This window comes from Rhodococcus sp. O3 (assembly GCF_048897285.1).
Classification (GTDB): Bacteria; Actinomycetota; Actinomycetes; order Mycobacteriales; family Mycobacteriaceae; genus Rhodococcus.
The window spans coordinates 1-57671 of record NZ_JBMBTE010000022.1 but is presented as its reverse complement, the minus strand read 5'-3'; the positions used below and the strand labels follow the sequence as shown (position 1 = coordinate 57671).

Sequence of the window (57671 nt, the reverse complement as noted above, 5' to 3'; positions counted from 1 at the left end):
CAGTGTCACCGCAGCCACAGTCCCCCGAGAATCGTGACGAGTCAACAGACTTCCGAGAACAGGACTCGAACCAACCGGCAGAACGTGTCGCGATCGAACATATCTGGCGGTGAAGGATGCTTGTTCTGGGCCACCTCCCGCGAGTCGGCTGCCCTCCGACGCATTCTACGTCGCATCAGAGCGGTACGGCCGTCGGGAATAGCGTGCGGTATCGCCCATCACTCTTCATACTGCCTCGCTCTGCGACGCCGATTCCGGGCAGACGGCTGACCCCAGCGATCGTCATGCTTGATCGAGTACCTGAGACACCGCGCAGTGACCGGGCAGTCGCTACAGAACGACAACGGTGCCGGGGTTCGCGCCGCGGACGATGCGGCGTGGACACACGCTGTATGTTCCCGTTCCCTCCGCGAGGGTGCGGTGTGCCCACTGGTCGCAGCTTGTGGGACCCTCATGAGGTGTCATCGTCGAGATGAACAAACTGCACGCCCTGTCCGGTCAGAGCATCCAGTGCCCTGCGCAGTCCGGCCGCTGTTCCCGACGACGGTTGGTTCATGTGGGCGAGGACGATCCCACCATCAGGTGCCGCCAGGATCTGCCGCGCCACCGCATCGGATGTGGCCGTAGCGCCGAAATCCGCGTTCGTTGCGAAGCCCGCGAGGCGAACTCCCAGATCCCGGGCAATGGAGACGGCGACATCGTCGTAGTGGGCAGTGCCGGCACGGAACCATCGACTGTCGACGCCGACGCTGCGCAGCGTCTGGCGGTTCGACTCGATCTCCTCGATCACCGCTTCGGCGTCGACAGTGCCTGCAATGCCGTACGCAGCCCGGCCGGATACCGACAAGGGCACGTGCAGCGTGCCGTGGTTCTCGATGCGCAGCAGCGGGTGGGCCACCAACTGTTCGGTCGCGCCCGGGTTTGCGCGCACCCATCGCTCGTTGAGGAACACCGTGGCGGGGACCTGGTACTCGACGAGCGTGTCGATCAGGTGGGTGTCGATGTTCGAGCCACTCGGCCCACCGCACGCGTCGAATGTCAGCGCCATGGTGCGTCGACCATCGGATGCGGGTGCCACCGACGACTCGATCCCAGCCAGATCGGTGCCCCACTGCTGCGGTTCCAGACCCAGGTACCGCGAGGCATCGAAGGTGTGCGCGGGTGTCTCACCGGTCGTCGCGACGGAAGGCGTAGTGGGTACCGTCGGCTGTGAATACGTGTTCGTGATCGGCATCGCGGTCCCGTCGACCTCAGCGCTGAGCCCGCACGCACCGACTGGGGCCGGGACTGCAAGCGCGCCGAGTGCGAGAAGTTGTCGACGGGTGAGGGTTGGTTGTCGGGGCGTCATCGGTACATGGCCAACCGCGCGTCAGTTGCCGGCGCCGTGGTTGGGGTTGGTGCAGATGGTGCCTTCGCACGGCACCGTACCGGTGCCACCCTGCGGATTCTGCATCACCGCACCACCGTTGCCCTGCGGATCCGACCCCGCACCATGGTTGGGATTCGTACAGATCGTCCCCTCACACGGCACCGTGCCGGTGCCACCCTGCGGATCCTCCATCACCGCACCCTCGGTGTCGTATTCGCTGACCACAGTCGTCGTGGTTGTGGTCGTTGGGGTGTCGTCGTCATCGCCGCAGGCAGTGGCGAACAAGGTCAGCGCCGCCAAGGTCAGTACCGCGGTCGTGGTACGGATCATCGAGTTTCCCTTTCACGTAAGTGAGGTCGGAGTCAGAGGGCGGGCGCATCGGCAGCGACCGGAGCCTGCGCCTGCCACTCGGCGAGCAGCAGGGGATCCTGCAGTTCCATCCACGTAACGACGTCCGAATAGGTGGCGCAGTAGGTGTCGGGCAAGCCGCACACGTCTGACATGAAGTCGGCCGTGGCCGGGTTGAAGGCGTTACCGTTCCAGTCGTTGAAGTGGTTGGCGATCACCAGCGGTGCCCGATTCCCGTGGTAGGCCTCGTCGAACATGAATCTGTAGGTACCCGCGGTGATCTCGGCGGCCTGCTTGGCGGTGTGCGGCTGCTCCTTCGCTCCGTTGAGGGTGAACCAGAAGTTGTAGTCCAGAGCGGTTTGGCGTTTACCGAGCGGCGGAGAGTACACGTACGGGATCGGGAACTCCCAGACGCCGTCGATCTTCTCGGGCCAGAAGATCCCCGGCCGGTCGGCGGGCATTGACGAATCCCACGTCATGCCGAACTGATGCCAGGCCGGAATCAGCTGATCGAGTCGGCCTTCGAGGCACTGAGTGCGACCACCACGGACTTCCTCCGGTCCGAACAGCAGATCGGGCCCGGTGTTGATGTCGTTGTTGGCGCGCCAGTTCGCCATCAGGGAGTGGAACTGGCCGAGTTCGTGCACCCAGTCCGCGGTCGTCCACTGCGAGCCGTGATAGCCACTGCCCTTACAGAAGTGCCCGACGTAATGGGTGCCCATTTCATGCCCGTCCAGCCAGGTGTCGTTGAGATACCGGACCTGCTCGAGCACGTCCGCCTCATCGCCACCGAATGCGATCGCGGCCTGACCCGGCCTATGCCCAGGACCTTGATAGTGTCCGGCGTTGTCGTCGGTCAGGAAATACAGGCCGGTCATCAACGCCGAGAAGCGGGCATCGACCTGCTTGGCCGTGTCGAGGAACATGTCCCAGTTCGGTGTCAAACCAACCCCGTCGAAGGAGAACAGAACGAACTGCGGCGGCCTTTCCCCGGGCGCCAAGCGGCGCATCGGAACATTCGACACTGCACGGACTTTCGCCGGCGCGGGTGGCGCCGTGGTAGTCGGCGCGGGTTCCAGCACCAACCCGGGTGAAGTATCCGGGATTTCGTCACCGATCCCCGCCGCGTCACCACCGGCTCGCAGTACGCATCCGGACAGGGTGAGGGCCGACACGAGCAGCAGTGCAGCCGCGATCGTGCGTCCTCCGACCATCTCTACATCTCCTCAACATGTTCCGTTCGGGTCGATTGACATCGACACCAGAAGCCTCTGGTTCAGCTCCAGCGCTGCGCGACAGGCACCGCGATCCGCACCCCGACGGCAGCCGGGGATCCGCCCCGGGGCAGCCGTCGAGAACCCCGCGGTGTAGCCGAGTTCGGGTATCAGTCAGTTCGACGTAAGATCGGCTCCACGATCAATCTCTCCCGGCCACAGGCTGGTTTAGCAGAACCAACTGACATAGCGCCCAACACGAATCGCATCAGTCGCCGGAGCGACCGATGCCATCGACCAACCGCACAAACGGTAGCTGACCCAGTTGTCAACCAGGCGTGCAAATCGATGTGAAAATCTCCACGTATGCTGACTTCGGACCACTCAGCACCGAAGTAGCCTGCCGTTCGCCCAGGTAAAGCCCTTCGTCGATCACGTCCACAGTTGTCGGTTGTCGAAACCGAACTCTTCGCTGTTTTGCAGCCGGGGAATTACGACATATGGTGTAGCGCTCGACCAGGTCGGCTACGGCAATGTGACCGCCGAGTCGCTACCAGCAGGTATCAACCAATCTGGTCACCAAGGACTTTCGATCCGGACTGCGGCGACCGAGGGCTCTGCCGAGTCATCTGAGTCGACTCGGTCGGAATTCGAAAGGAGCGTCCTGGTGAGCGTGTTTGTCGTGGTCGGACTCTGCGTCGGAATTGTCTGCGCACTCGGTGCCCGGGGAATCGCAAGGCTCGGGCTGGCAGCGCCGCTGGTGATGGTTGGTGCAGGCATCGTGGTGTCAAGTCTCATGCATGAGGATTTGACAGATCTACTGAACGCCTCTGAAACCGAGCACGTCGTCGAACTGATTCTTGCGCTGCTGTTGTTCGTCGATGCCACAGAAGTCAGGAATGGACTGTTCGGCGGCGAGCGGTCGGTGTCGACTCGCCTGCTCGCTGTGGCCCTTCCGCTCTCCATGCTCGGTGCGGTCATCCTCGGCGCTCTTCTGCTGCCGTTCACCGCGGCAGCCACACTCGTGATTATCGCCTGCGTCGTGGTGCCCACCGACCTTGCACCGGCGTCGAGCCTTCTCCACGACAGACGATTGCCACTACGTGTGCGGAACATCCTCAACGTGGAGAGCGGCTACAATGACGGCGTTGTGGCGCCGATCTTTGTCGTCGCCCTGGCCTTGCTGGGCGATGATCACAGCGGCGGAAATACCGTCACTGCAATAGTTCACGGGTTGCAGTCGTCGCTTGTAGCAGGAGTTGTCGGCATCGCCGTCGGATTCGGAGGCGGTGCTGCGACCCGTGTGCTTACAGACCGCGCCCTCACAACGCCGCGAGGAATCCGGATGGGGGTGGCACTCCTCGCACTCCTCTCCTATTCCGCTGCCGGCGCGCTGTCCGCCAACGGATTCATCGCGGCTTTCGTGTGCGGTATCGCATATCACGCCCGCCGAAACGTGAACGGCGCAGACGACAATAAGTCCGAGCTGGAGCTCGCTGAGGATCTCGCCGGCCTGAGCAGCATGGCGATGTGGTTCCTCTTCGGCGCCACGGTTTCGTACCTCTTCGGCATTGGACTACCCGGATGGTATGTGTTCGTGTTCGTCGCTGCCGCATTGACGGTCATCCGGATCACCCCCATCCGACTCGCCCTCATCGGATCCGACTTGTCAACCCGTGAAAGGCGAGCGATTGCGCTCCTCGGTCCACGCGGCACCGCCTCGATCGTGTTCGGACTACTGGCATGGCGGGGAATATCGGACCTCGAGGACGCATCACTGGTCCTGTACGTCATGGCCGCGACAGTGCTCGGCAGCATTGCTTTCCACGGATTCGCCGTCAACCGAATCGGAACCGGCTACGCGCGAGTGCCGGCATCGTCGTCGGACGAGTGACCGAACAGCTCGGCGAAAGGATTTTCAGGTGTCGGTGCGGGTGACCGAGAGCCGACCTGCGGCGGCGGATCAGTCGCAAGAACATACTCCACCACCCTCGCCCAGGAGCAGCAGCACGGCATCCCCGGCTCTCCTCGACCTCCATCGGATCAGACAGTTCGCCGCCGTGGCGGAACACCTGAGCTTCACCACCGCGGCAAGGGAGCTACACCTGTGCCAACAGACAGTCAGCGGGACTGTCAAGTCCCTCGAACGCGATGTCGGCCTACCGCTCTTCGAGCGGGTCGGTGGCCGTATCCAGCTGACCCCGTCCGGTACGGCCCTTCGTGACGGCGCCCTCTCACTCCTCGACGCGGCTGCCGTGCTCGCCCGTACTGTTCGCGCCGTACACGACTCGGACCCGAGTACGGTCACCGTTGCCTACACTCCCGACATCGTGGTCGACGAGTTGCTCGACCTCGTTCCCCTCCCACATTCCGGTCCCCGCACGGCCTCTGTCGTGCTGCGCCAGATTCCGATCTCGGACCTCGGGGCCGAACTACGCTCGGGACGAGCGGACGTCGCGCTCTCGCGCAATCGAACAAGCACTGGCCCCCTCGAGTGCGTGACGATTGGCACCACTCCCCTGCGCATCGCGGTTTCAGCAACACATCGCCTAGCCAAGGCGGATACCGTGGCACTCCGCGATCTCCGCGACGACACGCTGCTCCTGCCCCACCCACCCAGCCGAGAAACGTACTCCCACTATCTGATGTCCGCGTGTCGGCAATCGGGCTTCGAACCCACCGCCGAGATCTCTCAACTGCAGGATCTCGCGCCGACCCTCTCCATCATCAGCACCGACCACCACTATGCCTTCGTCACCGCTGCGGCAGGGCATCACCACAACAGACGCGTCCGTGTACTCGACCTCACCGCCCGCACCTACGCGCCCGTATACGCCTCCTGGCTCCCACACACCACCGTTACGCGGTCGCAGCGGAAGTAATGTTCGTACAGCAGCGATTACCGAAAAAGAGGGGGCGAGGATCCTGGTCAGGAACGGTCACCCAGGCCGGGATTCGGCGTGTCACCACGGCCCGGATTGCCAACTAGCGCTTTGTCCGTTGCCGGAACGCGAGCGCTGTTGAACGGCGAGTCCATTGCCTGCAGCATCTCCAGAGCATCGACCTGAGCGCGCCTCGTCGACCGGGCCGCGCTTCGCCCGTTCGTCGGGCGGATCTTCGAGCGTAATACCCTACGTCCTCGAACCGTCGGAAGGGAGGTGAGCACCGCCTGGTCGCCTGCATTGAGTGGGCCGGACGGTTCCCGTCCTGCGCGCGCGATCCGGCCGTCGACGTACTTGCGCTCAGTGTGTTGAACGCGCCCGTAGAGTATGGCGAACAACGCCATGTCGTCGAGCCATCGTGTCGGCATTCCCACCTGCAGCTGGCCGTTTCGTCGGGAGCCGGTAGATCCCAGACGAAATGCATGAACCACGCTGCGCCGAGCAGAGCGGCCGCGAACGCGCGGCTCCTCCCCCGGCTCAGGTTGTGCTCCCCATCGCATCGGTCTCAGGAGGATCGGCAGACCCACCGCACTGTTACCGGGGAATGCCCAATGACGCGGCACCACCGTCCCAAATCGGATCCCCATCTGCGACAGTATTTCCTGCACCTGCGATCCGGGCTCCGCCTCGTCCGCGGCGAGAGAACGTAGATGAAATCCTCGACGACATCGAATCCGAGCCCGACGAACGAACGATGACGAAGGCATGTGCGGGACGCAGCGACGGAACAGCGCGTACACGCAGACCAGTTCTGCGCCTTACTCGGCGAGTGGGGCGGAAAGGGCCGCACTCCAGCGCTCCGCTGCATCACTCGGCAGAATCGCTGACCAGTTGGTGTCCAGGAGCTGGTCACCAACCACGCCCAGAACGACCGCCACGGTGCCGCCCGACACGACTGCGGGCGCGAGCAGTCGACGACGAGAACGCGTACTGCGGAACAGATCCAGTCGAACCAACATCAGCACTCCGACCACCACGAACACGACCCACACAGGCAATGTGACGGGTACCGCGCCGAACGACGCGATCAACTGCTCACCGTTCATCACACACAGGACCATCGTCGCAATCGCGATCGCCGCGATCCATGTTCGACGCCAGGGGAGCGATGGATCTGCGGGCAGACTCTTCATTCGAATCTCCTTGCCATGCACTGGGACACGCGGAGTCAGTGCCCGTTCGAGCACAGCGTCGGAAGTCCGTCTAGGGCGGCCGCGCCGGTGTGGGCGGTTCGGTCGCATCGACGGGTTGGGGAGCCGAGTCCGGTGCCGATGTACAACTGAGGGTCGCCGCGGGCGCCTTCGCCGATACCGCTTCACCGCGGAGACCGACATGGAGTCCGCTGTTGAAGGTATGCGGAATCATGTTGTCCGGATGCGGTTCACACTTCCAACCCTCGACGCCGACAGGATCACTGTTGCAACGCGCCGACGTAGTCGCCGGCGGCAGCGACGGCCTCAGCGACACAGACCACTCCCGCGGCCATCGGGGTGGCCGCGGGAGTGGTCCGCATGGCAACGTGCGTGGCTCTTCCCTTGTCGATACGTACGACTTGCTTGGCCTGCGTGTCTTCAGGTCTCGAAGATGTCGTCGAGGGTGACCATCGCGAGCTGGCGATCGCGGATGATGTCGAGGAGTTCTCCGTACACGTGTGTCACGGGTGGGTGGTTGGCGTGGCCGATCACGATGGTCTGTGGATTGAAGTACTTGTGTGCGCATTCGAGAAGGTACTGCTCGGTGATCAGACCCGAGTCCGACAACGATCCGTACCAGAGGGTGGGTACGGCGTAACCATGGTCGGCGGCGACAGAGTCGACGGTGGCGTTGTGATAACCGAACGGTGGCCGATAGTAGGGGGTGCCGTCGACTCCGAAGGTGTTGTGCAGAAACGACTTGGTCCGTTCGAGTTGCGACGCGACGGCAGCGGCGGTCAGCGAGGTGAGGTCTGCATGGTCCCAAGTGTGGTTGGCCAGCTGGATCTGGCCGGACTCGACCAACGGCCGCAGCTCATCCTTGTGGTCTGTCCAGGAGTCGAACACACCCGTGACGAAGAAGGTGAAGCGGGCGCCGCTGTCGCGCGCGAACTGCACGTAGGCGCCGACGACTTCTGAGCTGGCGCCGTCGTCGACGGTGAGCGCAATGTTGTTGCCGGCACCCGGGATTCTGGTGAGCGGCCCTGCAGGGGTAGGAAGGCGGGCAGATCTCGGCGGGGGACCGAGCAGGGGCGCAGGCTCTGCTGCGGCCAGACGGGAATCGGCAGGGGCCGCGCCGATTCCCGTCTGTGACACCGGCACCGGTTGGTCCTGAGCGGAAGATGCAGGTGTGCAGCCGGTCAGGACCGCTGTTCCCGCGGCAATCATTGTCAGAAAGGAGCGCCTATCCACAGATAGAGACCATAAGGACCATCGTCCAGGTACTGACTTGCGACGCGCGCACAGGTGCTATTCACCAGCGATTCCGTTGAGACTACAAGAACTACTTGTCATCGCCGGTTGACTCCAGGAACCACCCGCCGCCGAGGCGTCGTGCGTTCGACGGTGTCGCCGAGCGCGGCTCGACCGCACGCGGTATCAGGAATAGTGCGTGCCGGGCCGTTGCTGGTCACGCCGAATCGGATCGCCCGTCCGAGCAGGGGCCCACGGAGGCCGGGGACCTCGCCGAGCAGGTCACCGCGGTTCGACAACGCCGCCTCGATCGTGCGGGCCCGTTCACGTTCGTCTCAGCCGATGTGTTGCCGATGAAGTCCGAGAGAACAAGCAGGTCGTGAACGCGGTCCGATGGTCGCCACCGGGGTCAACGCCGACGGGCACCGTGAGGTTCCGGGCCTGCGTTGGCCACTGTTGCGCCCCGGGTTCGGCAGAGGCTCTCGATGTCCCGTCCGGTTGTTCCGGCCGGGATGTGTGGATGGCAGTGGGAGTGTTCGGCTTCGACGGGCGGGATCATCCCGATCTCGCCGTGCAGACGGCGAAGATCGAACCGGTCGATGTACCCGGCCGCCGCGATCCCGAGATCATCGATCGACTTCCACGGACCCTTGGTGCGGTCCAGTTCGGTCTTGAACAGCGAGTCGAACGTCTCGGCGAGGGCATTGTCGTACGGATCTCCCGGCTGCCGACCGAAGCGACCGCGCCGGCATCGGCGAGACGGTCATGACGGCGACGGTTGCCGGAGCGAGTGCCGACCGTCCGGGAAAGAAGCGAGCCGACACGAATACACGCCCGTGCATCCAGCCTTCTTCGAAGTTGACGTACGCATAGGACCCGGCGGCTGCCATCGCTGTTGCCGGAGCAATCGCAATGCAATGTCGCCTCGTTACAGATTCAATTACTCTGTGCGGAAGGTCACGATTATGCGCGGACAACGCTCACTTTCCAATACACATCCCGTCCGAAAACGTTGCTTTCACCCTCATTTCCACCCTCCGGGAGGCCGTTCTCAGCTGGGTCGCCGAAAATTGTGCGCGATACTTGTCGCATCGGGTCGGACACGGCCCATCGGACGCGTCCGGTGCAACAGGTCGATGAGGGACACCGAACCTCACACCCAGGTGTAGGCGTCCAGCGGTGTGCAATCGACGAGTCGTAGCGCTGTATCTGCAGCCGCCCGGACAGAAGCCGAATGAACGGATTCGAGAAGGAGGAGACCACCGTGTCATGTCGACTCGGATGCGACATCGTGTCTATCGAGGATGTGCGGGAGAGCATCACGCGGTTCGGTGAGCGCTACCTCGCCCGCGTGTTCACTCCGCACGAACGGTCAGTGTGCTCCGGGGACAACAATACTCAGCGGTTGGCTGCGCGCTTCGCCGGCAAGGAAGCAGTATTCAAGGTATTGCGTTCTCACGACGAAGCAGCGTCCTGGACGTGCATCGAGATTCGCCGTGCGGACTGGGGTGGGTGCGAGGTTCACCTGACAGGTGCTGCTGCGACTCTCGACCAGGCTGGTGGACTGAAAGACATCCAGGTCAGCCTTCCCCATGAACACGAGTATGCGATGGCGGTGGCGGTGTCGGCGGATTCGCCCGCCGGAACGAGCGAAGATGCGAGATGATATCAATGGACGACATACTTCGAGATGTCCGCAATGTACTTGCGCAGCAAGGTCGTTTGTCGGTCGATGCCATGACCCTCGACACCGGAGTCGACCTCTACACGGTCGGTCTGACGTCTCACGCGAGCGTCAATGTGATGCTTGCACTCGAAGAAGTCTTCGGCGTGGAGTTTCCGGATGAACTGCTGCGGCGCAGTACTTTCGAGTCGATAGCGTCGATCGGCGCCACCCTCGCCCGGATCGGTGCCGCATGATCGTCGAGAGCACCACGAGCCGTTTTCACCCGACCGCTGACGACAGTGCGTGGACGCCGGTCGATCACGCCAGGCGGATCGGCACGGACGTAGCCGCCGTCTGGGCAGACGACGTCGATCGCCGAGCGCGGTTCCCTCACGAAGCCGTCGATGCCATGCGCTACAGCGGCCTGCTCACCTGCGCGATACCGACCGCACGAGGCGGGCAGGGTCTCGCACTCGCCCAGTTGTGTGCAATAGCACGTGAACTCGGACGTCACTGCGCTTCGACAGCTCTGGTGTTCGCCATGCACCACAGCCAACTGCAGACCTTGGTACGGCATGCCGACACTCCGGCCCTGAGTGATTTCCTCGACGAGGTCGCTTCCAAGGCCTACCTTCTGGCGTCGGCAACCACAGAGGTCGGCACCGGGGGCGATACCGGGCGCAGCGGGTGTGCGCTTCAACCCGACGGTGCCCGGGTGCGCCTGACCAAGCAGGCTCCGGTGATCTCATATGGTGAATACGCCGACGCCGTGCTGGCCACCGCCCGCCGCACGGCGGACAGCACCCCCGACGATCAGGTTCTGGTGATCGCACGAAGAGGAGATTTTTCCCTCACGAAGACCGGTGCATGGGACACGATGGGTCTACGCGGAACGTGCAGTTCCGGGTTCGTTCTCACCCTCGAGACCGACGCGACCCTGGTATGGAAGACACCGTATTCACATATCAGCGCCGCAACCATGACACCCGCTGCGCACGCCCTGTGGGCGGCGGCGTGGCTCGGCATCGCCGATGCCGCGGCGGCCAAAGCCGGTGCCTGGCTGCGCTCGGCGGCCCGTAAACATGTCGGAACGTTACCTCTCGGAGCGTCACGCATGGCAAGCATTGCTGTGCTCCACCAACAATTCGCGGATTCTGTGAGAGCGTCGGCCGAACGGTTCGACACCGGTGACGCGGAGTCGGCGGCTCCGCCCCGAGCCGCATTGGCCACGAACACGCTGAAGATCACCGCATCTACCATGGTCGTCGACATCGTCGGACAAGCGCTGCTCGTGTGCGGCATCGCAGGTTACCGCGAGGACAGCGAGTACGCACTCGGCCGGCATCTGCGAGACGCCTACGGAGCCGCGGTAATGATCAACAACGACCGCATCCTGGCTGCATCCGCCCACCTGGCTCTCACCTATCGAGGAACGCTGTGACCACAACGGTTGTAGATCCCACATCCGTCGAGCCCACGCCACTCGAACTGGCACATAAGCAGTTTCGGCAAGAGCTCCTCGACGCCGGGTTGCTTTTCGACACCGGTGTGGCCGGTGTGTACGGCCGGGCGGCGGGATTCGAAGCGATCGTCGACGGACTCGACGGCCTGTTGACCTCGATGCGTCCCACCAATGCCCGGGTGCTGCGGTTCCCGCCGGTGTTCGCACGGCAGACGTTTGAAGCGACCGAATACATCTCCTCGTTCCCACATCTAGCCGGCACCGTGCAAACGTTCACCGGTGATACAGCCGACCACCGGGAGCTGCTGGCCGCCCGGGCCGAAGGGCGGGACTGGGATGGGTGGTTCGATCCGGCGCAGACCGTCTTGGTTCCGGCAGCGTGCCATCCGGTATATCCGCTTTATGCCGGCACCGTGAACAACCCGGGCGCGGTCGTCGATGTGCACGGGTACTGCTTCCGCCACGAGCCTTCCGTGGACCCGGCGCGCATGCAGTCGTTCCGGATGCGTGAATTCGTGAGGATCGGTGATCCCGACGTCACCGAACAGCATCGGGACGAATGGATCGCCCGCGCCCAGGGGGCGCTGACCGATCTGCGGTTGCCGTTCGAGACCGCGGGGGCGAACGATCCGTTCTTCGGCCGGGTGGGCCGGCTGCTGGCGGTCAACCAACGTGACGACGGCCTGAAGGTCGAGTTGGTGGTGCGCTTGTACGGCGATCTGGACGACGGTACCGCCGTCGTCTCTGGCAATTGCCACCGAGAGCACTTCGGTGAAGCGTTCGCCATCACCACGGCGGACGGCGCAGTCGCGCACAGCGCCTGCGTCGGCTTCGGCCTCGAGCGCCTTGCCCTGGGTTTGCTGCGGACCCACGGGCTCGATTTCGCACGCTGGCCCGAAGCGGTTCGGAAGCGGTTGTCGCTGTGAACGCTGCGCCGCCTGTGATCGCCCTCCGGCCCGACCAACACCGACCGCATCTCATCCACACCGGTGAGCGCATCTGGCCGGGGACGAATTGTTACATCGACGCCTGGGCCGAAATGCTACGGCGACAACCGCACGCCCCCAGCGGCCGCATCCGCTGTCTCAGTAGTGATGTCACCGTGCTCATCACGCCGAACGACCTGCCTCGAGACGAAGGACCATCCGTATGACACCGCAACTGCCCGCCATCGTGGACGCCGTGATTCCTGCGTCGCAAGTCGTACCCACCGACCCGGACGTCCTCCGGTCCGACATCGGTACCACCGAGGGTGCAAGTTCCCGCCCCACCGTTAGCCTGGTGATCCCGGCAATGAACGAGGCGAAGAACCTCCCGCACGTGGCGGAACAGATCCCGGACGGGATCGATGAAATCATTTACGTGGACGGGCATTCGGTGGACAACTCGATCGAGGTCGCCCGCTTGCTGTGGCCCGAGGCCAAGATCCTGACCCAGACCCGTCGTGGAAAAGGCAACGCGTTGGCGTGCGGATTTCGTGAAGCGACCTGCGCCATCATCGTGATGATCGATGCCGACGGGTCGACCGATCCCACCGAAATACCTGCGTTCGTCGACGCATTGGTTGAGGGCGCGGACTACGCGAAGGGCTCACGGTTCGTCGCCGACGGCGGAAGCTCGGACATCACCGTGCTCCGCAAGGCCGGCAACAAGGTTCTCAACACCCTGGTCAACTGGACCTTCAGATCCTCCTTCAGCGATCTGTGCTACGGCTACAACGCATTCTGGCGTCATCATGTGCCGGTGATGGGTCTTCCGGACGTCGACGCACCCGCAGCCCAGTGGGGCGACGGGTTCGAGATCGAAACACTGATCAACGTGCGCGTCGCAAAGGCAGGGCTGACCATCGCGGAAGTGCCGAGCTTCGAACACGATCGCATTCACGGCCGGAGCAACCTGAATGCTGTCCGGGACGGACTACGGGTGCTACGGACGATCGGCAAGGAAGCGCGCGCCGGACGTTCTTCCACACCGACTGCGACATCTCCGGCGGTGTCCCGATGACCTCGGTCGAGAGCACCGGGTACCGGCCCGTCCGGGTACCGATCACGTACTCGGTGGTGATCTGCGCCTATACGATGAAACGCTGGCCTTCATTGTGCCGGGCTGTCGAGTCGATCCGTCACCAAGATGCGCCGGTGCACGAGATTCTCGTCGTCATCGATCACTGCGAGGAACTCGAACGCACCGCCGCCCGACATTTCGAGTCCGATCCGAGGGTGCGGGTCCTGACCAATCGGTACGAGCGGGGTCTCTCCGGCGCCCGCAACACCGGGATCGAGGCCGCCGGTGGTTCCGTAGTCGCCTTTCTCGACGACGACGCCTGCGCCGACCCGAGCTGGTACCGCGTGTCGGCCGCGCACTTCGCCGATCCGAACGTGCTCGGAGTCGGCGGCCATGCTCGGCCGTCGTGGCCGCACACACGGCCTTCGTGGTTTCCTGCCGAGTTCGATTGGGTGGTCGGGTGCAGTTATGTCGGTCAGCCGGATACGGTTGCGCCGGTACGCAACTTCCTCGGCTGCTCAATGGCGTTCCGGCGCGAGGCGCTTGAAGCCTCGGATGGATTCGCACTCGGCATCGGCCGGGTTGGGACACTGCCGACCGGATGCGAGGAAACCGAACTGTGCATCCGGATCGCCCAGCACCGCAGCGACGCCGTGTTGCTGCTCGACCCCGGCATGCGGGTGACACACGCTGTCTCCCCGGAGCGAACCACGTTCCGCTACTTCCTGTCCCGCTGCTACCACGAAGGCACGTCGAAGGCCGTCATCAGCGGCACGGTCGGCCCTCGCGATGCGCTGAGCAGTGAACGTTCCTACACTCTGCACACGCTGCCCCGCGCGGTGCTGCGCGGTCTGTTGTCGCCGCGAGACGGCGGTGTGACGCGAGCCGCAGCCGTGTGCGCGGGCCTCGCTGTCACCGCCGTCGGGTACGTCCGTGGCTGCCTCACCCTGGCCAAGGTCACGAAATGAACCCTGCCGAAACCGAAATCACGCTGTCCCCGGTACTTCCCGGCGCTGTCGCGCCAACATGGCCGGAGGCCCGCTGGGTCGGCGAGCTCGACTACCACCGGCCCCCAGAGACCCGCTACTGCCTCGAAGGCTCGGAGGGCTACTCGTGGGCGCGGCTGCTCGTGCGTGACGGTCGTCGACTCCTCGGCTTCGCCGAGGTCCCCATCACCGACGGCGTGCTCGATCCCATCGTCCTCCACCGTGCGCTGGCCGATCTCTCCGCAGAGCCGTTGTCCTCCGCACCGTCCCCTCGAACGGGCGACGAACCGGGCCTGAGATCCGTCACGGTGGTCGTGTGCACTCGCGATCGTGCAGAGATGCTCGAGGTCGCCCTGCGGTCGATCCTTACGGGCAGCCACCCTCGGTTCGACGTCGTGGTGGTGGACAACGCTCCGAGTACGGACGCCACCCTGCAATGCGTCACCGATCTCGCTGATTCGCGGGTGCGTGTGGTGACCGAACCGGCACCGGGTCTGTCGCGCGCCCGCAACCGCGGCCTGATGTCCACCGACAGCGATATCGTCGCCTTCACCGACGACGACGTGGTCGTCGACCCGAACTGGCTCACCGAACTGGTGGCAGGATTCGACGCCGCCGACGATGTCGCATGCGTATGCGGCATCGTGCCCAGCGGTGAGTTGCGCACCCCCGCACAGATGTATTTCGACCAGCGCGTTGGCTGGGCTCGCTCGTGCCGAGACCGCACCTATTCGATGGACAGCCCGCCAGAGGACGTCCCGCTGTTTCCTTTTCAGGTGGGAATCTTCGGTACGGGCGCCAACTTCGCGGTCGACCGTAGGACGATCACCCGACTCGGCGGCTTCGACGAGGGCCTCGGCGCGGGCTCACCCACCGCAGGCGGCGAGGACCTCGACATGTTCTTCCGTGTCCTGGATGCCGGGCATCGGCTGCGCTACCAACCCAGCGCCGTCGTCTGGCATCGGCATCGCGACGAGAACTCCGCCCTTGCAGCGCAGTCGCGGGGGTATGGCCTCGGGCTCGGCGCGTGGCTGACGAAGATCGCGCTCGACCGGCGCACGGCCAGGCGGGCGGTGCACACGACGATCGTCAACGCTCGAACCTTCCTCGCCCTGTCTCGCCGCATGTCGCGCGATGCTCGACCGAAGGCCGAACTGTCCCCGCTGCTGCCTCCCGGGGTCGGGACCATCGAACTGTTGTCGATTCTCCGTGGGCCCGCAGCGTACGCGCGTGCTCGGCGGCAAGGTCGTTCGGCCACGCCGTTGCAGAGTCTCCGGTGAACGATCTCGGCCACCGACTCACCGCGGCCTTCGACAGTCCGTCCGTCCGCCATGCAACCTGGCTCGGGCCCGAGCGGACCCCCCTGAGCGCGGTGATCGACACCCCGGCCGGTGGGCTCTGCCGCGGCGCGGTGGTGGTGTGCCCACCGATCGGCAAGGAACACGTCGACGCGTATCGCGCGCTGGTGGCGCTCGCGCAGAAGTTCGCCACCAAGGGTTTGCTCGTGGTGCGCTTCGACTACCGCGGCACGGGCGACTCCGCTGGAGAGCAGGACGATCCCGCTGCCGTGACCGGCTGGCTCGACAGCATCGTCGCCGCCGTCGAATACGTACGCGCCGCCGGCATCGAGGAGATCACCCTGCTCGGGCTGCGGGTGGGCGCGCTCCTCGCTGCCCGAGCGGCCGCGGCCTGCGGACCGGTGCACTCGATGGTGCTGTGGGATCCGGTGGTGCACGGACGCGGATATCTGCGCAGATCGGGCTCCTTGTACCGGCTCGCCGTGAGCGAGGAGACAGGAGACGGCCGCGTCAGCATCGTCGGTGCAGTGCTGCACCCGGACGCCGCGCACGCCCTTTCGGACCTCGACATGCGACGGATACGGCGGACGCAGCCATTCCCGGTGCTCATGGGCGTTCGTGACACCGAGATCGGCCGTGCGGATGTCCAGCACGTCATCGGCGAGTGGGACGCCGAGCATGTCGTGGTGCACGAGTACGACCTCTTCCTCGAGCCGACGGATTTCGCGGTCCGCATTCCGTTCGCCGATCTCGACACCATCGCTACCTGGGTGTCTGCACATCACGGTCGGCGATGGTGCGTCCCCGCTCTGCAGCTTCGCGACTCAGCGGTCGTCGGACATGCCGACGACGGCACCGCTGTCGTCGAAACGTTCTGCCGGATCGGACCACACCGGTTGTTCGCAATCCGAACCCAGTCGGCAATCGACACGCATTCCTCGACCTTCACACCGCGCCCAACCCTGGTGCTGCACGCAACGGCCGCCGAGCACCGCATCGGCCCGGTCCGGTTGTGGGTCGACACCGCACGCACACTGGCCCGGTACGGGGTCGACTCGGTCCGATTCGACCGTCGAGGCGCGGGAGACACCGGCATCGTCCCCGACGGGGAACACACCACCCTCTATACCGACGAATCGAAGGAGGACGCGCTCGCGGTCGCGGAGGTGGCTGCGCACACCGGGCCGGCCGTGCACGTGGGCATGTGCTCGGGCGGATGGCACGCGGCCTACGCTGCACTGCACCACGAGACGCGCAGCGTCGTGATGATCAATATGCTCGACTGGGCATTGGTACGCCGCGTGGCGGTCCGGCAGGCAACGCTGGCTGCATCGACGGACCACTCCACGGTGACCGCCATGGTGTGGCGAGTGCTGCACCGCCACGCGGACACCGTGAAAGCCGCTCTGCGTGTTGCGGTGCCGTACCCCGGCTGGATGTGGCTGGCGCGTCGAGGTCTGCTGCAGGTGCCGGAGGTTCTCCTGTCGGCACTGCACCGGCGCGGGGTGGATACCACCGTGCTGCTGTCTCCCGACGACTACGCAGCCTTCGTCGACAACCACGGCACTGAGTCGGTGGATCGATTGCGGCGCCGTGGTTGGACCGGGGAAATCCGCACCTACCCCGCGGGTGACCATTCGCTCTACAGCACCGGCCTGCGTGAACAGGTCGGCCAGGATCTGATCGCCCGAATAGTGCAGACCGTCGGCATCCGAGCCGAGGTGCAGGCCGAGTCACGATGACGTCGACGCACCGCCCGCAGAGCAAGCCCCGGCATCGGGCCGGCACCGGTGGCCGACACCGCGCCGCACCTGCTCTTCCGACACCCGGGCGTAACCTCCGACTGAACTCGCTGGCATTGATGGCGTCGAGCGCGATCACCGGCCTGCTGGGACTGGTCTTCTGGGCGGCGACAGCGCGTCTGTTCCCCGCCGACCAGGTCGGCATCGCATCGGCATTGATCTCGAGCGCCATCATGCTCTCCACCCTGTCGAATCTGAGTCTGGGGGCGATGTACGAACGGTTTCTGCCAGTCTGCGGAAACCGGGCGGGCAGACTGCTGGCCCAGGGGTTCGCCCTCGTGACCGCGTTCGCGCTGCTACTGGCCGTCGGTCTGATCGTTCTCGGTCCACGAGACACGCTGTTCGAGAGCGACACGTTGATGCTCGCCTACCCGGCGCTGGTCGTAACGCTGGCGGTGTTCGCCCTGCAGGACCAGACCGTGTCCGGGCTCGGGGTGGCGCGCTGGGCCGCGTGGAAGAACACCGCCCATGCCGCAGCGAAACTGGCGGCAGTGATCGCGTTGGCTTGGACCGGATCGGCACTGGCCATCCTGGCATCCTGGGGTGCGACCGCTGCGGTCGCGGCGTTGACAGTGCTCCTCGCCATGCGCGCAAAGGTCGTCGCCGATCCGCGATACGCGCGGGACCCGGCACTGCCGCCGCGTCGAGAGTTGAAGGCCTATTTCTTTTCGTCGTACGGGATTTCGGCACTAGGATCGTTGGCACCGCTGGTGGTGCCGCTCGTCGTGGTGTCCCGGATCGGCGCGGAAGCCAACGCGTACTTCGCCGTGGCATGGTCTCTCGTCAGCGGGCTGTTCATCATGGTCCACCTGATGGTCGGCCCGTTCGTCGCGGAAGCAGCCGCTCATCCGGACAAGGTCGTCGCGCTCTCCGGACGGTTCGTCCGGACCGTTACCGCCCTTGCCGTAGTCGGGGGGGTGGGCATGGCCGCCGCCGGCCCCCTGGCCCTTGGACTCGTCGGAGATTCCTACCGCGAGAACGGAAGTCCGATTCTGTATCTGGCCTCCGCGTTCGTTCCCCTGTCGGTGGTCGGAGCCGTCTACTCCGGCCTGGCCCGTGTGTATCGGCGGATGACGTTGGCCGTAACAACCCAGTGCATCTCCACGGTCGTCATCATCGTCGGCAGCATTGTCCTCACCGACGCGATCGGCGTGGCGGGCGTGGGTTGGGCGTATCTGGTGGCCGAACTCGGCACCGCCGTCATCCTGATCGGACCGTTGATCTCCTGGCTCAGCCGTCTGCGCAATCGAGCCCGGTGGGAACAATGGCTGGCCGCCAAGTACCCACAGCAACAGCCCCGATGGAAGGTGAAGCATGTTCAGGCATGAAATCAGCGCACGCGACCGAATGCGCAGCGACGGCAGGATAATCACTGTGCTCGGGCCCGCGCGCCTTCCGTCGGCCGAACACATCACTGCTACCGCAGCCCGTTTGATCCACGCAAGCGCCGGCCGCACGCCACTCGGCTTCGTTCCCGACCCGGCGAACTCGCGCTGGCGCTACGACCCGGTGCGCTTCGCACCCGTCGTCGAGGTTGTCGAGCCGTGCACCTACGAGACAGTGCCGCAGAAACTGGTGGAGTTGGCCCGAACCATCGACTCGGCAATACCGTTGCGCATCGTCCTTGCGGGCGAATACCTCTTCGTCGATCTGTGTCATGGACTCGGAGACGGCCGTCTGGCGCTACTGCTGCACAGTCACCTGGCACGCCCGGCCACAGACACGAGCCCTCCCGCATGGGCGTCGAGCCGATCACTGCGGGCCCCGGCCTCTCGCGCTGCATTCCGTGCGGCAGTGACATGTCCTTCCCGGCTCGGTGCCTTGTGGCGCGTGGTCACCTCTCGGCTGGCGAGCGCCACGCCACCTCACCGCCCCGACCCCGTCGAGAGGCCGTGGCATCGCTCTCCCGCGGTCGTCACCGCCTCGGCAGGACCGGAACTGTTGGATACACTGCGTCGCCGACGCGACCGTGACGCGCCGCATGCGTCCAGTTCGGCGATCCTGTTCGCGGCCGTCGAACGCGCCGCCCGCGCTCACGGACTGTCGCTTGCCTCGAGCATCGACGTACTGGTCGATTGTCGCCGCTACCTTCCTATCAACGCGGTCGTACTGTCGAACTTCGTTTCGGCCATGGGAGTGAGAACCGCAGACAACGGTGACATCAATCACTTGGGTCGGGCCATGGCAGACGCCCTCGCCGTGGGTCAGCCGCTGGTTGCATTGGCACTCAGCACCGCCAAGTACCGCCGGGCAGTTGCCCGAGGCCGGGTACCTGCGGTGGCCCACAGCGTGCCCTCCCGTCCATGTGCACACATGGTCTTCTCCGATCTTGGTCAGGTCGAATCGGTGCTGGATCTGGATTGGACGGCCACGCCGGATCGGCGCTTCGCCAACGCCCTCAGCGAACCGGCCCACCCGGAATCCATCGTCGTCACGATCGTGCGCCGAGGACGACATCTCGACGTGACCGCCTCGTTCCACGACAACGTCTTCGCACCGGGGACGGTGCAGGCGGTCCTCGACGAAGCCCTCGCGGTGCCCTCGACGCTCTGGAACGACAAGCCGGTGGACACCGAGGAAAGGATCTGAGCATGACGACATCCGTCGCGCTCCGACGTCGCGCCCCGCGAATCTGGATGTTCGCCGCACTGCAGTTCTTGGTCGTCGAGTTTCTCGTCGCAGGATCGTGGCGGGGGCACTACAGCTACTCGTATCACTTCATCAGCGATCTCGGAGTGCCGTTCTGCGGGCCGCAGGGCGAAAGACCGTGCAGCAGCATGGCCGCATTGCTCAACGGGTCGCTACTGGTGGTGTCAGCGGCGTACGTCTCGATCGCGATCCTGTGGCGTGCCAGGTTGCGTCCGTATCCGTTGGCCGCGACCTTCGCGGTGGCCGCCGGTATCGGTGTTGCAATCGTGGGATCGGTGCCGTCGAACACGATCTGGGCGGTGCATTCGCTGGGCGCCACGCTGTTCTTCGTGTTCGGATCGCTGTTCACGCTGCTGTGCGGCACCGCAGGCGTCCGCGTCGGGATGCGTGGGCCGGGCGTCGCGGCTCAGGTGATCGCCGTCGTGGGTTTGACCGGATTCTTCTGTTTCACCTACAGCTGGGATCTCGGTCTGGGGACCGGAGGTATCGAACGGGTGGTTGCGTACAGTGCGCTTCTCGGTTTTGTGCTCGGGGTGTATCTGCTGGACCGCCTTCCCTCCGCCCCGGCTGCCGAGAACCTCGGGGGCACGGAGACGGTTGCGGGGAGCAGTTAGCGTGCGTGCAGCCAGCTATCGCCGTCTCGGCGCCGCGCTCACCGGGTGCCTCACACCGACCGCAGTTCTGGGGGTTTCGGTTGTGAGCCGAGGACACTCACCACCCGAGTCGGTGCTGCTGTTCGACGACTTCGACGGGCGGGTAGACAGTGCCCCGAACACTGCCGCCTGGCGGTACGCGCACGGAGATGGCGGGTGGGGTAACGACGAGGCACGGGTATACCCCGCCCAGCCGGCCAACGTCCGACTCGACGGACACGGTCATTCGGTCGTCGAGGAGCACTCGACCCCAACAGTGCACACCTTCCGCAGACCCGACCTTGCCTCGGACGCTATGTGGGTGTTCGACAAACCACCCTTCTTGCTGCTCAACGTCGCCGTGGGCGGGCGATGGCCGGGGCCGGCAGGACCGGACACCGCATTTCCCGTCACCATGGTGACCGATTGGATCGAAGTCACCGATGCATAGACTCGAACCGGATACCCGTCCGATCCACCTCACTCCGGTCGGTGCCGGCTACGACCTTGTAGCTACCGGCGCCGTGTTCTGCGGTGTGCTGGCGTTGGTTCCCCTTCCCGCGGGAGTCCGTGCCGTCGCGCTGGCCGCGTTCGTTCTGCTCGGTCCCGGCGGGGCGCTGATGGCGTGGTTGCGGTTGCCGCGTGCTGCCGCGATCGCGGTCACCCCCGTGGTGGGATTGGGTGCGGTGACCGCGACGACAGCCGTACTCGCCTGGACGCACCGATGGCCCCCGATTCCGCTGCTGGTGCTGCTCATCGCGACCGTGCTGGCCTCCACGTGGCGTCACCAGTATGTTGCCGGAGTCGACCTCATCGCCTTTGTCGGGATGAGCGTTGCGCGGACGCGGCCGGCGATCATCGCGGCGACGAGTTCGGTTCGGACGAACGGACCGCTCTGGTTCACGGTCACAATGCTGGTGCTGTGGGTGTGCGCGCTTCCGATGATCGACAGTGACGGATACTCCGGCTTCGGGCTGTTGTTCCTCGGTTCCGGGCCGGTGCTGGCGATCAGCCTTGCCGGTATTGCCTTCGCTTTCGTGGTCGCGCTGACGGAGCACCGGTTGGGGACCACCGCGGTCACGGTGGTTGCTGTCATCGTCGTGAGCCGCGTAACCCCCACACTTGTCACTGATGTGCCGATTTACGGGTGGACCTACAAACATGTCGGGGTCGTCGACTACATCCAGCAATACCAGCAGCTCCCGCCCGAGAACGTCGACATCTACGGCCAATGGCCTGCGTTCTTCACGGCTTTCGCCTGGTTCGGGGATCTGACCCACATTTCCACCCTGACGGTGGCGCACTGGTTCGCCCCGGTAATGCATCTGATGATCGCCGTGCTTGTGGCCGCCATCTGTCTACTGGTGGGTTTCGACCGAATGGCCGCGGTGACTGCCGCGATGATCGCCGAACTGGTCAACTGGGTAGGTCAGGACTATTTCGCTCCGCAGTCGCTCGCCCTGGTGCTGGCACTGGGAGTGGTGGCGCTGCTGGTGATCGCGCCCGCGTTCCCGAGCGCCGCCATCGTATCGATCGCGGTGTTCGTTGCCCTTGTGCCCATGCATCAGCTCACCCCGTACTGGGTGTTTGGCGTGGTCACGCTGTTGGCACTGCTCAAGAAGGCACCGTGGTGGATTCCGGTTCCGTATCTCATGGTGTTGCTCGTGTATCTGATTCCGCGGTTGTCTGCGGTTGCCCCGTACGGGTTGCTCTCCGGCTTCAATCCCGTCGAGAACGCCACCAGCAACGTCACCGTCGTCGGCACAGTCGGTAAGATATTCACCTCGACGGTCTGCAGATCGCTGTCGGCAGCGGTCATTCTCGCCGCCGCAGTCTGCGCGGTACTTCTGTGGCGTTGTCGCCAACCGATGAGAATTCCCACCGTCATGGCCTTCAGCTCGTTTGCCTTGTTGGCCGGCCAGAGTTACGGCGGGGAAGCCATCTTCCGCGTGTATCTCTACGCCGTACCGGGAGCGGCGATCCTCATCGCCCCGATGCTGGTCCGGCTGATCACCTATCGTGGATCCGCTCGGTTCGGGCAGCACACCGGCCGCATCACTGCGACCATCGCGGTCGTCACTGCCGCAGTCGCCGGTGCACAGGGCTATTTCGGTCTGTGGTCGCTGATCGTCGGGTTTCCCTCGCAGGTCACCCTCGCCGAACGTCTGCTCGCCCAAGCGCCGGCAGACTCGGTGATCATGTCGTTGTATCCGGCCGGGCTGCCCACCCGAGTCAGCGCCGACTACGTCAAGTTCGCCGAAGTCGAAAAGAACTTCGACCAGCCCATGCTCAGCTACGCGAACGAGTTCATGGAGAACTTCCCCCACACCGGCCAACTCGATGCACTCTCGCACGGTGCTGCGGCCCGAGACAGTGAATCGTTCATCATCCTCAGCGAGCAGGGCGCACGCGCCATCCACTACTACGGATACCTGCCGCCCGGCGCAGTCGACCGATTCGACGAACAACTGCAGGCGAGCGATGTGTGGACCGAATGGTTCTCCGACGAGCACACCGTCGTATTCCGGTATATCGGTCCGCGACACGAATAGGTCGCTTCGATGTACAGCAGGCGCAACAGGCAACAATCGGGTCGTGATCCGAATCGAACGTTGGCGTCTTCTGCTCGCTGTCTCTTGTGCTGCGTCGTTGATGGTGATGATCGCTCAGCCGGCGAACACTCAGCCCACTTTCCCGGGATACACGTTCGTCGGCAGCGACGAATTCGACGGCCCCGCCTGGTCTGCACCCAACCCCACATTCTGGGATTACGAGGTCGGGGGTGGTGGTTGGGGCAACAACGAACAGCAGGTTTACACAAGCAACCGCGAAAACTCAAGGCTCGACGGTGACGGGCGACTCCTGATCGAAGCTCGGCGCACATGGTCAGGGTTCACGTCCGCGCGCCTGGTTACCCGCGACAGATTCGAATTCACCTACGGCGTTGTCGAAGCTCGAATAAAGGTTCCCGCAGGCAAGGGGCTACATCCCGCATTCTGGACCCTCGGCAGCAACATCCACGAAGTCGGCTGGCCCGCCTGCGGAGAAATCGACATCCTCGAAGTCATCGGCGACGGGTCACGCTACCACGCCGGAGTGCACGGCCCCACCGGCGACTCCGAACGATGGGAACGGTCGGTCGATGGCACCATCGGCGCAAACCTGTCGGCCAGCTTCCACGACTACGCCCTGATCAAAGCGCCGGGGAGCATTTCCGTGGCAATCGACCGGCAGATCATCGGCACTGTCACCGCCGCCGATCTCACCCCGGCAGAACAGTGGGTGTTCGACGCACCCGCATACCTGTTGCTCAACGTGGCCGTCGGCGGCAACTGGCCGGGCCCAGTGGATTACACCACCCCTTTCCCGGCGACGATGGCTGTCGAGTGGGTCAGGTTCTATGCATGACGTCGCCTACAATCATCACCATGGCCGAAGACGATGCGGTGTGCCGGTGCGGCCATTCGAAGCAGTCCCATGAACACTTCACTCGCGGCTCGCATTGTGCGTGGTGCAAGTGCCCACACTTTCACAGGCAGCGATTCGCGCGTCTGATCGCAGCCCTCCGCCGCAACTGAGCCTGCGCCCCGGAACTTCCACGTGCGGGGTGCAGTGTCATCTTCGAGACGTCGTCTGCCGAGAGAACCAGGATCTCGTATGTGCGCGCCGGTCGAGTCGTCGAGAGCCAGCCGACAGGCGGCAGCGATGGCGTCCTTGCGTGAGTGCACGCCGAGTTTGCGACAGAGCGTACGCATCTGGGACTTGACGGTGTTGATGCTGAGGAATTCGGCCGCAGCGATCGACGCTGTGGTGCCCCGTGGATCAGGGCCTCAGGACAGCAGTTCCCGAGGGGTCAGTTGCACTACCCTCTGGTAGCCGGGAAAGTCCGTGGACTGCACGGCGAGTCGAGAAATGTCCACGGTCACATCCATGCCGGGCGTGGTCAGCCCCTCCAGCAGCGCCGCCGGGGCAGAGTAAACGGTCGCAATATGCCCTACCGGCGCGACAAGGCGACCGCACGCCTCAGATGGCGTTGTGCCCGGGGCCGGTCCCCGACCGCGGAGACTGCCGCAGCGCCGATCACCGCGAGTTCCATCGACTCACGAACGATGCCGTCCGGATCGGTACATCGCTGGTCGACGATTTCCTCGGCACCGGCTGGATCGGCGGTCAGCAATCGGATCCGGGCGCGGACCGGAGCGGTCGGTGATGGGTCCTTCCATCGGCCAGCCGTGCTGCCTGCTCGACATGTCCGCAGGCCAATTGCAGGTCCGCGCGCACGGCGTCGAAGCGTTTAGGGACAGGCCGTCGCGGAGCTCCGGGTAGCGCTGAATCTGGGCGTCGAGGTACCCCCATGCGTCTGCCGACATCCCGCGAGCAGGGCGTACTGTCCATGCTCGTAGAGCACGAAAGCCCAGAACTCCTTGTTGCCGGCGCGAGTGCCGAGTTCGGTGAGAATGTCCGGCGCCGCCTCGGCATCGAGCCTGCCGAGTGCCCCAGCGCCGCGGCGACGCGACCGGCAGTGCGCACCAGCTCGTCACTCTCGCCCGGACGCGGAAGATGCCGGAGTTCCTCATCCATCCACACCTGCGCGCCAGTGCAGGCGCCGCGCAGTGCTCGACCGACGCGAGCTTCCGTACGGCATCGCGCTCGACGAACGAGCCGACTCCGACGCTGTGTGCACCACGGAACATTGTCGTCACCTCATCGGCTCGGTCGACGAGGATGTAGGGATGCCGATATGGAGGTGATAGAAGGCGGGGGCGTGCCGGACGCGGCCGTCGAGGTCCTCGAACACCGGTACAGGATCGGACAGACAGCGGCCGCCTCGGTGAACCGGACGCCGATCCGCAACGTCACCGCGCGCGATGGTTTCGGCAGGCACCGGTGACGCCGGCGGATGGTCACGATCGTCGGATGCGTGTCGGCGATCGCGGTGGGGATGCGTTCGACCAAGCGCGTTGCCGAGGGTGTCGAGAAACCCGCCAATGTACAGCTCCGTCAAATGCTCGTCCATGATCCGCAGGGCCTGCTGCCAGTGCCGGCCTTCGACAGCATGAGCCAGCGCCGAATGAGGATTGCCACCCTCGAATCACTGCGCCCCGGAGTGGCATCGCGTCCCGCGACGGTGGTATGTCGAGAACGACGGGCGTCCCCGCGGATGTGGACACCAGTTCCTCTGCGGCAGTGGCCACCCAGGCACAGCACCGCCAGTCCGGCCGCTGCACCGACCGGGTGGCCACGGTGCCCGCGTGGCTGGGATGCCCCCAACTGCTGAGCGGTCATCGTCGGCGGCCACAGTCCGGGACCGGATGCGAGGGTGTTGTCGTACGATGTGGCGCGACGACCGGATGGGGGTCGATCGCGTGTTCTGCTGCATACCCGCTCGTTTCGAGCAGACGTCCGTATGAGTCGAGGAGTGACCCATTCTTTCATCCACGTCGCGGCCGATCGTCGAGACGACTCTTCCCGTCGTCGGGGCCCACATCGGCGAGATCTCCGAGGTGTTCTACGCCAGGCTGTTCGCCGCGGTCCCCGAGCTCGGCACGAACCTGTTCAACCGGTCGAATCAGGCCGACCACACCCAACAGCAGGCACTGGCCAGTTCCATCGCTGCGTTCGCGAGCCTGCTCGTGACCCACCAAAGCACCGACATCGACGCGATCATGGCCCGCATCGCCGCCAAACACGCATCGCTGGGCGTGACGGCCGGCCTGTACGAGATCGTGCGCGAACATCTGTTCGCCGCCCTCGCCGAGGTGCTCGGCGACGGCCTCACCACCGAGGTGGCCACCGCGTGGCACGAGGTGTACACGCTGATGGCCAACTCACTGGTCGAGCAGGAAGCGCGCCTGTACCAGCACGCCGGGCTCGCCCCCGGGCAGGTGTGGCGGCCCGCCGTCGTAACCGCCCGCGAATACGACGGCGCCCATGCCGCGACACTGTCCCTTCGACCCGCCGACGAGCGGCCCTTCCCGGTGTATCTGCCCGGCCACTACATCTCGGTGCGGGTACCGTTCGTCGACGGCACCGAGCAGATCCGGCAGTACACCTTGACCCGCGGCCTCCACCGCGGTGAGTGGGCCCTGTCGGTCAAACGCGTGCCCGGTGGGCTCGTGTCGCCGATTCTCGTGGACCAGGTCGAGGCCGGTCACCAGCTGACCGTCTCGCATCCCTTCGGCAGTGTCGTGATCGACAGTGGCAACGCGCCGCTGCTGCTCGTCTCGGCAGGGATCGGGATCACCAACACCATGGCGGCGCTGCAACACCTCGTCGCACAGAACTCCGGTCGGCAGGTGACCATCGTGCACGTGGAAAGCTCCGCATACGAACACGTACGGCGCGTCGAGTTCAGCGAGCTGGTGGCAATGCTGCCCCACGCACAGGTGCACCTGCGCTACACAGAGTTCGACAGCATCCACGACGACGGCCGCAACCCGCTCACCGGAATCTCACTGCCGGCACACGCGCACACCTACGTGTGCGGCCCAGTGGACTTCATGCGCTCGATCCGTACCCGGCTGATCAACGCGGGCCTGCCCCCAGAATCGGTGCATTTCGAGGCCTTCGCACCCGGATCCTGGCTCGGGCTCGAGCACGAGCACGAGCACGAACCCGTGTCGTAACAGGGCGCCTGGCCTGGGACAGACAGAGCCACGCGGGCGAGCAGTCGGAGACAGATCCCGGAACAACAGATCCAACCGGCCCGCGCCACTCGAGGATGGCGGTGCGCCCCTGCTGCCGCATCGGAGGAAGCGACAGCACACCACCGTCCTCGGCGCCGACATCGCCCGGCCCATCCCCCGGTAATGATCATCCGCGAACGATAAACCCGCCGGTGACGATCGATCTCCGTTGCTCCTCGAGGCACTGGCCCCACCGCCCACCCCGGGAGATCCGGCCCCCGGCCGGCGAACTCGGACGTGGGTGTTGTCCGCTTGCTGGTGGAAGTCCATTATTCGGATAAGAGCTATTGGTCTGAGCGGTTCTTGATGCCGGGGTACCTGAGACCATTCACTGCCATCCACCACTTGATGGGTACCCTCTCTGGGGCCTCGTCCAGTCGGTCGCCATGGCATCCGGGCTCATTCCTGCGGTCTCGGCCCGATTCATGGTGTTTGACTGTCCGTACGATGTGATGGATGTGCGATCGGTTGAAGCTCGCGGCTCCGATCCGCAACGTGCGGTTGTGGCTCACCTGGGGGGCGACAGTGGTTGCCCTCCTCATCACAGATGCGTCCACCATTCCTCGGGTGTTTCCTAACGACCCTTGCGACTCCGCTCTCCCCTTCGCGTCCGAGCTGGGACTGCATCTGTCCGGCGACGACAATGTCGTCTCCTGCGAATGGCACTCGAGCTTCCCGGACTCTTCCGGAACTGTCATGGTGCGTACCGCGTCATACGCCACGCGAGATGCCTTGCTGGAGCGGTCCGGAGCCAGGAGCTTTACCGATGGAACGTGAGTATCGACGACGGCCCGTTCCGCGAAGAGGTACGCAGACCGAACCTCGAACGCAGCGAGCAGGTGTACACAGCCACCGCACCGAATGGCCACCAGCTGAGAATCAGCTATGACGAGCATGTGGAGTCCGGACTCCTGCTCACAGTGCGGGCTATCCAGGTGTGACTACTCTTCCTACCTCATCGCATCCCGTTAACGAGCAGTAAGTACACAGCATATTTGAGACTTCGCCGGAGCGCCGGACGAGTTCGATGCTTGCGGGACGTTGCCTCTGCGCAAGTGATGCCGACCGAACCCCACCCGAAGGGAGACTGCTGGCTGCTGGCGCGCTCACCTACGCCGGTGTCACCGAAGCGATCACCGGCGGCATTCGGCAACAGGACCCCGACAGCTGCACACCGTTACTGTCCGCACTCGAGACCCTCCCGTTCACGACGCCGTTCGCCGTGATCGCCGGTGCCAACATGTGGGTACTCGCCCTCCCTGGACACGCGGACCCCGACATGGGGCACAAGGCTTGAAGCTACCGCAATCGACCGCCGGTATCATCTTCATCCCGTCACGGACGGGAACTGTTCTTCACACCTCGCGTAGCAGAGCCACCGCATCATTCATCTCGTAGCGGTCCACCAGCAGCGCCAAAACCTCCTCGACACTCATCGGTGGGTTCCCCAGACGCTCGGCCATCGTCTCCACCGCCTGCCGCGCCACCAGCGGCGACACCGCGACGGTATCGGCGGCAAAATGGGCAGGAGACACGACCTGAATATGCTTCGGCACAAGATTTTCCGGGAAATCTCTGAAGTTGCATGTGACGATGACACCCGCCCCACCGACAACCGCGGCCGCCACCACATGCTCGTCGTCGGGATCGGGCGGACCGTAGGAACGTCCAGCGGCTCCCATCCAGTCACCACCGCATCTTCGAAGGCTGCGCGCATCCGCCCCACCGGACGGGCCGCGGCAGCAGCCGCAGTCGCGGCACCGCTTCCGCGACCCTCGAGCTTGGCCGCCTCGTGGTGCTCGAGCTCTTCCACGATCGCGTCCGACCACAACGGCCGATACAGACCCGCGATCGCCAAGAACAACAGGAAGTCGCGTTGTCGGCTGAGCCACAGCACGGACGTGTCGAGAACAGCAGCGAACCTCCGCGCAGTGTAACGAGCCTCGGCGACGAGACGCGCCGCCGCGGCTACGCGGTCGTGCTGCGGGCCCGCCGATGCGCCGCCACGGCCTTACGGGCAGCTTTCAATTGCTCGGTGACCGCCTCGGGATCGTCTTCGTCGACGAGGGCCACGGACGTGGCAGCCAACGCTTCGTACTGCTGCGCGCGGCGCCGCTGCTGGTAGTCGAGGACATCACGCAGCACCAGCCGGTGCCGGGTACCGACCTTCTCTGCCGGCAGCAGCTCCCCCACCGAGATCAGCCGTTTGACGGTCGGTCGGGTCACTCCCAGCAGATCGGCTGCCTGCTGGGTGGTCAGTTTCGTGGTGTGCAGAGCGACGGTGACCGCTCGTCCGGCCTGCAGCGCCGAGACCACCTGTTTGAGGATCGCGTGCACCTCGGTCGGCAAGGGCACCTGGTCCCCTCGTCCGCGCCGACGAGCAGGTACCGCGGTTCCACCCGGTCACCGAAGCGGCGTTCGTGCGCGTCGAGGAAGCTGATCACGTCGGCGAGCCGGTCACCTTCCTCGGGCTCCGGGAGATACGTGCGCTGCTCCAACGCCTGCGTCATGTCTTCACCCCTCCGCTTCGAAAGAAGACGTAACACCCTTTCGACCCTTTCGAAAGGGGAGGACCATACCAGCCGATACACACTTTAGGCCGCCGTACGGCGGCCCTCGGAGAACATCAGCTTGTTCGCCTCGACCTGCGCATCCAGGTCTGTTCGGTCGACCACGGCCTGGAAACCTACCTCGGTCAGTCCCGGTTCCAGTCGCCGATAAAACTCGCGTTTCGCCGTAGCCGACCCCTTGACCACCACCAAGTGGTATCGGATCGCAGATGTCCGCGTGATCTGAAGACCGAGGAAGATTGACAGGGCCGCTGCGCCGATGACGTGGGATAGGCCCAGTACTACCGAACATCCCCTGCATGCTCGGCGTACTGGACCCGTGGCCAATCGTGACAGGATTGACCTTCTCGCGGTAGCCCCATTGGGGAGAAACGGGCCCCGTCGGCTGATGCAGGGGACGCCGACGGGGCCTGTATCGCCGCGCAGGGGATGGCGGCGATACTGTGGATTGAATCACATCGCAGCAGCGGGCGGTAGCTGCGGGTAGGGTCAAGCCCCTTGTCGCGCAGCTAATCTCGTTAGGCAAAAACTGAGCAGGAAGTCTCGTTCTCGCGGAATCTACCCGGCGCGGTGCGTGGGCATTTGGCGCCGCCCAGACGACGGCGCCTTGCGTGTCGCGGGCGAGCTTGAACTATGTTGACGCTCGCCATCCTTCCCCCCGACGACGAGTGAACTTCTCCAGGTGAACTTGACGCCGACCAGGTTGTCCCGAACCGGTTCGGTTCCTGCGCGGTCGGTCGTCCCCGAAGCCGACTGACGTCTGCGACACCGAAAGCACCCCGCCTCCAGGCAACCTAGACGGAGCGCTTACGGGCATCCGAGCCGGGCCCGGCGTGCGCGGCAGGTAGACGTGTGGCCTATCGGGTGCCCGGATGCGGCCCTGAGCGATGAATCCGACGATCCCGAACCACACGATCCACAGCGGCCACCGGGCGCGAAGGACAGCGAGAACAGCACCCGTGCTGATCGTTACGGCGATGCCGTAGTTGCGTCTGAGCATTGGTCATCTCGTGGGTGTTGTTCTATCGACTACGACATCCCCGACTGCAGAGCACCCGCCTTTCGGAAGGGGCTTCCCGGGATGCAGCCCTTCTGCGCGCTGGCCTGTTCTGTCCGATCACCTGGTGGCTGTAGATACCCACCCCCGATCGGTCTCTACGGCTGCTCTGCGCCCCGTCTCCCCTCAGAACGCCGGAGGCGGGGCGCCCTCTGCGCGTTCGGGCAGGCCTCACCGCCGTAGACTTCCGGTGGCTGCAACCTGCTGCACATGTCGCGTCCGAGCGGCCGATTCAGCGCTCCGCTTCTCCCAATCAGGCGAGACACCGCCAGTGACGAGAAGCGGGACTAAGGCCAGTACTGCCGAGCATCCCCTGTGTGCCCGGCGTACTGGACCAGTGTCCAATCGGACATAACCGAACTGTACCTCCGGCAGGCACGAAACAGAAGAGACCCCGTCGGCGGATGTGGGGGGTGCGCCGACGGGGTCCTGTATCGCCACACAGGGGAATGGTGGCGACCGATGGATTAGATCACAAAGCCAGTCGGATTACTAGGAGTCGGGTCCGCGAAGTCCCTTGCTCTGCAGATAGTTTCGTTCGGTAACAAATAAACCGGAGGTCTCACCTCCGCAGAAATCAACGGGCGCGCTGCGTGGAAGCGGGGGGGCGCCCCCCGACGGCGGCGCCTCCACGTGGCGATGGCGGGTGAGACGTGCGACGTCACCCGCCATATTTCCCGGCGAGCACCAGTGAACTTCTCCGGGTGAGCGTGGCACCAGCCTGATCGTCCCAAATGGAGTCGGTTCCTGCGCGGTCGCGTCCACTGAAACCAGCTGCCGCCCGTTTGGGGCGGTCCGGCGGCTGCCGTTGTCGCGGTACTGACGCGGTGTGCATTCACCCGGCCATCCCGGCAGCGTTGCTGCCCACGATGCAGTCGAGGCGGTAATGCGCCCTCACCCCACAGCTGCAGGAGATGGTGAGCCGCCACTGCGGCGGCACCGTGAACGGCTCCGCCGGCTCGACGCCACCGGCGCGCAGGATCTCGTCGAGATGGCGTGTGCACCAAGCAAGTTTCGTCCGCGTTTTGAACGCTGCCAGCTGGTCGTATCCTGCCGTCGCGCAGCGCTGCGTCTTCGTCATCGATGCCATCTACGTCCCCAGCCCGCACACGGCCCGACTCGAACCACATACCGACCGGCGGCGCGATAGACGACGCCGACTCCGCCAGTGGGGACGCGCGAACCTGGTCGAAGTCGAGTTCCGCAATCCGCGCAGCGAGTTCAGCGAGCGACTGGCCGAAGCCGCCGGGGCGTTCCGTCCCGCACGCTGCTGATGGAGAAACACCTTGCCATCCACGACGCCATCCTCAACCGCGCTCCGGAGGCGGCCATGCGCGCCGTCGATGATCACTTCAACACACTTCCGCGCTGCACCACCTAACGGATACTGTGTTCGCTCTTCGATATTCGGCGCTGTCCGAGCGCGCTGCCAACAATCCAACCAGCTGAACCAGGTCCTCGGCCGATTCGCTGACTCGCTCGACGCCACGGTCCGGGTCGTTCCTCGAGGCGCACCGAGTCCGTGCATGGGCCCTCAGCGGTTGAACGTCCCTTCGAGGCGGCTGCGCGAGCCCGGGTGGATCAGCCGCGCCACACTCACCAGGCCGTGCGCAGACCAGGTGCGGCGACGGATCAGCAGGCACGGTTCGCCGCGCTCGATCTGCAGCAGCCGGCACTCCTCGGGGCTGGCGAGGACAGCCTCGACGACGTGCTCACCGCGCACGAGTGGCGCGACGCGGCTGAGGTAGTCATTGGGTGTGATGGAGGTGAAGTCTTGGTCGAGGTATTCGGGCGCCTCGGCCGGGTTCACCAGTCGGTCCTCCACCTGGATCGGCTTATCGTCCTCGAAGTGAACCAGCGCCGAGTGGAAAACCTTGGTGCCGAACGTATCCCGAAGGAATGCCTGCGAGGGGTCGGTCTCCTCCTCTCGAACGAAGACGACCTCGGTGCGGTGCCGGTGTCCGCGCTCTTGGATCTCGTCGGCGATGTTCTTGACCTCGAACAGCGGGGACGGCGTCTTGGTGCTGGCGACGAACGTGCCGATGCCCATCATCCGGACGATCAGCCCCTCGGCGGTCAGCTCGCGCAGCGCCCGGTTGATCGTCATGCGGGACAGGCCCAGCGCGTTGACGAACTGGTTTTCGGAGGGCAGCTGATCGCCCTCCGACCAACGGCCCGAACGAATCTGCTCCGCGACGAGCTTCTTGACCCGTTCGTACGCCGGTACGGACTCCCCGCCTGCCTCACCGAACAGCGCGGCAAGTTCCGCATCGACGTCAACCACTGCCATCCGCTGCATCCGTTCCTCGAGAGTCCCGCCGTTTCCTACGCCTACTCGGCCCCATGCAGTTTACCGACAAGCACCTTCGGCTCCGACGACGCGCGATCGCGCCAGCATCGGCGACGTCGATGCGGTACCTCCGAGCTCGGTCGAGGATCGCCTCTGCCGCACGCAGGCGCGGAAGATAGCTGCCGTCGATGCTGTCGGGGAGCCGCGCGAGTAGCTCCCGGGCGCGTTGCACGTCGTCCGGGCTCGGCGCAAACTCGGTGTCGATCACCGGAGCGTGGTCCGGTTTCACACAGAGCATCCCGCCCATACCGGTCGCCAGGGAGCGACGGCAGTGGGCGCGCAACCCGTCGACGTCGGCTGCGAGAGACGGACCGTCGATCGGGGCCGGTAAACCGGCCGAACGGCTGGCTAGTTGTATGAGGCCAGGACGTTGTTGACGCGTGACGGTGTCGCGGATGCTGGCGGCTTGCCGTCGTGCGCGCCGTGGGGCCGGTGGTAGTTGTAGTGCAGGTTCCAGGTCTCGAGCGCTTTCTCGCGTTGGTGCTCTGAGGTCCAGGTCCTGGCGTAGAGGAACTCTTCGGCGAGGATGCGGTTGTAGCGCTCGACTTTCCCGTTGTGCTTGGGCGTGTACGGCTTGGTCCGCCGGTGCTCTGCGCCGTTCAGGGCGGCCGCGAACGCGCCGGAGCGATAGCAGGCGCCGTTGTCGGTGATGATCCGCTCGATCTTCACGATCCCGTGCTTGGCGAACCATTCGCGGGCGCGGTTCAAGAACGCGACGGCGGTGGCGGCCTGTTCGTTCTCGAGCGACTCGGTGTACGCCAGGCGGGTGTGCCCGTCGATCGCCGAATGCAGGAAGACGTACCCGGCCCTGGCGCCGCGAGCCTTGGTGCGGGCCACGGCCTTGGCATGCTCACTGCCTTTGCCGTGGATGCGCCAGCCGCCGCCGTCGGGGATGCGGCCGACCTTCTTCACGTCCAAGTGCACCATGTGCCCGGGGTGCTTGGCGGTGATCGACTTGACCTCCCGGTTCGTCTCGCCGTTCGGGTCGATGAACCGGCGGCGATTCAGCCCGAGCTGGGCCAGGTGTCGGGTGATCGTGCGCCGACTGACTGGGGTTCCTTCTCCGCGTAGCTCGAAGGCGATGCGGGAGGCGGACCACTTGCTCTCGCGGCGCATCGCCTCGATCCGCGCGACCGTCTCGCCGGGTGTCGCGGTCGGCTGCCGGACCGGAGCCGACGAACGGTCGAGCAGCCCGATCTCGCCGAACTGCTTGTATCGGTTTACCCACTTCGACGCGGTCGCGCGCGAGATGCCCATCTCGGCTGCGACGTGCGCGATCGGGCGAGTGCGGCAGCGCTCGACGAGCCGCTTGCGGCCCTCTGGTGTGAGTGGGGCGTTGCGGTGACTGGGCCGCGGTGCGTTCATCACGTCTGCGACCGCCGGGTCAGCGCGTCAGGCGGCGCTTCGCTGCCGCTCGGCGGTAGGTCCAGGCGGCTTGCCCGAGCGCGGCGAACGCTCCTTCAAGGCCGGGTGGGAGCTTCCGGACAGGGATGTGCCCCGTCTGCTCGTCGCAGTAGCGCGGCCAGAGCGCCCACGTGAACGAGGCGACGAACCCGGCCCAGCGGGAAATAGCCAGGGCGATCATTCGAGCACGGCGGCGGGTTGCTCGACGTGCACGACGACCTCATGGTGGATCGGCGTCTTGATCGAGCGGGCAATGAAGCAGTAGTCGCCCACCTGCTCGTGCAGCTCTGCCGCCACTGCGGGGTCGCTTTCGGCGGTGATCGTCATGGTCGGGTGAAGGGTGACGCTCTCGAACTGCCCGGCGCCGCTGACCTCCTCGATCATGACGCCGCTCGGGCGGTCCTCGTAGCCGGTCACGATCACGCCGGCCCGCGCGGCGAGGTCAAGATACCAGAGCATGTGACACTGCGCGATCGAGGCGAGGTAGAGCTGCTCAGGGTTCCAGCGGGTGGGATCTCCGCAGAAGGCGGGATCGGATGATCCGAGAATCAGTGCAGGGCCAGCGGCGGTCACCTCGTGGTCGCGCGAGTAGGCGCGCCGGGAGCTGGTACCGGTGCCGGTGTTCCCGGTCCAAGTCATCCCGATCTCGTAGTTGTGCGTGGTCATGGCGTGCTCCTCGTCTCAGATCGGTTCTCATTCAGGGCGTCGCGGGTCGCGAACGCGTGGGCTTCCACCGCGGCCCGCGCCCCGGGGGCATCCCCGCTGCGAAGCGCGTCCAGGATGACCTCGTGCTCGGCATGCACCGCCGGAGTGCGCTCAGGGGCTTGCAGGCTGCGCCGGGTGCTGATGACGATCTGGTCCCACCAGCGCTCCAGCGTGCTGCTGATGACCGGGTTGTCCGCAAGAGCCGCCACCGCCTCATGGAACGCGCGGTTCGCCTCAACAGCGCGGGCGAGATCACCGCAGACCGTCAGCTCGTGCGTCTCAGCGGCCAGCGCCTCCAGCGCTGCCAGACGGGCCGGGGCGACCTCTCCGCCGGCCACACGCTGCGCGGCCAGGAACGCGGCCCAGCCCTCGAGCCCGGCACGCGCCGAGTACAGCTGCGCAAGCTCGCCCGTGCTCAGCATCCGCAAGCGGATGCCGCGCCCCTGCGCCCGCACCAGCCCATCACTCTCAAGCCGCTGCAACGCCTCCCGCACAGGAGTGCGGCTCACCCCCAGCTGCTCGGCCAGCTGCGACTCGGCCACCCGCTCGTCCTCGCGGATGCCGCCCGCCATCACCATCGCCCGCAGCGACTCGTAAACCGTCACCCGATCAGTATTGCATGCAATAACAACTACTGCATGCAATAAGTCAGGACTCAGAATCACCTGCGCCAATCGGGCGGACGCGTCAACAACCTCCTGGCCAGCAACAGCTAGTACCAGATGGGCCCGCGCCCCCATGACCGTCACCGAATCGTCCGTCGCCGCGGTGTCGTACCGGAAGTCGCCTGCCAACCGCGTCAACGACTTCGTGTGTGCGATCGACACCGCCTCGAGCACCCCGGTGGCGGATTCCACGAGGCCGATCAAACCCCCGCCGAGCCGGGCCACCGTCGCGTCCACCTGCTCCGCCGACTCGGTCTTCGCCAATACGACCCCGAGAATCCCCGGACACCGCGTCGCAAGATCGAGATCGACACCCCAATCCGCGGTGGTAGCCGCGTTGACGCGGATCCATGCCCGCCCCCGCGCCCTGCCCAGTCGTGGATGTCGTCACGGGCACGGGCACGCTCCGCGGGCGCGACGTCGTCCTCGAGATCGAGAACGACGGCGTCGGCGCCGTATCCCCCGTCCTCGAGTGCGTGGGCGCGAGTTCCGGGTACCAGCAGCCACGAACGCGCGTCCGGGGCGGGAGCCGCGTCGTGAGACAGACCGGCAGGATGGGAGTTCACGATGGTGACGACCTTTCCTCTGGTGGGTGGGAACGTGCTTTCGGCTCAGCCGACCATTCGCCGCAGCTGGCGCGATGCAACTGACAGTGCGGCCAGGTCACGCTGCCCGGACGTCGAGATCTCGGCAAGCGCGCCCCGAGCTCGGCGCAGCCGGGACTCGTTGCGCTGCTCCCAGTCGGCGATCATCTGATCGGTGTCGTCGTCGGGGACGGCGTGCGCGAGGACGTCCAACGTGAGCGCCCGCACGCTGTCGTACAGCTCGTCGCGCAGCGACAGTCGCGCGAGCGCGTCCCACCGGCTCTCCTTGCTCAGCGCCGAGACCGCGTTGAGGAGCGGGACCAGACCGACCCGCTCGCACAGCCGGAAGTACAGCTCACCGGTGACGGCAACGTCGCGCTCGGCCAGCTCGGCGATCTCGACGACGTCGAGCAGGCCGAACCGGTCGAGGGCCAGCTCCACGTCACGGACCAGGTCCTCGGGGGCGCCGCGCTCGGTGATCGCGCGCGTGCGGTTGCTCAGGTTGGCGCGATCGGCGCCCACCAGCCATTCCTCGAGGTGGGCCGAGGCCTGCTCGATGCGACCGCGGAACCGTCCGATCTCCGCCGCCACGGCGAGCGGCTGGGGCCGGCGGTGCAGCATCCAGCGCGACGCCCGGTCCAGCAGGCGCCGGGTGACGAGGACCAGTTCGTCGCTGACCGCGCTCGGGACGTCGGCGACCGCGATCCGCGACCACAGGCTGGGCAACTCGAATACCTCGCTGACGACGCTGAACGCCCGGACCGCGTCGTCCACCGTCGCGCCGGTCTCCTCGACGAGCCGGAAGACGTACGTGATGCCGCCGTGGTCGACGACCCGGTTGGTCAGTGTGGTCGCGACGATCTCGCGTCGCAGCCGATGTCGGTCGATCGCATCCGCGTGGTTGCGGCGCAGGGGGGTAGGAAAGTATTCGCGCAGGAACGGCAGGTACACGTCGTGGTCGACGAGATGGCCTGCCAGCAGGGAGCTCTTCACACCGAGCTTCACGTGCGCCATGAGCGTCGCCAGTTCCGGCGCCGTCAAACCCCCGCCTGCCCGCTGCCGCACGGTGATCGTCTTGGTGTCGGGCAGCACTTCGAGCGCGCGATCGAGCGCACCCGCGGCCTCGAGAGCGGTGATCTGACGTCCGTGCACGCCGAGCATCTCGGACGCGTCCGCGAGCGCGGTGCCCATCAGCTGGTTCTGGGAGATGTTGTCCGCCAGGACCAGCGCTCCTACCTCGTCGGTCATCTCCGCGAGCAGCTGCGGCCGCGCTGCCGGATCCAGGCCACCGGCGCCGACCAGGTCGTCGAGGAGGATCTTGATATTGACCTCGTGATCGGAGCAGTCCACTCCGGCCGAGTTGTCGAGTGCGTCGGTACCCACGCGCCCGCCTGTGCGGGCGAACTCGATTCGCCCGGCCTGTGTGAGCCCGAGGTTGCCGCCCTCGCCGACGACCCGGGCTCGCAACTGGCAGCCGTCCACGCGCACAGCGTCGTTCGCCTTGTCCCCGGCGTCGGCGTGTGACTCGGTGGAGGCCTTGACGTAGGTGCCGATGCCGCCGTTCCACAGCAGATCGACCGGGGCGCAGAGGATGGCCCGGATCAGCGCGGGCGGCGTCATCTCCGTGACGTCGTCGTCGAGTCCGAGCGCTTGACGGACCGCGGCGCCGATGGGGATGGTCTTGGCGCCGCGCTCCCACACGCCGCCGCCCGGGGCGATCAGCGAGCGGTCGTAGTCGGCCCACGACGATCGGGGCAGCGCGAACAGCCGCTGACGCTCGGCGTAGGACCGCTCCGGATCCGGGTCGGGGTCGATGAACACGTGCCGGTGGTCGAATGCCGCCACGAGGCGGATGTGCTTGCTGCACAACATACCGTTGCCGAACACGTCGCCGCTCATGTCACCGATGCCCACGACGGTGAAATCCTCGCGCTGGCAGTCGACGCCCAGCTCACGGAAGCGGCGCTTGACGCTCTCCCACGCGCCGCGGGCGGTGATGCCCATCGCCTTGTGGTCGTAGCCCACCGACCCGCCCGACGCGAACGCGTCACCGAGCCAGAAGCCGTACTCGGCCGCGACCGCGTTCGCAATGTCGGAGAACGACGCCGTCCCTTTGTCCGCGGCTACCACGAGGTAGGTGTCGTCGCCGTCGTGCCGCACGACGCCGGGCGCGGGCACCACGGTCCCGGTCGCCCGGTCGATGTTGTCGGTGAGATCGAGCAAACTGCGGATGAACAGACGGTAGCCGGCGATTCCTGCCTCCCGGAGGGCAGCGCGATCCGTCTCGGGGTCGCCGGTGGGCGCCGGCGGCCGCCGCAGCACGAAGCCGCCTTTGGCGCCGACCGGGACGATCACGGCGTTCTTCACGGCCTGCGCCTTGACCAGGCCCAGGACTTCGGTGCGGAAGTCCTCGCGGCGGTCCGACCAGCGCAGGCCTCCGCGCGCGACCGCTCCGAACCGCATGTGCACGCCCGCGACGGTCGGCGAGTACATGAAGATCTCGTGCCGGGGCCGGGGCTCGGGCAGTTCCCCGATGCTGTGCGAGTCCAGTTTGAGCGCCACGGTCTCGCGCGCCGGCGTGGCGAAGTGGTTGGTACGTACGGTGTTCCGGACACAGTTGAGCAGCGTTCGGAAGATCCGGTCTTCGTCAAGGCCGGAGACCTGCTCGATCGACGCCGTCACCTCCTCCGCGGCCGCCGCGGCCCCGTCGACCGTTACCCCGGCCGGATCGAACCGCGCCGTGAAGTACCGGACGAGTCCGGAAGCGATCGTCGGGTACCGGCACAGCACGTCCGCTACGTACGCACTGCTGTAGGGCAGACCACCTTGGCGTAGGAACTCCGCGTACGCGCGCAGCACAGTGACCTCGCGCCAGTGCAATCCGGCCCGCGCCACCAACTCGTTGAGTCGGTCTGCCTCCGAGGCGCCTTGCCACAGCGCCTGGACGGCGCGGCCGAACCGGGTCGCAAACTCGTCGAACCCGCCGGTCGGGGCGATCGGGTAGCGAACCGTGAACTGGTAGACCCAGGACGCCGTGTGGGCAGGGGAAACCATCGCGTAGGGCCGCTCGTCGAGGACCTCTACCCCCAGGCTCTGCAGCAGGGGCATCAGATCCCCGAGCGAGGCGGGCCGGCCGCCGGCGTACAGCGTCAGCCGGTGTGTGCCGCGTGCGGTCGCGTCCGGAACGAGCCGCACGCCGAGGTCACCGTCAGGCAGCTCGGTCAGGATGCCGAGGTCGATGCGGGCCCGATCCGGGCTGACGTCCTGTTTGTAGCCGGCGGGGAGGCCGGGCAGCAGGCGTGCGAGTTGCTCACGCACCTCGGGATCCGCGTCGGCGAGTAGACGCTCGTCCCAGCTGCGGAAGACTCTGGCGAGAGCATCGTCGATCTCGCTGGTGTTCGGCATCAAATCGGTGTCGGTGGGGGCGGTGTTCATCGGGAACCTCTCGCCGGGCGCCACACTGCACCCGACTGGTTGTCGTGTCCGTTTCAACTGGTCGCGCTGTCGTGCCGAGGGGTGGGTCTGCGGAGGCCCCTTGACACGAGCTTGTATAGACAGGAATATACAAGTCATAGTTGCAGAACGTGGGCCACTGCACAACAGCCACGGACACGGACCTGAAGGCGGACGACAACGGCGTCGAACCGCCCCGCTCCCCCGGCAGCGCGCTCACCGCTCGATCCCTAGGAGTTACCCGATGGACATCACCTCACCCGGCCACGAGGCCCGCCCGGTCAGAGCACCCCGTGGCTCCGAGCTGAACACCCTCGGGTGGCAGCAGGAGGGCGCGCTGCGCATGCTCATGAACAACCTCGATCCCGAGGTTGCCGAGCACCCCGACAACCTGGTCGTCTACGGCGGCACCGGCCGTGCCGCCCGCAGCTGGGCCGCGTTCGACGCTATGGTCGCCACGCTCGAGACCCTGAAGAACGATGAGACCATGCTGGTGCAGTCCGGCAAGCCGGTCGGCGTCTTCCGCACCAACGAATGGGCGCCGCGCGTGCTGCTCGCGAACTCCAACCTCGTCGGTGACTGGGCCAACTGGGAACAGTTCCGCAAGCTCGAGGCCGAGGGCCTGATGATGTACGGCCAGATGACCGCCGGGTCCTGGATCTACATCGGCACGCAGGGCATCCTGCAGGGCACCTACGAGACCTTCGGCGCAATCGCCCGCAAGCGTTTCGGCGGCACCCTGGCCGGCACGATCACGCTGACCGCCGGCATGGGCGGTATGGGTGGCGCGCAGCCGCTGGCCGTCACCATGAACGAAGGCGTCGCGATCTGTGTCGACTGTGATGTCACCCGCATCGACCGCCGCATCGCGCACAAGTACCTCGACACCAAGGCCGACAGCCTCGAGCGCGCGCTGCAGCTGGCCACCGAGGCCCGCGACGCCCGCAAGCCGCTGTCCATCGGCCTGGTCGGCAATGCCGCCGAGATCTTCCCGGCGCTGCTGGCAATGGACGCCCCCATCGACATCGTGACCGACCAGACGTCGGCGCACGATCCGTTGTCGTATCTGCCGCTCGGTGTCGACTTCACCGACATGAAGGCGATGGCCGAGAAGGATCCGGCAAAGTTCACCGAGGATGCCCGCAAGTCGATGGCCGCGCACGTCGAAGCGATGGTCGGCTTCATGGACAAGGGCGCCGAGGTCTTCGACTACGGCAACTCCATCCGTGACGAGGCCCGCAAGGCCGGCTACGACCGCGCGTTCGGGTTCCCCGGCTTCGTCCCCGCGTACATCCGTCCGCTGTTCGAGGAGGGCCTGGGCCCGTTCCGATGGGCCGCGCTGTCGGGCGACCCCAAGGACATCGCCGCGACCGACAGGGCGATCCTCGAGCTCTTCCCCGAGAATGAGCACCTCAAGCGCTGGATCGAGATGGCCGGGGAGAAGGTCGCCTTCGAGGGCCTGCCGGCCCGCATCTGCTGGCTCGGCTACGGCGAACGCCACAAAGCCGGACTGAAGTTCAACGAGATGGTCGCCAGCGGCGAGCTGTCGGCGCCCATCGCGATCGGCCGTGACCACCTCGACTCCGGTTCGGTCGCGTCGCCGTACCGCGAGACCGAGGCCATGAAGGACGGCTCGGACGCGATCGCCGACTGGCCGCTGCTCAACGCGCTCGTCAACACCGCGTCGGGCGCGTCGTGGGTCTCGATCCATCACGGCGGCGGCGTCGGCATGGGCCGTTCGATCCACGCCGGTCAGGTGTGCATCGCCGATGGCACCGAGCTGGCCGCGAAGAAGATCGAGGCCGTGCTCACCAACGACCCAGGCATGGGCGTCATCCGGCACGTCGACGCCGGCTACGAGCACGCGATCGACACCGCGCGCGAGCGCGGCGTGCGGATCCCGATGTCCGAGAACAACTGACGCAGAAGACCGACATCCGAACAAGGCTCACGACGACCAGCATGAGCCCGAACCGGCGGCACTGACGTCGGCTCCGCGGCGAGCGGCAACGCACAGGACGATCCCCCTGTGTGTTGCCGCTCGTCGTCGTTTCCGGGCTCGAGCGGAGAGACGAACCGCCTCTGGACAAACACTGCGGCCGGATGCGATAGTCATCGCATGCCACTAGATGGCAATTGACTTCCACTAGATGAAATCTAGTACTTCCCTGCTCGTCTCCCCAGGAGTTACCGTGACCGCTCAGACGCTCGACGACACCCTCGACCTGACCGAATTCCGCAGCACCGTCCGCGCTTTCGCAAACGCGGAGATCCTCCCTGGCGCCGCCGAGCGCGACGAGTCCCAGGAGTTCCCCGCACACCTGATGCGCCGCCTCGCCGAGCAGGACCTCATGGGCATCTCCGTTCCGGAGGAGTTCGGCGGTCTCGGCCTGTCGACTCGCGCCCAGCTGGTCGCCATCGAGGAGGTCGCCCGCGCCGACGCCGCGCTGGCGTCGATCTACACCGCTCACTACCTGGGCCTCGAACCCATCCTCGTGGGCGGCACCGAGGAGCAGAAGAAGCGCTGGCTGCCCGGACTGGCGTCCGGCGAGGTTCTGGCCGGTTTCGCACTCACCGAGCCCGACGCGGGCTCCGACATCGCCTCGATGCGTACCGTGGCGCGCCGCGAGGACGACTGCTGGCATCTGTCCGGCTCCAAGACCTTCATCTCCAATGCCCGTGAGGCCGACCTGGTCGTGTTGTTCGCCAAGACCGAACCGTCCGCAGGCTTCCGCGGCATAACGGCCTTCGCGGTCCCGAAGGACACGCCCGGTATCAGTTACTCCGAGCCGCAGGACAAGATGGGCATCCGCTCGGCACCCACCTACACCGTGTACCTGGACGACGTGGTGCTCCCGCACGACGCCGTGATCGGGACCGAGGGGCGCGGCGGCAACATCGCTCTCACCGCCCTCAACCGCGCTCGGATCGACGTCGCCGCGATGGCCAACGGAATCGCACTACGCGCGTGGGAGCTCGGACGCGAATACGCTTCCGAGCGTAAGCAGTTCGGACACCCCATCGTCGAGTTCCAAGCCATCCAGCTGCTGCTCGGCGAGTGCGACGCCAAGCTGGTGTCGTCGCGCGTGACCGCCGACTGGGCCTCCGACGTCAAGGACGCCGGTCAGGACCTTCGTCGCGCCGCGTCGATCTCGAAGTTCGTCGCGACCGAGGCCTGCTTCTCGATCGTCGACAACGTCGTCCAGATCCACGGCGGAGCCGGTTTCATGCGCGAGTCCGAGATCGAGCGTCTGTACCGCGACTGCCGGATCCTGCGCATCTTCGAGGGCACGTCACAAATCCAGTTGCTGACCATCGCGGGCAACGCGCCGTCGATCCGTTCCACCGAATACTGAGAGGCGACCATGACCACCCCCGCACTTCCCCCGCTCGACGGCGTCCGCGTCGTCGACCTCTCCCGCGTGCTCGCGGGTCCCTTCTGCACCGCGCTGCTCGCCGACGCCGGCGCCGACGTCGTCAAGATCGAGTCGAAGGCCGGTGAGGACTCCCGGCACCTGGGCCCGTTCCGGAACGGCGAGAGCATCTACTTCAACGTCCTCAACCGCGGCAAACGCTCGATCGCGCTCGACCTCAAGGACCCCGACGAGCGAGAAGCACTGCTGCAGTTGATCGAGGGCGCCGACGTCGTCGTCGAGAACTTCCGCCCCGGCGTCACCGCCCGGCTCGGCATCGACTACGAGACGGCCCGCGCCCGCAACCCGCGCATCATCTACGCGTCGATCTCCGGCTTCGGCCAGAAGGGACCGATGGCCGGCGCCGCGGCTTACGACCTTGTGGTCCAGGCGCTTTCCGGAGTCATGAGTATCACGGGAACCGAGGAGTCCGGCCCGACGCGGCTGGGTGAATCGTTCGGTGACACAATCACCGGCGTCTTCGCCGCGTGGGGCATCAGCACCGCGCTGCTGGCCACCCGGACCACCGGTCGGGGTCAGCATCTCGACGTCGCGATGTTCGACAGCATGCTCGCGATGCTGCCCACCGCGCACAGCCAGCTGCAGGCGACGGGCGAGACCCCGAAGCGCGTCGGCAACCGGCACCCGGTCTCGACACCGTTCGACACCTACCGCGCCGCCGACGGCCTGTTCGTCCTCGCGATCGCCAGCGAGAAGGGCTTCCGGACGCTGGCGCGCACGATGGGCCGTGAGGAACTGATCGTCGATCCTCGGTTCACGGAGGACGCACTGCGCACCGAGAACGAGCCCGCACTCCGCAAGGAGATCGAGTCGTGGGCGGCCGGTCGCACGGTCAGCGAGGTCCTCGATCTGCTCGACGCGGCCGGGCTGGCCGGCTCCGAGGTCTGGAACGTCCAGCAGGCACTGGGATCGGAGCAGGCCGGATATCGCGGCGTCGTCGAGACGTTCGAGCATCCCACGGCCGGCACGGTGTCGTACGTTCGACAGCCTGTCGTCTTCGGTGACAGCGCACGTCCGGCGATGCGACGGAGCCCGCTCCTCGACGAGCACCACGACGAAATTCTCGGCGAGGCCCGCTCGCGATAGATTCTCGGGCGTCGACCGATCGGTCGACGCCCTCGGCACGGGAGACACGCATGGCACCCGGTGACGTGACACGCAGTGTCAGTCGTACCTTCGAACTGCTCGGCGCGATCATCGAGCACGGTGGACTGACCCTCGCCGACGCCGCGAAGACGACCGACCTCGCGACCAGCACGGCGCTGCGACTCATCCGCAGCCTCGAGCAGACCGAGTTCGTGCTGCGCGGCGAGGACAACGTGTACCGGGTCGGCCCGCGCCTGCTGCAGATCGGCGCGAAGGCCATCGCCGACAACCAGTTGCTCCTGCGGGCACAGCCAGCCATGACCGAGATCGCCGAGATCACCCGAGAGTCGACGTACCTGTCGGCTCCCGGGCCTCGGGGTACCGCGCTGTACCTGGGGCAGATCGAGGGCACCCACGCCATCCGCCACATGGGCTGGGTGGGGCAGACGGTGCCGCTGCGGGGAACCGCGGTGGGGGCGGCCCTGCTCGGCGAGGTGGGTGCGGACGGTTACGCCGTCGCGCACGACACCATCGAGGACCACTCCACCGGCGTGGCGGCGCCGATCTACGACGCGATCGGCCGGATCGTGGGCGCGCTGAGCGTCGTCGGACCGACGTATCGGCTCGACGACGACATCTGTGCCCGGCACGGACGGGTCCTCGTCGAGCACTGCACGCGCCTGTCGGCCGAACTGGGCCGCACCGTCCCGTCGTAGTCCGGCACCGCCGGAATCGAGACGTTTGGTGCCGCGGTCTCGTATTCGAGACAATGACGCGGCACGCCGGCCGAGCGAGCCGGGTTCGGAAGGGGACGTTCGATGTCGACGAGCCGGGTCAAGTCCGCAGAAAGGGTGCTCGACGTGCTCGATCTGCTCGCCCGGCGGGGTGTGCCGATGGCCGCGACCGAGATCTCGAGGGCGCTGGACCTACCCAAGAGCACGACCCATCATCTCCTCAACGTGATGCGGGACCGACGTTTCGTCTCCTACTGGCCCGACGAGCGGGCGTGGACGCTCGGTGTGTCGGCATTCGAGGTGGGGGCGTCGTATATGCGATCCGGTCCGCTGCACCGCGAGGCTCAGCGCCACCTGGTCGCGCTCACGAAGGCCGCAGACGAGACCTCGCACCTCGCCGTCCTGCAGGGCACCGACGTGATCTATCTGGACAAGCGCGAGCCGCTCAAGCCCGGCGTGCGACTGGTGACGGAGGTCGGGACCCGGCTGCCTGCGCACCTGACGGCCGTTGGCCGCGCGATCCTGGCGCGTCTCGATCCGGAACAGCTCAGTGCGTTGTATGCCGGCTACACGTGGCCGACACGCACCGGTGAGGGACCGGCGTCGCTCGACGATCTGCGTGCCCTGTTGCAGACTGATCGCGAACTGGGCTACTCGGTGGAGCACGATTCGACGACCAACGGCGTCACATGTATCGCCGGCCCCGTCGTCACCCGGGACGGCCGGCCGGTTGCCGCCCTGGGTGTCGCCTACCTGACCGGGGCGCGTTCCGACGCGGAGGCCGCGGAGTTGGCCCGGTTGGTGACCGAGGCGGCCGCGCACTTCTCGGACAGCCTCAGCGACCGCATGGTCGAGGAGTCGGTCCTGGAGTCCTGAGCCAGGACATTCCGCTATTCGACGCACCCAACTCTTCCCTTGTCTCGCATACGAGACTACAGTCTCGTATGCGAGACACACTCGTCGCGGCGCCGCTATCCACGCGCCTATCAAGCCGTCCCTGCCTTCGGAGTTCTCCATGACCCTCACCACCCGGTCCACCGACGTCGTCGAGATCGGACTCGGCCCCGTCACCATCCAGGACCTCGTCGACGTCGCCCGTCGCGGCCACGGGGTGCGCCTCACCGACGACGCCCTCGTCGAGATCGCCCGGTCGCGTCGGCGCATCGAGGACCTCGCCGCCGATCCGCGCCCCGTGTACGGTGTGTCCACCGGCTTCGGCGCGCTCGCCACCCGGCACATCCCGCACGAACTGCGGACCCAGTTGCAGCGCAGCCTGGTGCGTTCGCACGCCGCCGGGTCCGGCCCCGAGGTGGAGCGCGAAGTGGTGCGCGCCCTGATGCTGCTGCGTCTGTCAACACTCGCGACCGGGCGCACGGGGGTCCGCCCCGAGGTCGCCCAGGCCTACGCCGACCTGCTCACCACCGGCATCACCCCGGTGGTCCACGAGTTCGGCAGTCTCGGCTGCTCCGGGGATCTCGCGCCGCTCGCGCACGTTGCGCTCGCAGTGACCGGCGAGGGCACAGCCCGCACCGCCGACGGACGGTTGCTTCCCGCCGCCGACGCCCTCACCGAGCACGACCTCACCCCCGTCGTCCTCGCCGAGAAGGAGGGCCTGGCCCTCATCAACGGCACCGACGGCATGCTGGGTCAGCTCGCGCTCGCCGTCACCGATCTCGACCATCTGCTCAAGCTCGCCGACATCGCGGCCGCGATGAGCGTCGAGGGCCTGCTCGGCACCGACCGGGTGTTCGCCGCGGACCTGCAGGCGCTGCGCCCGCACCCCGGCCAGGCCACAGCCGCCGCGAACATGGCGCGCCTGCTCGCCGATTCGCGGATCGTCGCGAGCCATGCGGGACCCGAGGACACCCGCGTGCAGGACGCCTACTCGCTCCGCTGCGCGCCGCAGGTGGCCGGTGGCGCGCGCGACACCGTCGCGCACGCCCGCACGGTCGCGAACCGCGAACTCGCTTCCGCGGTCGATAATCCCGTCGTCACCCTGGACGGGCGGGTGGAGTCCAACGGCAACTTCCACGGCGCGCCGGTGGCCTACGCGCTGGACTTCCTCGCGATCGTCGCGGCCGACGTCGCGAGCATCAGCGAGCGCCGCACCGACCGGTTCCTCGACGTCGCCCGCAACCACGGCCTGCCGCCATTCCTGGCCGACGACCCCGGCGTGGACAGCGGTCTGATGATCGCGCAGTACACGCAGGCCGCGCTGGTCTCCGAACTCAAGCGGATGGCGGTACCGGCGAGCGTCGATTCCATTCCGTCGTCGGCGATGCAGGAAGACCACGTCTCGATGGGCTGGTCCGGCGCCCGGAAGCTCCGCCGAGCAGTGGATGCCCTCACCCGCGTCTTATCAATCGAAATACTCACCGCCGCAAGAGGAATCGAACTCCGCGCACCGCTGCATCCCGCACCCGGCACCGGTGCGGTGGTCCGTGCCGTGCGTGAGCGCGTGGCCGGGCCGGGCCCCGACCGGTTCCTGGCCCCCGAGATCGAGCAGGTGGTGACGCTGGCCGCCTCGGGTGCGCTGGTCGCCGCCGCTGAGCACGAGATCGGCGCCCTGCAGTGACTCGCGCGATCGGACTGCCCAGAGCCCGCCCCGAGATCGCCGCGTTGCCCGTGTACTCGAGGGCCGCCGGTGCGGCCACGGTCCGCTGGCGCGCGTCGAGCAACGAGGCCACGATCGCCCCGCCCCCGGCCGTCGTCGAGGCCATCGCCCGCGCGGGCGAGCACGGCCACCTGTACCCGACGCTGTCCGCCGACAACCTCGTCGCGGCGCTCGCCGAGCGGTTGTCGGTCCCACCCCATGCGGTGCTGAGTGGCGCTGGTTCGCTGGCGCTGCTGCAACAGGCCCTCACCGCCTACACGGGACCGGGGACCGAGGTGGTGCACGCGTGGCGCAGCTACGAGGCGTACCCGATTCTCATCGGGATCGCCGGTGCCACAGCAGTTCCGGTCCCACTCGACACCCAGCACCGGCACGACGTCGACGCCATGATCGCGGCGCTGACGCCCCGCACCCGCGCGGTTCTGGTGTGCAACCCGAACAACCCCACGGGCACTGAACTCACCGAGACCGAGGTACGCCGACTGCTCGACGGCGTGCCGTCGCACGTACTGGTGATCCTCGACGAGGCCTACCACGAGTTCGCGGAGGAACAGGTTGACGGTGTGAAACTGTTGCGCGAGTATCCCAATGTCGTGGTGCTGCGGACGTTCTCGAAAGCGTACGGGCTGGCGGGCCTGCGCGTGGGCTACGCGATCGCGGACCCCGCCGTTGCCGCCCCGCTGCACGCCGCCGCCCCGCCGTTCGGATTGAGTTCGGTCGCCGAGGCCGCCGCGTGCGCCGCCCTCGCCGACTCGGCGCACACCGGCCGCGTCCTGGAGTCGGTGCGGTGGAGCCGGGTGCACCTGCGTGCAGGCCTGTCGGCGAGCGGCATCGAAACTCCCGCCAGCGGCGGGAACTTCGTCTGGATCCCGGTGGGTGCCGGCACCACGCGCCTCGCCGCCGCGTGTGTCGCCCACGGGGTGTCCGTGCGCGCCTTCTCCGGCGAGGGCGTGCGCGTCACCGTCGGCGAACGCGACGCCGAGAACGCGGTACTCGCCGCCGTCGACCATGTCATCGCTCACCGACCCGAAGGATGAGGAAAAACAATGTCCCTCAACGCTCTCGCCGACGCCCTCGGATCGAGTCGGCTCATCATCGACCCGGACATCATGGACGGGTACAGCGGAGACGAGGCGCATCTGGCGATCCCCGGTCGACCGCTGGCCGTGCTGCTCGCGGGCTCTACCGACGACGTGGCCACAGCACTGAAATGGGCTACAGCCCAGCGTGTTCCGGTGTTCCCCGGGGCGCCGGCAGCGGGCTGACCGGCGGTGCCGCCGCGGTCGACGGCTGCCTCGCGGTGTCCACCGCGGCCATGCGCGACATTGTCGAACTGAACGCCGCGGACCAGTTGGCCGTCGTGCAGGCCGGTGCGGTGAACGCCGACCTCGACCGGGCGGCCGCCGAGCTGGGGCTGATGTACGCGCCCGACCCGAGCAGCTTCCGGATCTCCACGATCGGCGGCAACATCGCCACCAACGCCGGTGGATTGCGGTGCGTCAAGTACGGCGTCACTCGGGACTCGGTGCTGGGTCTCGAGGTGGTGCTGGCCGACGGCCGGATCCTGCGCACCGGCCGCCGGACCGTCAAGGGTGTCGCCGGTTACGATCTCACCGGCCTCCTGGTCGGTTCCGAGGGCACCCTCGGGATCGTCACGAGCGCGACGGTCCGCCTGCGTCCACGGCCACGCCGCGCACCGGTGACGATCGTCGGCAGCTTCGTGTCGCTGCGGGCTGCCGCGGACGCCGTCGCCGCGGTGGTGCGCGCCGGGGTCGGGCCGAGCCTGTTGGAACTGATCGACCGGGCCACGCTGGCCGCGATCGACGAGTGGAAGCACATCGGGATCGAGCCGGGGACCGCCGCGATGCTTATCGCGCAGTCCGACGGCCCGGACGCCGACGGAGCCGCCGCGGCGATCGAACGACACTTCACCGAGGCGGGGCGGACTTCGTCGTGGTCTCCCAGAACCCCGCCGAATCGGCGCAGCTACTCGAGATCCGCCGGCTCGCGTACCCGGCGGCCGCACGCCTCGGTCAGTGCCTGGTCGAGGATGTGGGCGTGCCGCGCTCGCAGTTGCCGGAGATGGTCGAGGCGATCGAGGAGATCTCCCGCCGGCACGACGTGACGGTGATGACTGTGGCGCACGCCGGGGACGGCAACGTGCATCCCACATTCGTGTTCGACCGTCGCGCCGACGGGTCGGTCCCCGCCGCGGTGTGGACGGCCGCCGACGAGGTGTTCCGACACGCCCTCGAGCTGGGTGGCACGCTGACAGGGAGCACGGCGTCGGAGTGTTGAAGCGGCGCTGGATGGCGCTCGAAGTGGGAGAGGCCGGTTTGGACATCCATCGTGCGGTGAAGGCCGCGTTCGATCCGCTCGGCCTGATGAACCCGGGGAAGGGCTTCTGACCGGCGACCAGGACAAACAATCCGGGCACGAAGCCAGATGTTGACAGACTTGTATATACAGGCCTATACATTTTCCACTGGCATGCGTGATCCAGCGCACAAGAACGATGAAGGTGGGCATCACCCCCGGAGTTGACCCCGCCGCACGGTGCGGTCACCGCAGAAAGAGCAGGATCCTATGACACACGACGGCAGCACTTCCGAGGTGCTCCTCACTCCGGAACGGCGCACCATCGACGTCGTTCCGGACAACGAGCGCCATGGCACCCCGCGGAGCCAGTTCACGCTGTGGTTCGGCGCGAACATGCAGATCACCGCCGTCGTCGACGGCGCCCTCGCCGTGGTCTTCGGCGCCGACGCGCTGTGGGCCATCGTGGGCCTGCTGATCGGCAACGTATTCGGCGGCGCCGTGATGGCCCTCCACTCGGCGCAGGGCCCCCGCATGGGCCTACCGCAGATGATCTCCAGTCGCGCCCAGTTCGGCGTCAAGGGTGCGGTCATCCCGCTCGTACTCGTGATCCTGATGTACCTCGGCTTCGCCGCCACCGGTACCGTCCTGGCAGGCCAAGCCGTCAACAAGGTGCTCGGAATCGACAACGCCACGGTCGGCATCGTGATCTTCGGACTGCTCACGGCGTTCGTGGCCGTCACAGGCTACAAGCTGATTCACATCGTCGGCCGCGTCGCGACCGTCGTCGGCATCATCGGCTTCACGTACCTGGCGATCCGCCTGCTCCTGGAGTACGAAGTCGCCGCCTACGTCGGCGTCGGCGACTTCGACATCGTCACGTTCCTGCTCGCCATCTCGCTCGGCGCCGGCTGGCAGCTGACGTTCGGTCCGTACGTAGCCGACTACTCCCGCTACCTGCCTCGCGAGACCAGTGAGCGCACGACGTTCTGGTCCACCTTCCTCGGCAGCGTCATCGGGTCGCAATGGTCGATGACCTTCGGCGCGCTCGTCGCCGCCGTCGCGGGTGATGCGTTCCTCGGCAACCAGGTCGGCTTCATGGGCGACCTGGCCGGCCCGGCGGTCATCGCGTTCCTCATCTACCTGGTGATCGTGGTCGGCAAGCTGACCGTCAACGTCCTCAACGCATACGGCGGCTTCATGTCGATCCTCACCACCGTCACCGCATTCGACGGCCGGTCGCACATCTCCCCCAAGGCCCGCACGCTGTACATCCTCGGCTTCACCATCGTCTCGATGTTCATCGCGATCGCGGCCAGCGCGGACTTCCTGGACAACTTCAAGAACTTCGTGTTGGTGCTGCTCATGGTGTTCACACCGTGGAGCGCGATCAACCTGATCGACTACTACCTGATCTCGAAGGAACGCATCGACATCCCCGCCCTGTACGACCCGCACGGGCGTTACGGAGCATGGAACGTCCCCGCCCTGATCGTCTATGTCGTCGGGGTGGCCGCCCAGATCCCGTTCCTCGCGCAGAAGATGTACACGGGGCCGATCACCGACATGCTCGGCGGCGCCGACATTTCGTGGATCGTCGGCATCGTGTTCACCGGGCTGATCTACTACCCGATCGCCAAGCGGCACAACAAGGCGCCCGCCGAAATGATCTATCCCGCTCACGCCGCGATGGTCGACAGCCGGGCCTGATCCCGGCCGACCATCGGTTGTCCTCGAAACAGTCACCTAGGAGCCTCACGTGACCACGACCGGTCCCCGGACCACCGCACTGACGAATATCGGCACCCTCGTCACCAACGACCCCTCGCTGGGCGACGGGCCGCTGGGTGTCCGGCACGACGCCGCGGTCGTCTTCGAGGACGGCGTGGTCACGTGGGTCGGCAACTCCGCAGACGCCCCGGCCGCCGATACCGGACACGATCTCGGTGGCCGGGCTGTGCTGCCCGGTTTCGTCGAAAGCCACTCGCACCTGGTGTTCGCCGGTGAGCGGGCCGAGGAGTTCGCCGCGCGCATGTCCGGTGAGAGGTACGCGGCCGGCGGTATCCGCACCACGATCGAGGCGACGCGAGCCGCGAGCGACGACCAGCTGGCTGCGAACGTGCGTCGCCTGCTCGACGAGTCGCTGCGCTCGGGCAGCACCACCGTCGAAATCAAGAGTGGTTACGGCCAGAGCACCCGGGACGAACTGCGCAGTGTGCAGGTCGCAGGCCGGTTCACCGACGAGGTCACGCTGCTGGCCGCACACGTCCCACCGCCCGAATACGCCGACCGCGGCGACGAGTACGTCGCGATGGCGGTCGACGAGATGATCCCGGCGTGTGCCCCGCACGCGAAATGGATCGACGTGTTCTGTGAGCGCGGCGCATTCACGCTCGAGCAATCGCGGGCCGTCCTCACCGCCGGAGTCGCGCACGGTCTGATCCCCCGCGTGCACGGAAACCAGCTCGGCGAAGGCCCGGGCGTGCAGCTGGCTGTGGAGATGGGGGCGGCTTCGGTCGATCACGTCACCCACGTCACCGACGCCGACATCGACGCACTCGCCGGTAGCTCGACGGTGGCGACGCTGCTTCCCGGCGCGGACTTCTCCACTCGCAACCAATACCCCGGCGCCCGTGCACTGCTCGAAGCCGGCGTCACCGTCGCCCTGGGCGCGGACTGCAACCCCGGCACCTGCTACACCACCAGCCTGCCGTTCTGCATCGCCATCGCCGTCCGCGACATGCACATGACTCCGGCCGAAGCCGTGTGGGCGGCCACCGCCGGTGGTGCGAAGGCGCTGCGCCGCGACGACGTCGGCAGCCTGCGGATCGGCGCCCGGGCCGATGCGATCACACTCGACGCACCGTCGTACCTGCACCTTGCCTACCGTCCGGGTGTGCCGCTGATCCGCGAAGTATTCAAGGACGGCGTCCTCGCGACGGCCGCCAACTAAGCGACTGGGGATCCGACATGACCAACCACATCACCGTTGACATCGCACCCCGTCCGTGGGCAGGCCGCACGGACGGCATCGGGCCCGAGCATCTCCGCTGGCACCAGGTCGTCACGCCGTACCGCCCCGGCCCGGGTACCGGTGCGGTCCTGATCGGCTTCGCGAGCGACGAGGGCGTGCGCCGCAACAAGGGACGCCGAGGCGCCGCCGCCGGCCCCGATGCTCTCCGCAGTGCGCTCTCGTCGCTGGCACTCGAGAACGCGACGTCCCTGTCCGACGCCGGCACGGTCGCCGTGGAGGGTGACCGGCTCGAGGCCGGCCAGGCGGCGCTCGGGCGCACCGTGGCCACCGCGCTCGACTCCGGCTGGTTCCCCGTCGTCCTCGGCGGCGGTCACGAGGTCGCCTACGGCACCTACCAGGGCGTCGCCGCATCTCAGTTACGACACCAGCGTCCCCGCCTCGGCATCCTCAACCTCGACGCGCACTTCGATCTCCGCAACGACCCGGTGCCGAGCTCGGGCACTCCGTTCAGGCAAATCGCCGAAGCCGAGCGCTCCGCAGGCACCAGTCATCGCTACGATGTGATCGGCATCAGCCAGCCCAGCAACACCAACGCACTGTTCGACACCGCACGCCATCTGGGCGTCCGGTATCTCTCGGACGACCGCTGCGGAATCGCCGACCGCGAAGTCGTGGACCAGTTCGTCACCGACTTCCTCGACGACGTCGACATCGTCTACCTAACGATCGATCTCGATGTACTGCCCGCCGGCGTCGCCCCGGGTGTGAGCGCGCCTGCGGCCTACGGCGTGCCGCTCGAGACGATTCAGCGCGTGTGTGATCGGGTGACCGCCAGCGGCAAACTCGCAGTCGTCGACGTCGCCGAACTCAACCCGTCGCTCGACGTCGACAACCGGACGGCCCGGACTGCGGCGCGACTAATCCACCGCATCGTCACCGGGCACGTTCCAGCGACGGCCTGATCCGCCGCGGCGCACCGCATCAACGAGGGCATGCACAACTCAACTATGAGATCGCCGCCGGATTCGATCCCGGGTACCGAGAAATGCTCCCGGCTCCTCCACACTCCGCCTGTCCCCGCGCCTCGCTCTACCGGCTCGGCCGCAGCCGAACCGTCCAGCCCGCGCTGTCCGGTGCACGGTGTGAGCAGATCGTCCTGCCGAGCCCGATGGCGGGTCGATACCGGTCCGCGCCATCACCGACAGCCTCCGGTGCTAATCCACCCCGTAGACCACATCGCCGTTCGTTACCGTGCCCACCATGGGCACAACCCTGCACGCACCCCACCCCTGGCCGCACATCACCGCCGCCCTCCGCGGTCCCGGCCCCCGCCGCGTCGCCATCGCCTACCTCGACCACACCGCCCCCGAACTGCTGCCGCTACGCGCCGGAGACCAGCTGATCGTCAACGCCGCCCGCCCCGCCGTACGCGCCCACGCCACCTCCCCCACCGCCCTCACCCACTTCCTCGCTGCCGAGGTGCAGGTGCTGTCCACACCGAACCTGCACACCGGCCTGATCGTCACCGGCGAGAAGGTGATCGTCGGCCCCGCCAGCGCCTCACACAGCTCCACCCTCGCCGACGAAACCGCGATCGTCACCGACGATCCCGACGCCATCGCCGCCGCCCACGCCTTCCTCGACGGCCTCGACGACACCACCGCTGTCGACGAGGTGTTCCTCGACAGCGCCACCGCCATCTGGCAGGTCGGCCGCGTCGTACCGCTGGCCGGAATCGGCAGCAGCACCCGCATCGACCACGACTTCCTCCCCACCCCCGTACGCCGGATGTTCCTGCGCCACGTCGACGACTACACCCCCACCGCCGAAAACGAAAACCACTGTCCTGCACCCGCGCCGAGAACGGGCGGGCCGAACCCCCGTTACCGCACCGAGTGGATCCGTGAGGACAACCCCGGCGCCGACCGCCGCACCCGCCTCAAGCCCGGCGACGTCCTCATCCGGATCGGCGACGACGACACCTGGCTGTATCCACCGGCCGTCGTCGACACCGGCCCACACCGCATCCCCCAGACCCGCCACGCCGTCACCTACCGGCTACGCACCCGCACCGACCTCGACCCGATCCCGATACCGGGCACCACGCGCGCCCTCGCCGAGCACGGGCACCCCAACCCCCGCCTGCACCACGACCACCGCATCATCTCCCCGAGCCTGCGCACGGCGCTGCTGAAGTTGTGGAAAATGTGACCAGCGGCGAATCGGGAACAGATACCTCGTGGCATCCGCGCGGCGCAGTACACCCGCGCCTGCGGTCGTTGAGCTTTCCGCCGTTTGGATCGCTCGCTCAGGCGCCGCACGTTCTGGCAGTCCCCTCGGAATGTCATCGTCGGTGTCTATTACTCACGCCGTTTACGGAGCTGGCGAATTGTTGCGGCGATCTGGTTGCACTTCTTGACCATTGACTGTCGCATCGTCCGCATGCTCATCTACACCCGCCCAGCCCCCCTGCGTCAGCTTCTCGTTCGGATGACGTTGCATCGAGCACAAAGCAGAACCGACCGGCGGGAATCACCAAGTCACACACCGAGGACTTACGATTGGGATCGTCGGCCCGGGGAGCCTGCATCTCTTGTTCTCGCGCCCTACGGGTCATCGACCGACTCGCGGCCAGGGCGCCCCAAGTGCGGACGCCATGGCCTCCTCGAACACATCGTTCATCGTGAGACTGAACGCGTCAGCGGTCGAATTCGGCTCAGGCTTGCCGAAAGAGAAGATTCGATCGACCAAAGGCGGCTGACCTGGCTGTGATGCGAACGGCCGGTGTTGTTCGAGCAGTCGGCCGATGTGCTCCCGCGGATACGGGCGAGGATCAGAGTCACCTGCGAATACATGCCGTGATCTGCACGGATAACACGTCGCTAGCTGAGGTCGGATCGAACTGTCATGATCGTTGGCACCTACGACGAAGGAGATGAAGTCTGTGACGGGGTTCGACGGGATGTTCAGCGACGCCGACGTGGAAGGCGAGCTTGTCTCTGACCAGGACGGAGACTTCGGCACCGCGGACGACTCGATCCGGCCAGCTCACCCAGTCCTATAGCCGCCGGAGATAGTAGCGCCAGAAGACGTGAGCAGAGAGGGGCCTGGGATACCTCAACTATCCCGTCCCGCTCGCCCGGTCCCCATTCTCCGGAATAAGACGCAATGAACAGAGTCGCATTACCTGGGGCAGCGACCTCGCTGTGATGGCCGACGGTATCGGTCTGATGATAGCCCGCGAGCGCTCCTCTGTCGGGGTCGGCACATAGACTGCGACAGGAGACGCTCACCCTGAGGCCGAGCAGCGCCAGCCGACACAACGTCACCCTGAGCACAATGCACCGCTGCCATGCTCAGGTGGACGCGCGAGAACCGACCCAGTTGTGACAGTTGTGACAATCAGGGCGGCGTCAAGCTCACCCGGGAGAATCTCACTGGTCTTCACCGGGAGGTACGGCAGGTGACATCTCACGTGCCACTCGCCAGCGCCGCTCGGGGTCGTCGTCGGGGGTCGGCGGCCCCGCATTCCAGCAGCGTGCAAGACGCCGCTACTCGATCACCGAGCAACATGGGCCACAATGATCCGCGACTGGCGAATGTATCTACGTTCACGCCACGCCGATTGTGGAGGTCTACAGGCAATGGAGGAGCGGCTCGATGTGCACACCCGCAGCCCGGACGAACTGCAGGGTCAACTGCTTCTTGCCTTGCTGCACCGCGAAATGGACGAGGTCACCCACAAGGTCGAAACGCTCGAACGCGCGAGTCATCGTGAAGCTGTAGCCAGTCCCAGCGAAGAACGAATCCGGCGTTCTCTGATGGAAACCCTGGGCGAGTTGCATCGGCAAATCGAGAGCATCCGGACTCGGTTCCCCTCGCTCGACACCAAGTGATCGGCAGTCGGCACCGGACGGATTCGGTGTCAATCGGGTCAGCGGCAGAGCAGCCCAACAAGTTCTCTTGTGCGCAGGTGTGGCCGTCTACGAGCTGAAAGGGCTGGTGTACTCGACGGTTGTTCCTTCGAACCGGTACACAAGATGACTGACGATGTCGGTGTCCGCTTGGCGGTCGACAAGGCGGAGGCCGGCGTCAGTCCACCGGTCGCCCCTCCCAGCCAGTATGCCGGACCACTGTTGCTGGGCGCACCGTTCAACAGTCCGATACGAGTCGTCGCAGTGCGCAGAAACTGTGACAGTTACCGTCTCGATCTGATTGAGCATGCGGATAAAGTAGCTGCCCTACTGCTCCGCATTTCCTGTGAGGGTTACCGATACCAACTT

At 66.2% G+C, this 57671-nt stretch carries 50 protein-coding genes and 2 pseudogenes; 35 read left to right on the top strand and 17 right to left on the bottom strand.

What is annotated here, in order from left to right; translation table 11 throughout:
• Positions 1 to 451 precede the first annotated feature (451 nt).
• The 3 genes from ACN675_RS09415 to ACN675_RS09405 form a co-directional block, all read right to left on the bottom strand.
• Positions 452 to 1234: a polysaccharide deacetylase family protein gene (locus tag ACN675_RS09415; RefSeq protein WP_420750603.1), complete on the bottom strand. Its 783-nt coding sequence runs from the start codon at positions 1232 to 1234 to the stop codon at positions 452 to 454.
• A 135-nt stretch (positions 1235 to 1369) separates the two neighbouring features.
• On the bottom strand, positions 1370 to 1699 hold the full coding sequence (locus ACN675_RS09410) for a hypothetical protein (RefSeq protein ID WP_420750602.1): 330 nt from the start codon (positions 1697 to 1699) through the stop codon (positions 1370 to 1372).
• 32 nt (positions 1700 to 1731) lie between these two features.
• Positions 1732 to 2931 carry a polysaccharide deacetylase gene (locus ACN675_RS09405; protein WP_420750601.1) on the bottom strand — a complete coding sequence of 400 codons (1200 nt, stop codon included), beginning with the start codon at positions 2929 to 2931 and terminating at the stop codon, positions 1732 to 1734.
• A 667-nt stretch (positions 2932 to 3598) separates the two neighbouring features.
• Between ACN675_RS09405 and ACN675_RS09400 the strand changes: the two genes are divergently transcribed.
• Entirely contained in the window at positions 3599 to 4825 is a 1227-nt protein-coding gene (locus tag ACN675_RS09400; RefSeq protein WP_420750600.1) for a cation:proton antiporter, read from the top strand.
• 28 nt (positions 4826 to 4853) lie between these two features.
• Positions 4854 to 5813 (top strand): LysR family transcriptional regulator, encoded by a 960-nt coding sequence (locus tag ACN675_RS09395; protein WP_420750599.1) that lies wholly within the window; start codon positions 4854 to 4856, stop codon positions 5811 to 5813.
• Positions 5814 to 6631: 818 nt separating this feature from the next.
• Here the strand turns inward: ACN675_RS09395 and ACN675_RS09390 are convergent.
• Together ACN675_RS09390 and ACN675_RS09385 are read right to left on the bottom strand one after the other, a co-directional pair.
• Positions 6632 to 7006: a hypothetical protein gene (locus tag ACN675_RS09390; RefSeq protein ID WP_420750598.1), complete on the bottom strand. Its 375-nt coding sequence runs from the start codon at positions 7004 to 7006 to the stop codon at positions 6632 to 6634.
• 438 nt (positions 7007 to 7444) lie between these two features.
• Positions 7445 to 8257 carry a polysaccharide deacetylase family protein gene (locus ACN675_RS09385; RefSeq protein WP_420750597.1) on the bottom strand — a complete coding sequence of 271 codons (813 nt, stop codon included), beginning with the start codon at positions 8255 to 8257 and terminating at the stop codon, positions 7445 to 7447.
• A 260-nt stretch (positions 8258 to 8517) separates the two neighbouring features.
• On the opposite strand from ACN675_RS09385, the pseudogene ACN675_RS09380 reads away from it, so the two are divergent.
• Positions 8518 to 8704, top strand: a pseudogene (locus tag ACN675_RS09380) (transposase); the annotation flags it as partial.
• Here the strand turns inward: ACN675_RS09380 and ACN675_RS09375 are convergent.
• Positions 8667 to 8936 carry a hypothetical protein gene (locus ACN675_RS09375; protein WP_420750607.1) on the bottom strand — a complete coding sequence of 90 codons (270 nt, stop codon included), beginning with the start codon at positions 8934 to 8936 and terminating at the stop codon, positions 8667 to 8669. The pseudogene ACN675_RS09380 and the gene ACN675_RS09375 sit on opposite strands and share 38 nt — an antisense overlap.
• A 555-nt stretch (positions 8937 to 9491) precedes the next feature.
• On the opposite strand from ACN675_RS09375, the gene ACN675_RS09370 reads away from it, so the two are divergent.
• The 15 genes from ACN675_RS09370 to ACN675_RS09300 all read left to right on the top strand — a co-directional run bounded on the left by ACN675_RS09370 (position 9492) and on the right by ACN675_RS09300 (position 24164).
• The gene (locus tag ACN675_RS09370) at positions 9492 to 9923 is read left to right on the top strand and encodes a holo-ACP synthase (RefSeq protein ID WP_420750596.1); all 432 of its coding nucleotides are present in this window, start codon (positions 9492 to 9494) and stop codon (positions 9921 to 9923) included.
• A gap of 5 nt (positions 9924 to 9928) precedes the next feature.
• Positions 9929 to 10177, top strand: coding sequence for an acyl carrier protein (locus ACN675_RS09365; RefSeq protein ID WP_420750595.1), 249 nt, complete (start codon positions 9929 to 9931; stop codon positions 10175 to 10177).
• Complete coding sequence (locus ACN675_RS09360; RefSeq protein ID WP_420750594.1) at positions 10174 to 11364, top strand: acyl-CoA dehydrogenase family protein; 1191 nt, start codon at positions 10174 to 10176, stop codon at positions 11362 to 11364. The genes ACN675_RS09365 and ACN675_RS09360 overlap by 4 nt, the downstream gene beginning before the upstream one ends.
• Positions 11361 to 12311: an amino acid--[acyl-carrier-protein] ligase gene (locus ACN675_RS09355; RefSeq protein WP_420750593.1), complete on the top strand. Its 951-nt coding sequence runs from the start codon at positions 11361 to 11363 to the stop codon at positions 12309 to 12311. The genes ACN675_RS09360 and ACN675_RS09355 overlap by 4 nt, the downstream gene beginning before the upstream one ends.
• The gene (locus ACN675_RS09350) at positions 12308 to 12538 is read left to right on the top strand and encodes a DUF1839 family protein (protein WP_420750592.1); all 231 of its coding nucleotides are present in this window, start codon (positions 12308 to 12310) and stop codon (positions 12536 to 12538) included. Before ACN675_RS09355 ends, ACN675_RS09350 begins: the two co-directional genes overlap by 4 nt.
• The gene (locus ACN675_RS09345; protein WP_420750591.1) at positions 12535 to 13389 is read left to right on the top strand and encodes a glycosyltransferase family 2 protein; all 855 of its coding nucleotides are present in this window, start codon (positions 12535 to 12537) and stop codon (positions 13387 to 13389) included. Before ACN675_RS09350 ends, ACN675_RS09345 begins: the two co-directional genes overlap by 4 nt.
• Positions 13386 to 14357 carry a glycosyltransferase family 2 protein gene (locus tag ACN675_RS09340; protein ID WP_420750590.1) on the top strand — a complete coding sequence of 324 codons (972 nt, stop codon included), beginning with the start codon at positions 13386 to 13388 and terminating at the stop codon, positions 14355 to 14357. Before ACN675_RS09345 ends, ACN675_RS09340 begins: the two co-directional genes overlap by 4 nt.
• Entirely contained in the window at positions 14354 to 15655 is a 1302-nt protein-coding gene (locus ACN675_RS09335) for a glycosyltransferase family 2 protein (protein ID WP_420750589.1), read from the top strand. Before ACN675_RS09340 ends, ACN675_RS09335 begins: the two co-directional genes overlap by 4 nt.
• Positions 15652 to 17415 carry a serine aminopeptidase domain-containing protein gene (locus tag ACN675_RS09330; RefSeq protein WP_420750588.1) on the top strand — a complete coding sequence of 588 codons (1764 nt, stop codon included), beginning with the start codon at positions 15652 to 15654 and terminating at the stop codon, positions 17413 to 17415. The genes ACN675_RS09335 and ACN675_RS09330 overlap by 4 nt, the downstream gene beginning before the upstream one ends.
• Positions 17416 to 17534: 119 nt before the next feature.
• Positions 17535 to 18803: a lipopolysaccharide biosynthesis protein gene (locus ACN675_RS09325; RefSeq protein ID WP_420750587.1), complete on the top strand. Its 1269-nt coding sequence runs from the start codon at positions 17535 to 17537 to the stop codon at positions 18801 to 18803.
• A 19-nt stretch (positions 18804 to 18822) separates the two neighbouring features.
• The gene (locus ACN675_RS09320) at positions 18823 to 20064 is read left to right on the top strand and encodes a hypothetical protein (RefSeq protein WP_420750586.1); all 1242 of its coding nucleotides are present in this window, start codon (positions 18823 to 18825) and stop codon (positions 20062 to 20064) included.
• A gap of 2 nt (positions 20065 to 20066) precedes the next feature.
• Positions 20067 to 20738 (top strand): DUF998 domain-containing protein, encoded by a 672-nt coding sequence (locus ACN675_RS09315; protein ID WP_420750585.1) that lies wholly within the window; start codon positions 20067 to 20069, stop codon positions 20736 to 20738.
• A 112-nt stretch (positions 20739 to 20850) separates the two neighbouring features.
• Complete coding sequence (locus ACN675_RS09310; RefSeq protein ID WP_420750584.1) at positions 20851 to 21207, top strand: hypothetical protein; 357 nt, start codon at positions 20851 to 20853, stop codon at positions 21205 to 21207.
• Positions 21200 to 23308, top strand: coding sequence for a hypothetical protein (locus ACN675_RS09305; protein WP_420750583.1), 2109 nt, complete (start codon positions 21200 to 21202; stop codon positions 23306 to 23308). The genes ACN675_RS09310 and ACN675_RS09305 overlap by 8 nt, the downstream gene beginning before the upstream one ends.
• Before the next feature lie 100 nt (positions 23309 to 23408).
• Positions 23409 to 24164 (top strand): glycoside hydrolase family 16 protein, encoded by a 756-nt coding sequence (locus ACN675_RS09300; protein WP_420750606.1) that lies wholly within the window; start codon positions 23409 to 23411, stop codon positions 24162 to 24164.
• Here the strand turns inward: ACN675_RS09300 and ACN675_RS09295 are convergent.
• The gene (locus ACN675_RS09295; RefSeq protein ID WP_420750605.1) at positions 24155 to 24556 is read right to left on the bottom strand and encodes a helix-turn-helix transcriptional regulator; all 402 of its coding nucleotides are present in this window, start codon (positions 24554 to 24556) and stop codon (positions 24155 to 24157) included. The two genes, ACN675_RS09300 and ACN675_RS09295, sit on opposite strands and share 10 nt — an antisense overlap.
• Before the next feature lie 899 nt (positions 24557 to 25455).
• The gene (locus ACN675_RS09290; protein ID WP_420750582.1) at positions 25456 to 25773 is read right to left on the bottom strand and encodes a hypothetical protein; all 318 of its coding nucleotides are present in this window, start codon (positions 25771 to 25773) and stop codon (positions 25456 to 25458) included.
• Positions 25774 to 26260: 487 nt separating this feature from the next.
• Here ACN675_RS09290 and ACN675_RS09285 point away from each other — a divergent pair, with 487 nt between their 5' ends.
• From ACN675_RS09285 to ACN675_RS09275, 3 genes are all read left to right on the top strand, one after another.
• Positions 26261 to 27382, top strand: a complete 1122-nt coding sequence (locus ACN675_RS09285) for a globin domain-containing protein (protein WP_420750581.1) — start codon at positions 26261 to 26263, stop codon at positions 27380 to 27382.
• Positions 27383 to 28215: 833 nt separating this feature from the next.
• Positions 28216 to 28383, top strand: coding sequence for a hypothetical protein (locus ACN675_RS09280; protein ID WP_420750580.1), 168 nt, complete (start codon positions 28216 to 28218; stop codon positions 28381 to 28383).
• An 86-nt stretch (positions 28384 to 28469) separates the two neighbouring features.
• Positions 28470 to 28739 (top strand): hypothetical protein, encoded by a 270-nt coding sequence (locus tag ACN675_RS09275; protein WP_420750579.1) that lies wholly within the window; start codon positions 28470 to 28472, stop codon positions 28737 to 28739.
• A gap of 58 nt (positions 28740 to 28797) precedes the next feature.
• Here the strand turns inward: ACN675_RS09275 and ACN675_RS09270 are convergent, their stop codons facing one another.
• The 9 genes from ACN675_RS09270 to ACN675_RS09230 all read right to left on the bottom strand — a co-directional run bounded on the left by ACN675_RS09270 (position 28798) and on the right by ACN675_RS09230 (position 40212).
• Entirely contained in the window at positions 28798 to 29124 is a 327-nt protein-coding gene (locus ACN675_RS09270; protein WP_420750578.1) for a hypothetical protein, read from the bottom strand.
• Between the two features lie 286 nt (positions 29125 to 29410).
• On the bottom strand, positions 29411 to 29797 hold the full coding sequence (locus ACN675_RS09265) for a helix-turn-helix domain-containing protein (RefSeq protein ID WP_420750577.1): 387 nt from the start codon (positions 29795 to 29797) through the stop codon (positions 29411 to 29413).
• A gap of 2107 nt (positions 29798 to 31904) precedes the next feature.
• A complete protein-coding gene (locus ACN675_RS09260) occupies positions 31905 to 32150 on the bottom strand; it encodes a hypothetical protein (protein ID WP_420750576.1) in 246 nt (81 codons plus the stop codon).
• Between the two features lie 453 nt (positions 32151 to 32603).
• The gene (gene hutC, locus ACN675_RS09255; protein WP_420750575.1) at positions 32604 to 33359 is read right to left on the bottom strand and encodes a histidine utilization repressor; all 756 of its coding nucleotides are present in this window, start codon (positions 33357 to 33359) and stop codon (positions 32604 to 32606) included.
• 408 nt (positions 33360 to 33767) lie between these two features.
• Positions 33768 to 34784 carry an IS481 family transposase gene (locus tag ACN675_RS09250; protein WP_420750604.1) on the bottom strand — a complete coding sequence of 339 codons (1017 nt, stop codon included), beginning with the start codon at positions 34782 to 34784 and terminating at the stop codon, positions 33768 to 33770.
• A 216-nt stretch (positions 34785 to 35000) separates the two neighbouring features.
• The gene (locus ACN675_RS09245; RefSeq protein WP_420750574.1) at positions 35001 to 35489 is read right to left on the bottom strand and encodes an OsmC family protein; all 489 of its coding nucleotides are present in this window, start codon (positions 35487 to 35489) and stop codon (positions 35001 to 35003) included.
• The gene (locus ACN675_RS09240) at positions 35486 to 36457 is read right to left on the bottom strand and encodes an FCD domain-containing protein (protein ID WP_420750573.1); all 972 of its coding nucleotides are present in this window, start codon (positions 36455 to 36457) and stop codon (positions 35486 to 35488) included. Before ACN675_RS09240 ends, ACN675_RS09245 begins: the two co-directional genes overlap by 4 nt.
• Positions 36394 to 36759 carry an aldolase/citrate lyase family protein gene (locus ACN675_RS09235; RefSeq protein WP_420750572.1) on the bottom strand — a complete coding sequence of 122 codons (366 nt, stop codon included), beginning with the start codon at positions 36757 to 36759 and terminating at the stop codon, positions 36394 to 36396. The genes ACN675_RS09240 and ACN675_RS09235 overlap by 64 nt, the downstream gene beginning before the upstream one ends.
• Before the next feature lie 45 nt (positions 36760 to 36804).
• Positions 36805 to 40212: an NAD-glutamate dehydrogenase gene (locus ACN675_RS09230; RefSeq protein WP_420750571.1), complete on the bottom strand. Its 3408-nt coding sequence runs from the start codon at positions 40210 to 40212 to the stop codon at positions 36805 to 36807.
• Positions 40213 to 40474: 262 nt separating this feature from the next.
• Between ACN675_RS09230 and hutU the strand changes: the two genes are divergently transcribed.
• The 14 genes and pseudogenes from hutU to ACN675_RS09160 form a co-directional block, all read left to right on the top strand.
• Positions 40475 to 42151: a urocanate hydratase gene (gene hutU, locus ACN675_RS09225; RefSeq protein WP_420750570.1), complete on the top strand. Its 1677-nt coding sequence runs from the start codon at positions 40475 to 40477 to the stop codon at positions 42149 to 42151.
• A gap of 271 nt (positions 42152 to 42422) precedes the next feature.
• Positions 42423 to 43586, top strand: a complete 1164-nt coding sequence (locus tag ACN675_RS09220; RefSeq protein WP_420750569.1) for an acyl-CoA dehydrogenase family protein — start codon at positions 42423 to 42425, stop codon at positions 43584 to 43586.
• A 9-nt stretch (positions 43587 to 43595) separates the two neighbouring features.
• Complete coding sequence (locus ACN675_RS09215; RefSeq protein ID WP_420750568.1) at positions 43596 to 44750, top strand: CaiB/BaiF CoA transferase family protein; 1155 nt, start codon at positions 43596 to 43598, stop codon at positions 44748 to 44750.
• A gap of 50 nt (positions 44751 to 44800) precedes the next feature.
• The gene (locus ACN675_RS09210; RefSeq protein WP_420750567.1) at positions 44801 to 45466 is read left to right on the top strand and encodes an IclR family transcriptional regulator; all 666 of its coding nucleotides are present in this window, start codon (positions 44801 to 44803) and stop codon (positions 45464 to 45466) included.
• Between the two features lie 102 nt (positions 45467 to 45568).
• Complete coding sequence (locus ACN675_RS09205) at positions 45569 to 46360, top strand: IclR family transcriptional regulator (protein ID WP_420750566.1); 792 nt, start codon at positions 45569 to 45571, stop codon at positions 46358 to 46360.
• A gap of 139 nt (positions 46361 to 46499) precedes the next feature.
• The gene (gene hutH / locus ACN675_RS09200) at positions 46500 to 48059 is read left to right on the top strand and encodes a histidine ammonia-lyase (protein WP_420750565.1); all 1560 of its coding nucleotides are present in this window, start codon (positions 46500 to 46502) and stop codon (positions 48057 to 48059) included.
• The gene (locus ACN675_RS09195) at positions 48056 to 49135 is read left to right on the top strand and encodes a histidinol-phosphate transaminase (RefSeq protein ID WP_420750564.1); all 1080 of its coding nucleotides are present in this window, start codon (positions 48056 to 48058) and stop codon (positions 49133 to 49135) included. The genes hutH and ACN675_RS09195 overlap by 4 nt, the downstream gene beginning before the upstream one ends.
• Before the next feature lie 9 nt (positions 49136 to 49144).
• A pseudogene (locus ACN675_RS09190) lies at positions 49145 to 50506 on the top strand (FAD-binding oxidoreductase).
• A gap of 178 nt (positions 50507 to 50684) precedes the next feature.
• Positions 50685 to 52124 (top strand): purine-cytosine permease family protein, encoded by a 1440-nt coding sequence (locus ACN675_RS09185; RefSeq protein WP_420750563.1) that lies wholly within the window; start codon positions 50685 to 50687, stop codon positions 52122 to 52124.
• A gap of 49 nt (positions 52125 to 52173) precedes the next feature.
• Positions 52174 to 53367 (top strand): imidazolonepropionase, encoded by a 1194-nt coding sequence (hutI, locus tag ACN675_RS09180; protein WP_420750562.1) that lies wholly within the window; start codon positions 52174 to 52176, stop codon positions 53365 to 53367.
• Between the two features lie 17 nt (positions 53368 to 53384).
• Complete coding sequence (gene hutG, locus ACN675_RS09175; protein WP_420750561.1) at positions 53385 to 54350, top strand: formimidoylglutamase; 966 nt, start codon at positions 53385 to 53387, stop codon at positions 54348 to 54350.
• Positions 54351 to 54648: 298 nt separating this feature from the next.
• On the top strand, positions 54649 to 55599 hold the full coding sequence (locus ACN675_RS09170) for a phosphatidylserine/phosphatidylglycerophosphate/cardiolipin synthase family protein (RefSeq protein WP_420750560.1): 951 nt from the start codon (positions 54649 to 54651) through the stop codon (positions 55597 to 55599).
• Between the two features lie 1433 nt (positions 55600 to 57032).
• A complete protein-coding gene (locus tag ACN675_RS09165; protein WP_420750559.1) occupies positions 57033 to 57284 on the top strand; it encodes a hypothetical protein in 252 nt (83 codons plus the stop codon).
• A 144-nt stretch (positions 57285 to 57428) separates the two neighbouring features.
• A partial coding sequence (locus ACN675_RS09160) for a hypothetical protein (RefSeq protein ID WP_420750558.1) occupies positions 57429 to 57671 on the top strand: 243 nt, incomplete at its 3' end.

What these genes read in the sequence shown, in the direction of transcription:
- ACN675_RS09340 (WP_420750590.1), top strand. Translation starts at nt 13,386, where the DNA reads ATGACCTCGGTCGAGAGCACCGGGTACCGGCCCGTCCGGGTACCGATC.
- ACN675_RS09335 (WP_420750589.1), top strand. Translation starts at nt 14,354, where the DNA reads ATGAACCCTGCCGAAACCGAAATCACGCTGTCCCCGGTACTTCCCGGC.
- hutG (WP_420750561.1), top strand. Translation starts at nt 53,385, where the DNA reads ATGACCAACCACATCACCGTTGACATCGCACCCCGTCCGTGGGCAGGC.
- ACN675_RS09305 (WP_420750583.1), top strand. Translation starts at nt 21,200, where the DNA reads ATGCATAGACTCGAACCGGATACCCGTCCGATCCACCTCACTCCGGTC.
- ACN675_RS09365 (WP_420750595.1), top strand. Translation starts at nt 9,929, where the DNA reads ATGGACGACATACTTCGAGATGTCCGCAATGTACTTGCGCAGCAAGGT.
- hutH (WP_420750565.1), top strand. Translation starts at nt 46,500, where the DNA reads ATGACCCTCACCACCCGGTCCACCGACGTCGTCGAGATCGGACTCGGC.
- ACN675_RS09405 (WP_420750601.1), bottom strand. Translation starts at nt 2,931, where the DNA reads ATGGTCGGAGGACGCACGATCGCGGCTGCACTGCTGCTCGTGTCGGCC.
- ACN675_RS09165 (WP_420750559.1), top strand. Translation starts at nt 57,033, where the DNA reads ATGGAGGAGCGGCTCGATGTGCACACCCGCAGCCCGGACGAACTGCAG.
- ACN675_RS09215 (WP_420750568.1), top strand. Translation starts at nt 43,596, where the DNA reads ATGACCACCCCCGCACTTCCCCCGCTCGACGGCGTCCGCGTCGTCGAC.
- ACN675_RS09360 (WP_420750594.1), top strand. Translation starts at nt 10,174, where the DNA reads ATGATCGTCGAGAGCACCACGAGCCGTTTTCACCCGACCGCTGACGAC.
- ACN675_RS09250 (WP_420750604.1), bottom strand. Translation starts at nt 34,784, where the DNA reads ATGAACGCACCGCGGCCCAGTCACCGCAACGCCCCACTCACACCAGAG.
- ACN675_RS09315 (WP_420750585.1), top strand. Translation starts at nt 20,067, where the DNA reads ATGACGACATCCGTCGCGCTCCGACGTCGCGCCCCGCGAATCTGGATG.
- ACN675_RS09390 (WP_420750598.1), bottom strand. Translation starts at nt 7,006, where the DNA reads ATGAAGAGTCTGCCCGCAGATCCATCGCTCCCCTGGCGTCGAACATGG.
- ACN675_RS09415 (WP_420750603.1), bottom strand. Translation starts at nt 1,234, where the DNA reads ATGCCGATCACGAACACGTATTCACAGCCGACGGTACCCACTACGCCT.
- ACN675_RS09300 (WP_420750606.1), top strand. Translation starts at nt 23,409, where the DNA reads ATGGTGATGATCGCTCAGCCGGCGAACACTCAGCCCACTTTCCCGGGA.
- ACN675_RS09245 (WP_420750574.1), bottom strand. Translation starts at nt 35,489, where the DNA reads ATGACCACGCACAACTACGAGATCGGGATGACTTGGACCGGGAACACC.
- ACN675_RS09345 (WP_420750591.1), top strand. Translation starts at nt 12,535, where the DNA reads ATGACACCGCAACTGCCCGCCATCGTGGACGCCGTGATTCCTGCGTCG.
- ACN675_RS09185 (WP_420750563.1), top strand. Translation starts at nt 50,685, where the DNA reads ATGACACACGACGGCAGCACTTCCGAGGTGCTCCTCACTCCGGAACGG.
- ACN675_RS09170 (WP_420750560.1), top strand. Translation starts at nt 54,649, where the DNA reads ATGGGCACAACCCTGCACGCACCCCACCCCTGGCCGCACATCACCGCC.
- ACN675_RS09260 (WP_420750576.1), bottom strand. Translation starts at nt 32,150, where the DNA reads ATGACGAAGACGCAGCGCTGCGCGACGGCAGGATACGACCAGCTGGCA.
- ACN675_RS09325 (WP_420750587.1), top strand. Translation starts at nt 17,535, where the DNA reads ATGGCGTCGAGCGCGATCACCGGCCTGCTGGGACTGGTCTTCTGGGCG.
- ACN675_RS09370 (WP_420750596.1), top strand. Translation starts at nt 9,492, where the DNA reads ATGAACGGATTCGAGAAGGAGGAGACCACCGTGTCATGTCGACTCGGA.
- hutC (WP_420750575.1), bottom strand. Translation starts at nt 33,359, where the DNA reads ATGGCAGTGGTTGACGTCGATGCGGAACTTGCCGCGCTGTTCGGTGAG.
- ACN675_RS09410 (WP_420750602.1), bottom strand. Translation starts at nt 1,699, where the DNA reads ATGATCCGTACCACGACCGCGGTACTGACCTTGGCGGCGCTGACCTTG.
- ACN675_RS09320 (WP_420750586.1), top strand. Translation starts at nt 18,823, where the DNA reads ATGCGCAGCGACGGCAGGATAATCACTGTGCTCGGGCCCGCGCGCCTT.
- ACN675_RS09290 (WP_420750582.1), bottom strand. Translation starts at nt 25,773, where the DNA reads ATGGACGAGCATTTGACGGAGCTGTACATTGGCGGGTTTCTCGACACC.
- ACN675_RS09270 (WP_420750578.1), bottom strand. Translation starts at nt 29,124, where the DNA reads ATGGGAGCCGCTGGACGTTCCTACGGTCCGCCCGATCCCGACGACGAG.
- ACN675_RS09230 (WP_420750571.1), bottom strand. Translation starts at nt 40,212, where the DNA reads ATGAACACCGCCCCCACCGACACCGATTTGATGCCGAACACCAGCGAG.
- ACN675_RS09205 (WP_420750566.1), top strand. Translation starts at nt 45,569, where the DNA reads ATGTCGACGAGCCGGGTCAAGTCCGCAGAAAGGGTGCTCGACGTGCTC.
- hutU (WP_420750570.1), top strand. Translation starts at nt 40,475, where the DNA reads ATGGACATCACCTCACCCGGCCACGAGGCCCGCCCGGTCAGAGCACCC.
- ACN675_RS09275 (WP_420750579.1), top strand. Translation starts at nt 28,470, where the DNA reads ATGCTTGCGGGACGTTGCCTCTGCGCAAGTGATGCCGACCGAACCCCA.
- ACN675_RS09210 (WP_420750567.1), top strand. Translation starts at nt 44,801, where the DNA reads ATGGCACCCGGTGACGTGACACGCAGTGTCAGTCGTACCTTCGAACTG.